We start from the raw sequence: 56,731 nt of genomic DNA, 5'->3' as shown, positions 1-56,731 counted from the left end.
TACAGGCCGATGCCACGCATGCCTCGGAACTGTCGCGTATCTGCCGAGGTGCCGATGCCATTTTCATGTGTGCCATGGCCGCTTATGATCGGTGGCCGATCGACTTTTTCCCCATCATCGATGGCACCGTGCGCGCGGCCGAAGCGGTCGGCGCCAAACTCATCGTGCTCGGAAACCTCTATGGCTATGGGGAAAATGCCGATAGCCCGCTTCGCTCCGACCTGCCCCTGGATCCCACTTCGAGGAAGGGAACCGCCAGGACGATCATGTGGCAGCGGGCGGTTCGTGCCGACGTACCGGCGATCGAAATACGCTCCAGCGACTATCTCGGACATGGCGCGATCAGCTATTTTTCACTGATCGCGCTGCCCTCCATCATCGAGGGCAAGCCTACCGCCTTCATTGGCGACCTCGACGCACCCCATGCCTGGACCTTCACCAAGGACGTCGCGAGGACGCTGGTCGCGGCGGCCCGCTACAACGGCGAATGGGGACGCGCGTTTCACGTTCCCTCGCAATACGCCTCACCACGGGAGCTCATCCAGAAAACCGCGGCGGTGCTCGGACGAGAGGTTTCAGGGACACGTTCCTATTCCGCCCCTGAGATCGAATCCCTGGGCATGCATGAGGCCATCGAGATGAGCTACCTCTTCGAAAGACCCCTGCTGGTGGATGCCTCCGACACAGAAGCACTTCTGGGCGTGAAGGCCAGCAGCCTCGAGGAGATGATCGCCGACACGCTCCGCGATCATCTGTGAACCGCGCGGGCGGGCTTTGCACAAACTGAAAAAGCCCGCTCCTTGCGGAACGGGCTGAGCCGGCGGGCCGGACTGGAGGTCAGACGGCCCGCAAAATCGCTTTTTTGTTCTATTCGAGATAGGTCGAGGGATCGACCGGCGCCGAGTTCTTGCGCACTTCGAAGTGCAGCTTCGGCGAGTCCGTCGTACCGCTCATGCCCGAGAGTGCGATCTCCTGGCCGCGCTTGACCTTCTGGCCGCGCTGCACCTCGATCGAACTGGCATGGCCATAGACGGTGACCAGGCCGTTCTCGTGGCGCACCAGCACCGTGTTGCCGAATTCCTTGAGCCCGTCGCCGGCGTAGATGACGACGCCGTTCTCGGCCGCCTTGATCGGCGTGCCCGAGGGCACGGCGATGTCGACGCCGTCCTTGCCGGATCCGAAACCGGCGATAACCCGGCCGCGCACCGGCCAGCGCATCTTGCCGATACCCGTGGCATCGGGCGCCACCGCGTCGTCGTCCTCGGCCTGCTGGATGACCTTCGCGTCCTTCTTCGGCGGCGTATAGGATGCCAGCGTTTCCGACGGCGTGGCCTTTGCCGGAGGCTGCGTGGTTGCCGTGGTCACCGGATCGACTTTTGCCGGCTTGGCGCTGGCGACCGTCGCGGTTCCACCGGCCGGCACCTTCAGGGTCTGGCCGATCTTGAGCAGGCCATCCTTCATGCCGTTGGCCTGCTTCAGCGCAACGACGCCGACGCCGGTCTTTCTGGCGATCGAAGACATCGTGTCACCCGACTGGACCGTGTAGGTGCCGGCGGCGCCTGTTGCCTTGGCGACCTGCGCCGGCTTGGGCTCCTTGGGCTGGCTTGCGGCGGCCGAAGCATCGACCTGCGCGGCGGACTTGCCTTCCTTGAGCTTAGGCTGCTGCGGCAGGACGGCGACCTTGTCCGGCGCGGTGGCCGGCAGGTCGTGCTTGCCATCCTTCGCCGGCCCGTCCTTCAACGGCCTGGCGTCGGCGACCTTCGGCTCGGCCTTGCTCGAATAGGCATAGGCCGGAATGACGATCTTCTGGCCGGTCTTCAGCCCCTTGGTCGGGCTCAGGCCATTCACCTTCATGATGACATCGGCCGGCACTTTGTAATGCGCCGCCAGGCCGGAAATGGTCTCGCCGTCCCTGACGACGATCTCGGTCGCGTGCGGCCTGCCCGCCTCGGCCACCTTCGGCGCGTCGGGCTGGGCATTCTTGAACGGCTTGGCGGCCGGCTCCACGGTGCCGGTTGTCGTCCTGTCGACATGGGGAGCAGGCCGAACCATGGCCGGCGCCGAAGCGACACGCACTGGATTGGCGGCAGGCGCGAGCGCCGGCGCGGGTTGCGCCTGGGCTGAAACGGGCGGCGGCAACGGCCGGCTCGAAACCGGGTCGAGGCTCGAGCGGCTGATCGACTGCGTGTGGCTGCCGTCAAGCGGCGCGGCCGAGACATCGCCCGGATAGGGCTGTACGGCATCCTGCTTGTTGATGATGGCGCGCTGATTGTTGGTCGAGGAAGTGAAGACGTCGTCGACACTGTTGAACCGCGAAGCCTGGGAACTGCACCCGGCGGCCGCCCCCGCAATCATGAGAACAGCGCAGCCCCGCGCCAGATTGCGACTGTTTGTCTTCAAAACACTGAGTTGCATCGCACTAACCCGCACAAACGCTGCACCAACTGGATCGGATTAAAGCGCGTTAATGTTACTGGTCGGTTAACCCATTAGAATCCGACGAAAATTTTCTTAAAACATTCGAGTGCGCAGGAGGCGCGTCGAGATTCAGGTCAGACCAAGTCGAAAATGGTTGATACCGAGAACCGGAGCGGAGCGTACTTCAGTACGTGAGCTCCGTTCTACTGCGACGCAGTAGAACGGGGAAGCGCAGGTGTCAGCCATTTGCAGGCCGGTCTCACCTGAATATCAATGCTCCTAGATGACCGCAGCTATGCTGCGCAGGATCGGCTGCAGCCGCACGAGGCCGATGTCCTCGCGCTCGAAACGGCTGCCGACCTTGGTGAGCTTGGCCAGCACCTGCTCGCCCTCCTCCGGCCCGATCGGCGCGATGACGATGCCGCCGCTCGACAGCTGGTCGAGCAGGAAGCGCGGCAGGCTGTCGAAGGCGGCCCAGGCCACAATGCGGTCGAACGGGCCTTCTGCAGGCAGGCCGCCGGAGCCGTCAGCCTGGCGCACGATGATGTTGCCGATGCCAAGCGCCTCGAAACGCTGCCTGGCCTGCTCGACCAGGGTCTTGTAGCGGTCGATGGTGACCATCCGCGCCGCCAGCCGTGACATCACCGCCGCCGTATAGCCGGAGCCGGTGCCGATCTCGAGAACGCGGTTTCCCGCTTCGATGGCAAGGGCAGCGATCACCGCCGCCTGCATGTCGGCGCCTTCGATCGCCTCGCCGCATTCGATCGGCAGCATGCGGTCGGACCAGGCGAGTTGGTGGAAGTGGGCCGCCAGGAAGCCGCGCCGTGGCGTCGCCTCGAAGGCCGCGATCAACGCCTTCGGCACGGTTCCCCTGCCGCGCAGGCGCAACAGGAAAGCGGCAAATCCTTCGCGGTCATCGATTGGCAAATTCATGCAAGCGCCTTGCTCAGCTGGTCGCGGATCTCATGCGCGGTGAGGTCGAGCTGCAACGGCGTCACCGACACCAGACGGTTGCGCAGCGCGTGGAGGTCGGTGCCTTGCTTGCCCTCGACCGGCTCGCGGCCGAAGCGCAGCCAGTAGTAAGGCAGGCCGCGCCCGTCACGGCGCTCGTCGACCCACAGGCTGTGCACGAGTTTTCCTTGTGTGGTGACCACCGTGCCGGCGACCTCTTCGGGAAGGCAGTTGGGAAAATTGACGTTGAGAAGCACGCCGTCCGGCAGCGGCGTCGCGACGAGCTTCTTCAGCAGTGCCGGCGCAAGCGCCTCGGTCGTTTCATAGGGAACGATGCGATCCTCGCCGACATAGGAATAGCCCTGGCTAAGCGCGATCGAGCGGATACCGAGCAGCGCGCCTTCCATGGCGCCGGCGACGGTCCCCGAATAGGTTACGTCGTCGGCGATGTTGGCGCCCGAATTGATGCCGGACAGGATCAGGTCGGGCGCGCCGGGCAGGATCTTCTTGACGCCCATGATGACGCAGTCGGTCGGCGTGCCGCGCACGGCAAAATGCTTCTCGCCGATCCTGCGCAGCCGCAGCGGCTCCGAGATGGACAGCGAATGCGCATAGCCGGACTGGTCCTGCTCCGGCGCCACCACCCAGACATCGTCGGAGAGTGTGCGCGCGACGCGTTCGAGCGACGCCAGGCCCTCGGCATGAATGCCATCGTCATTGGTCAGAAGAATGCGCATTACTTCGCTTCGATCTTTGCCAGACCGCCCATGTAAGGCCGCAGCACTTCAGGAATGGTTACGCTGCCATCCTCGTTCTGGTAGTTTTCGATGACGGCAATCAGGGCGCGGCCGACGGCGGTGCCCGAACCGTTGAGCGTATGGACGAAGCGATTGCCCTTGCCGTCCTTGTCCTTGTAGCGCGCGTCCATGCGGCGCGCCTGGAAATCGCCGCAGACCGAACAGGACGAGATTTCGCGATAGGCGTTCTGGCCGGGCAACCAGACCTCGATGTCATAGGTCTTGCGCGCGCCAAATCCCATGTCGCCGGTGCACAAAACCATGGTGCGGAACGGCAGTTCCAGCCGCTTCAGCACTTCCTCGGCGCATTGCGTCATGCGCTCGTGCTCGGCGAGCGAGGATTCCTGGTCGGTGATCGACACCAGCTCGACCTTGTAGAACTGGTGCTGGCGCAGCATGCCCCGTGTGTCGCGGCCGGCCGAGCCGGCTTCCGAACGGAAGCATGGCGTCAGCGCGGTGAAGCGCAGCGGCAGCTTTTCATGCGCGGTGATTTCTTCGCGCACGAGATTGGTGAGCGGCACCTCGGCGGTCGGGATCAGGCCAAGCCTACCCTCCCCATGCGGCGTGAAGAACAGGTCTTCCTCGAATTTCGGCAGCTGGTTGGTGCCGAAAAGCACTTCGTCGCGCACCATCAGCGGCGGGATCACTTCCTCGTAGCCGTGCTCGGTCGTATGCAGGTCGAGCATGAACTGGCCGATCGCGCGTTCCATCCGCGCCAATCCGCTCTTCAGCACGGTGAAGCGCGAGCCCGACAGCTTTGCCGCCCGCTCGAAATCCATCATGCCGAGCGCTTCGCCGACCTCGAAATGCTCCTTCACCCAGTTCGGCCGCGTCGGCACCTTGCCGACAATGTGTTTGACGACATTGTCGTGTTCGTCCTTGCCGACCGGCACATCGTCGAGAGGCACGTTGGGCAGCACCGCCAGCGCGTCGGTCAGCGCCTTGTCGAGCTCGCGCTCACGCGCCTCGCCATTCTGGATGAAGGTTTTTATATCGCCGACTTCGGCCTTGAGTTTTTCGGCAAGAGCGGCGTCACCCGAACGCATGGCGTTGCCGATCTCCTTCGAGGCGGCGTTGCGGCGCTCCTGCTTGGTCTGCAGCTCGGTGACGTGTTCGCGCCGCGCCTCGTCCCTGGCGATCAGATCATCGACCGTGGACTGCGCCTCGCCGGCCGACCACGAGCGCTTCACCAGCGCCTCGACAAGGGCCTTCGGGTTGTCGCGAATCCATTTGATGTCAAGCATGGTTTGAACGCTCCTGAGCTAAGCTCCGAGGGCGTAAACCGCATCCTTGACCGATGCAAGATGAGGCTGGGCGGCGCTTGTCGTTTTCCGCCGCCGCTGAGGTCTTACGAGGCAGCCGACGCCGGAGGCTCGTCCGGTGTCTTGTCGGCCACGGTCTCCCCGGCTTCCTGCTTCTCACGCGCCAGGCGCTCGCGCTCCTGGCTGCGCTCGATCAGCCGGGACGACCAGATGGCGACCTCGTAGAGCAGGATGGTCGGGATGGCCAAGCCGATCTGGCTCATCGGATCGGGAGGCGTCAGCACGGCGGCGACGACGAAGGCGATGACGATCGCCCATTTGCGCTTCTCGGCCAGCGCCTTGGACGACAGCATGCCTACGCGCGTCATCAGGCTGGTCACCACCGGCAGCTGAAACACCAGGCCGAAGGAGAAGATCAGCGTCATGATCAGGCTGAGATATTCCGACACTTTCGGCAGCAGCGAAATCTGCACCTGCTCGTCCGTGCCGGCCTGCTGCATGGCGAGGAAGAACCACATCACCATCGGGGTGAAGAAGAAATAGACCAGCGAGGCGCCCATCAGGAACAGGATCGGCGACGCGATCAGGAACGGCAGGAAGGCGTTGCGCTCGTTCTTGTAGAGGCCGGGCGCGATGAATTTGTAGATCTGCGTGGCGATCAGCGGAAAGGCGATGACCATGCCGCCGAACATGGCGAGCTTGACCTGCGTGAAGAAGAATTCCTGCGGCGCGGTGTAGATCAGCTCGACCTTGTGCGGGTCGAGACCCGCCCATTTCGTCGCCCATCTGAAGGGGACGACCAGAAGGTTGAACAGCCTCTTGGCGAAGAAGAAGCAGACCAGGAAGGCGACGAAAAAGCCGCCGAGCGACCAGATCAGCCGGCGGCGCAACTCGATGAGATGCTCGATCAGCGGCGCCGACGACTTCTCGATCTCGTCCTTTTCCTTGTCCGAAACGCTCACTTGGCGGCTCCAGCCGTCTTCTTGGCCACCGGCTTCTTCGCCGGCGCAGGCTTCGGTTCGGCTTTCGCCACGGTCTTTGCCGCAGTCGCCTTGGCGGGGGCAGGTTTTGTCACGGCCTTTGTCGACGCCTTAGGCGCGGGTGCGGCTTTTACCGTCACCGTCTTCGCGGATGTCGAGGTCTTGGCTGGCACCTTTGCCGCCGGCGCGGCCTTGGCGGCTTTCCTGCCCGCCTTCGGCGTCACGGCAGGTCCCGTGGACGCCACCACCACCGATTCATCGGTCATGGCCGGGAAAATCGGCGTTGGCGGCGTTGCTCCCGCGGCGCTGACGCCAGGCATTTCCGTCGCGCCGTTCTTCAACGGCTCGGACGCCTGCGGCGCCGTAGCCACCGGCGTTGCCGGATCGGCGGCCGGCTTCGGCTTCATCGCCGAGTCGACGCCGGCACGCACATCGGCCGCAGCCTGCTCGAACGGATTGAGCTGTTTTCTGATCTCGGCAACGGGGCTGAGCCCCCTGAGCTCGTCGACCGACTTCTTGACGTCGTCGAGTTCGGCTTCCTTCAGCGCTTCGTTGAACTGTTTCTGGAAGTCGGCGGCCATGGCGCGCAGCTTCGCCGTCGTGCGGCCAAAGGTGCGCAGCATATTGGGCAAATCCTTCGGCCCGACGACCACGATCATGACGACCGCGATCACCAGCATTTCGGTCCAGCCGACTTCAAACATGGCACTCTGTTCCGACTAGAACTTTTTTGGCTCAGCTCTTGCTGGCTTTTTCCTTCACGGCCGAAACGGTCTCGTCGGCACGGTGTTCGACGGTGCGCTTGTCGTCGGCGACGTCGTCGTCTGCCATGCCCTTCTTGAAGCTCTTGATGCCTTTGGCCATGTCGCCCATCAGCTCGGGAATCTTGCCGCGGCCGAAGACCAGCAGCACGATCACCAGCACGATCATCCAGTGCCAAATCGAAAATGAACCCATAGCAAATCTCTCTCGAATGTTTTCCCTGGCGATGATCTATGCGTTTTCGCGTTGGGATTCAAACACAACAGCGACAGAGTTTATGAAAGGGTGACGGATGTCACGCTTTTTCGACTCGCTGGCCCGCTACCAATCGGCGCATCTACGACCTATCGGCGCGCTTGGACAGAGCGCCAGTGGTCAATCTTCCGTGACGCGTGGCGTCAGCAGGCCGAGTTCCTCGAGATCGATGTCGGTCAGCGGATCCTCGTCTTCCGTTAGCACGTCGGGATCGGCCGGCGGCTGCGGGATGGAGAAATTCGACGGCATGCGGCCCGAGAGCAGGCCCGCCCCCTTCAGTTCTTCCATACCGGGAAGATCGCGGATTTCCTCGAGCGCGAAATGATCGAGGAAGGTTTCGGTGGTGCCATAGGTGACGGGGCGGCCAGGTGTCTTGCGGCGGCCGCGCATGCGCACCCATTCCGTCTCGAGCAGCGTGTCGAGCGTGCCCTTCGACGTCTCGACACCGCGGATATCCTCGATCTCGGCACGCGTCACCGGCTGGTGATAGGCGATGATCGCCAGCACTTCGAGCGCCGCGCGCGACAGCTTGCGCTGCTGCACCGTATCGCGGCTCATCAGGAAGGCGAGATCGCCGGCGGTACGGAAAGCCCAGGCGTCGCCGACCCGCACCAGATTAACGCCGCGCCGGGCGTAAACCTGCTGCAGCTCGGCCATGGCCAAAGCAACGTTGATGCCGTCGGGGAGGCGCGCGGCAAGCTGCTTTTCGCTGACGGGTTCGGCGCTGGCGAACACGATCGCCTCCGCCATGCGCACGGCCTCCGCAATATGCAGGCGCTCGGCCGGGTTCTGCATCGGATCCTCGGCCGAAGTCCGGTCGAGCTCGCCTTCCAGCTCATCGTCCACCTTGAAGGGGATAACCGAAGCGTTGGCGCGTTCGCTCATGATGCCACCTCGACTGCCTTGATTGCCGGTGCGCGGTGATCGCGCAGATAGATTGGCGCGAACACCTCGTCCTGTCGCAGATCCATCTTGCGCTCGCGCACCAGTTCCAGTGTCGCCGCGAACGAGCTGGCGATCGCCGTACGCCGCTCTTCCGGGCTGGTCATGTATTGGATGAGGAAGCTGTCCAGCGCCGTCCAGTCGCGCAGCGAGCCGATCAGCCGGGTCAGGATGTCGCGCGCGTCCTTGAGCGACCAGACGCCACGCCTGGCGATCGTTACATTGGTGATCGCCTGCTTCTGCCGCTGCTGGGCATAGGCGGTCAGGAGATCATAGAGCGACGCCGAATAGGCGTTGCGCTTCTCGATGATCACCATTTCGGGCATGCCGCGCGCGAACACGTCGCGGCCGAGGCGATTGCGGTTGACTAGGCGGGCCGCCGCATCACGCATCGCTTCCAGCCGCTTCAGCCGGAACTGCAGCACGGCCGCCAGTTCCTCGCCGCTCTCGCCCTCTTCGCCCGGCTGCTTGGGGATCAACAGCTTCGACTTGAGGAAGGCGAGCCATGCCGCCATCACCAGATAGTCGGCCGCAAGTTCGAGCCGCAGCGCCCTCGCCTTCTCGACAAAGGCCAGATACTGCTCGACCAGCGCCAGGATCGAGATGCGCGCCAGGTCGACCTTCTGGGTGCGGGCAAGATGCAGCAGAAGATCGAGCGGGCCTTCGAAGCCGGCCACATCGACGACCAGCGACGGGTCGCCGGTGACGCGTGAATCGTCATTCTCGGCCCACAGGCGGTCCATCGGTGCGGCCTTCGCGGCCTTGCCTTCCAATGTTTCCGCCACTGCCTCTGTCACTTCCCTTGGTTAGGCCACCGCATCGAAATAGGTGGCGAATTCAGCGCGTATCTCGGTTTCCTCTGCCGCGTCGCGTTTCCTTATATAGGTCAGCGCCCGCTTTGCACGCTCCAGCGACTTGCCTTCAAGCCCCGTGGTGCGCGACGCAATGCCCGCCATCTCCTCGAAAACGCCGTTGCAGTGAAGGACCAGATCGCAGCCCGCCGCAAGGATCGACGCCGCCTTTGTCGGGAAATCCCCAGAAAGTGCCTTCATCGAGGTGTCGTCGCTCATCAGGAGCCCGTCGAAGCCGATGTCGCGGCGGATGATCTCGTCGATGACCTTGCCGGACGTCGTCGCCGGGTTCTTGGGGTCGATGGCGCTGTAGACGACATGCGCCGTCATCGCCATCGGCAGGTCGTTGAGCTCTCGGAACGGGGCAAAGTCATGCCGCTGCAGGTCGCTGAGCGACGCGTCGACCGTCGGCAGCTCGAAATGCGTGTCGGCAAAGGCCCTTCCATGCCCCGGAATGTGTTTCATCACGGGCAGCACGCCGCCCGACATCAGGCCTTCGGCGGCGGCACGGCCGAGCTCGATGACCGCGCGCGGCTCCTTGCCGTAGGCACGTGCGCCGATGACGTCGCTGGCGCCTTCTATCGGCACGTCGAGCACCGGGAGGCAATCCGCGGTGATGCCGTAGCGCAGTAGATCGAAGGCGTGCAGGCGCGCCATCAGCCAGGCAGCACGGGCACCGGCCTCATGATCGTCGCGCCACAGCGCTCCAAGCGCCCCGCCCGCAGGGTAGTTCGGCGCCAGCGGCGGCCGCAGGCGTTGCACCCTGCCGCCTTCCTGGTCGATGAACACCAGCGCGTCCGGCCGCCCGATACAGTCGCGCATCTCGGCGACGAGATCGCGGATCTGCTCGGTCTCGCCGATGTTGCGGGCAAACAGGATGAAGGCCCACGGGCATTCATTGCGATAGAAATTGATTTCTTCGCGGGTGAGCGATTTCCCGGCACAGCCGAGGATCATGGATTTTGATTCGGTCATGCCAGGAGTCTAGGGCTTCGCGCGGCCAAAGGGAATCGTCTGGAAATACATGCGGTCCGACGCCCGAAATGCTTCCACATGAAAAAGCGCTGGGCGTATGAAAAAACCGGCGCGACCTTGGGCGGCGCCGGCTTTGATTGGTTGAACGCGTCTAGCGCGACACGAAGCAGTTGCCGCCGGCGGCCTTGTAGCTGGTGCACAAATTGATGGCATCGTTGCGTGACTGGGCCACAACGCGGACGCGGTAGAACGTGCCCTTGCCGGCTATCTCGGCCTTGACGATGTTGGCGGTGCGGCCGGCAAGCACGCTGCCATAGCGGCGCTGCAGATCTTGGTAGGTCGACTGGGCGCTTTCCACCGTCGGCTGCGAAGCAACCTGCATCGACCAAGAACCGCTGCCGGTAGCCGTCGTTGCCTGGTCGATGGAGGCGACCTGATCGGGCTTGACCTCGCCGACGACGTCGACGGGCTGGTCGGATGGACGCTGCGGCGCGATCGCAACCTTGGCCGGAGTATTGGCCGACTGCGCCTTGGCCGGTTTGGCCGCCGGCTTGAGGGCCGGCTCATCGCCCGATTGGGCCGCGGCGGGCGCCACGGTGCCGGTCTGGTCGGCATCGGCGGACGGCGCGACGTGCTGCGGCGCCGGATCGTTCGGTTCAGCGGCCGCCACCTGCGGCGCGGCCGGCGCCGGATCGTCGCGCGGCACCAGCGAGCCGTCCGATTTGACCACCATCGTCCTCACCTTGCGCGGTGCGACGGCGACGACATCGGTGTTGTTGCCCTTGTCGGTATCCTGCAGCACCTGCGCGATGCGATCCTCGGACTTGGGCGCTGGCGCCGCATTGTCGGTCGGCGCAAGATTGCCAGCCGGCGCCGCACTGGCGGTCGGCGCGGCATTGCCGTCATCGGCTCCGCCGATGACAGCACCCTGGCCGGCAGAAGGATCGACGGCACGGGCCGGATCCTTCGCCTGCACATCCACGGGAACCTCGGTGTTGGTGACAAGCTTCTGCTGCACCGGTTCGGCGGGCTTCGCGCCCTTAACCACCGCGTCGTAAACCTTGTTGTCCTGGTTCGGCACCACGGTGCCGCCCGGATTTTCCGGCTTGACCTTGATCGGCGAATTGTCGGCCTTGACGATCACCGGCGCTTCGCTGCCGCCCTTGCCGCCGAAAGACAGCGCAAAGGCGCCAAGACCGCCAGCGACCGCCACGGCACCGACGATCGCCGCGATGAACAGGCCACGGCGGCCCGACGGCCTGGCCGCTTGCCGCTCGCCGAGACCCGGAACGGACATTGCTTCGTCCAGTTCAGGATCATAGTCGAGCTCATCGACGGTGAAATCGTCCGCCTGCGAGACCGGCTGGCTGCCAGGCAGACTGTCGAGATCGAAGCCGTCGGCGGCGTCGGCATAGCCGGTGTTCGCTGCAGCACGGGCGGGCATTTCCGCCGGCCGCGCCGCATAGGTCCGCGCTTCCGGCTGAAGGGCCGGTTTGACCCCGCCATAAGCCGGTTTGGGTTCTTCGTACGCCGGCGCATGATAGGCCGATTTGAATCCGCCATCAAAGGATTCATCGGCATAGGCAGCGCTGCTTGCGGGTGCGGCTGCAGCAGGCGCGACCTCCACCGAATTCATTTCCGTCAGAAGGCTGGCGAACTCTGCGTCGAGATCGTCATAGCCTGATGCGGCCGGTTCATCTTCCTCGAAATGCAGTTCCGGGATGTCGAGATCGTCCGCCAGCGCCACGACGCGCTCCGGCACATCGACCGTTTCGACATCGGGCATCTCTTCGTAGCGCGACGACTGTCGCGGCTGCGGCGCGGATGCGGGCGCCGCATAGGGCGCGGCCGCAACCGGCTCGGGCGCGCGGTAGGGCGGCACCACAGCCGCCGCTGGGGCCATTTCAGGCGCGGCGGTCCTTGCCGTCATCGAAGCGGCCGGCTGCGCCGCGAATGCCGGCTGTTGGGGAACCGGTGTCACGCGGCTCCACGAACGGGTCGGCTCGGTCGGTGCGGAGCGTTCGGCCAGCCAATCGGGGGAATCGGTCTGATCCTGCCGCCAAGCTGCCTCGTCGCGCGGATCGAGATCCCCGGCCAAGGCCGCGTCGAACGCATCATCGTCGAAATCGATGTCGCTATGATTGGCGGCGTCCGCGCCCAGATCCTGGCCGTGAAGCTCATCGAGCGGCAGATTGTCGAGATCGGCATCGGCGGCGTGAGCCGCGCTGGAGGCATGCGGATCCTCGGTCGCATGTTCGTCGAGATCCCAGTCGAGATCGGCAGGCTCCTCGGCGGCCTTTGCCGGCGCGGGAACATACGACTGAACGGGAGCAGCGGCCGGCTGAGCCGCAACGGGTTGAGCGGCGGCGGGCTCGGGCTCGGGCTCGGGCTCCTTGGCCGACGGCGGCGTGCGCGCCGTCATGGCGCCCAGAAGTGCGTTCAACTCGTCTTCGAGGCTACGCTCGTCCGCCACGGGGGCCGGCGCCGGCTCGGCCATGACGGCTGCCGGCGTTGCCGGAGCTATCGGCTGGACCGCGGCAGCGGCAACCTCGGCGACCGGCTCTTCGGCAGCCTCGGCGAACGAGTCGTCCAGGTTCAGATCGAAATCATCTTCCGAAACGGCTTCGGAGCTCGAGAACTCGTCCATCGCATCCACGGCATGAGCGGGCACTTCGTGCGCTTCCGCCGCATCAAAGGCCACCGGCTGGTCCGCCTGAACCTCAAAATCCATATCGACATCCGCCATGGCGTCGTCGAAATGCCCCTCGAAATCCTCGTCGGCGATCGCCTGGGTTTCATTCGCGGCGGCCAGCACCGGCTCCGGATAGTCGACCGCGGCCGCATGGGGCTGATCCGCCGAATGGTCGTCGAGCATCAGCTCGTCTTCGAGCGAAATCGCGACCGCATCGTCGAATTCGTGCGCGGCGGCCGGCTCGACAGCCATCGGCACTTCGGCAACGGCATGCTGGGGCTCGACGGCTTCGTCCTCGATCTCGGCGGCATGGTCCTCGACGTGGAAATCCTGGTCGAGCGAAGCGGCAAGCTCGTCTTCCATCGGCAGGTCGTCCTCGAAGGGCGAAACGTCTTCGAGCGAACTGGCGACGGCATTGTCGAAATCGGCGTCGAAGGCAGGCTCGACGGACGGCGCGGCTTCGGCAGCGCCAGGGTTGGCATGGCTGGCGACGAGCCCCTGCTCGTCGGCACCCGCGAGGTCCAGATGGAAATCGTCGTCGAGCGACAGCGCAAGATCGTCGTCGGCCGCGTCTGTGGCAGCCGTTTCGAATGCCGGCTCATGAGCCTCGACAACCGGAGCGGCGACACTGTCGCCAGCGTCGAACTCGCCCATCAATTCCTTTTCGAGGTCGATGTCGAAATCGTCCTCTTGCACGGGCTGACTGGCAACAGCGGCCTGCGGCTCGACCCGCGCCTGCGGCTTGACTGGCTGGCGTGGGTCGAATCCCATGATCCTGGTCAGTTCCGCGAACGGATCATCGTCAGTGATGTCGTTGTTGTCGGCTACTCTCAGCTGGGTTCTGTCTGCCATTATTGTTCCCGAACTCGCACTCATTCGGACGCCATGGACGTCGCGCAGGGTTGGCCCTTACCAGCGCAATGTGGGCAAAAGGTGACAGGTTTTTTAGTCAAACCTAACGCATTTCGGTGGGCGCAGCGGCTCCGATCAACGTCAGGCCGGACGTCAGAACGTCCGAAACAGCCTGCACCAGCCCTAGTCTGGCATGCGTCAATTGTCGGTCGTTAACCTTAACAAAACGTAAGTCCGGATTATCCGTACCCCGGTTCCAGTGTCCGTGGAAACTGGAAGCCAGGTCATAAAGGTAAAATGCCAGCCTATGCGGCTCCAGCGCAAGAGCCGCGGATTCGATCAGGCGTGGATATTCGGCGAGCTTGCGGATCAGGCCGATCTCGCCCTCGTCGGTCAGCGAAGCCGCGGCAGCGGCCAGGCTCTTGCGATCGAAATTCGCTTCGCCCAGCTGCTCGCTTGCCTGCCGGAACACCGAATGGCAGCGCGCCGAGGCGTACTGCACGTAAAACACCGGATTGTCCTTGGACTGTTCGGTCACCTTGGCGAAATCGAAATCGAGCGGCGCATCGCTCTTGCGATACAGCATCATGAAACGGATTGCGTCGCGGCCAACCTCCTCCACGACTTCCCGAAGCGTCACGAAATCACCGGACCGCTTCGACATGCGAACCGGCTCGCCCTCACGAAACAGCTTGACCAGATTGCACAGCAGGACGGTTAGTTTGACCTCGTCACCGGCAATGGCCCGTGCCAGCGCCTCCAGCCGCTTGACGTAACCGCCATGGTCGGCGCCCAGCACATAGATCAGATCGACGAAACCGCGATCGACCTTGTCCTTCAGATACGCCACGTCGGCGGCGAAATAGGTGAACGCGCCGTCGGACTTGACCAGCGCCCGGTCCATGTCGTCGCCGACCGCCGTCGAGCGGAAAAGCGTCTGCTCGCGGTCTTCCCAGTCGTCCGGCTTCTCGCCCTTGGGCGGCGGCAGCTTGCCCTTGTAGATGTGGCCCTTCAGCGTCAGGTCGTTGATCGCCGAACGGATTTTCCTGGCATTGTCGGTATGCAGCGTGCGTTCGGAGAAGAACACGTCGTGATGCACGTTGAGCAGCGCCAGATCCTCGCGGATCATCGCCATCATCGCATCGATGGTGCGGTCCTTGACAATGGCCAGCGCCTCGTCATCGGGCATCTGCATCAGCGAACGGCCGAACTCCTTGACCAGCGCCTGACCAACCGGCACCAAGTAGTCGCCGGGATAGAGCCCGGCCGGTATTTCGCCGATGTCGTCGCCCAGCGCTTCGCGGTAGCGAAGGAAGGCCGAGCGCCCGAGCACATCGATCTGCGAGCCGGCATCGTTTATGACATATTCCTTGGTCACGTCGTAACCGGCAAACGCCATCAGATTGGCGAGCGCGTCGCCGACAACGGCGCCCCGGCAATGGCCGACATGCATCGGCCCCGTCGGGTTGGCCGAGACATATTCGACATTGGTTTTCCGGCCGGCGCCGATCGTCGAGCGGCCGTAATTGCGCCCCTCGCCCAGAAGCGCCGACAGGTGCGCCTGCCAGAAGCCGTCCTTGAGCCGGAGATTGACGAAGCCGGGGCCGGCAACCTCGGCGGCGGCGACATCCTTGTCATCGCGCAACGCCAGCGCCAGCCTTTCCGCTAGCGCGCGCGGGTTCTGGCCGGTGGGCTTGGCCAGCACCATCGCCGCATTGGTCGCGAGATCGCCATGGCTGGCGTCGCGCGGCGGTTCGACGGCAATGCGTGACAGGTCGGGCGAAACGCCGTCCTTGTCTTTCAGATCAAGCGCTTCGACAGCCTTTGTGACTCGCGCGGTGAAATCGGCGAAGATGTTCATGGGTATTGCTCTGGCGGTTTAGGCGAATCCGGCTCATCGGCCGGCAAAATCGCGCTCGCCCTAGCTCAAATCCGGGGTGCGGTCAAACAAACGCCTGTGTTCCTTGAGCGCATAGGTGTCGGTCATCCCTGCCAGGAAATCGGCGACGCTGCGCGCCTTGATGCGATCCTCGGCCCGGTCCAACCCCTCGCGCCAGCCATCGGGCATGGCGCGCGGGTCGGCGAAATAGACGTCGAACAGGTCCCTGACGATCTGCTCGGCACCGGCGCGCACCCGCATCACCTCCTCGTGCCGGTAGAGGTGCTTGTAGAGAAAGGCCTTCAACTCCTTCTCGGCCGCGGCCATCTCGGCGGAAAAGCTCACCATCGTCTCGCCCGCCGCCCTCACCGCGTCGGCGCTTTGCGGCCCGACGCGTTCCAGATTTGCGGTCGTCGCGACGATGACATCCTCGACCATGGCGGTGATCTGCCGCCGCATCAGTTCGTGACCGGTGCGCACGTCATCGAGCCTGGGATAGCGTTGGCGCACGTCCTCCAGGATCTTCCCCGGCAGCGAGACGGTTTTCAGCATGTCGAGCGTCAGCAGCCCTGCCCGCAACCCGTCATCGATGTCATGCGTGTTGTAGGCGATGTCGTCGGCGATCGCCGCGCACTGCGCCTCGATGCCGGCGAACCGGTCGAGTTCGAGATCCTGCAGCTGCGAATAATCGCGGATCGCTTGCGGCACCGGCCCTTTCAGCCCCTTGCCGCTGCTGTCCGTCAGCGGGCCATTGTGCTTGACCAGGCCCTCCAGAGTCTCCCAGGTCAGGTTCAGCCCGTCGAATTCGGCGTAGCGCGCCTCCAGCCGCGTCACGATGCGCAGCGACTGGGCGTTGTGGTCGAAGCCGCCCCAGGCCGCCATCTTGTCGTTCAGCGCGTCCTCGCCGGTATGGCCGAAGGGCGTGTGGCCGAAATCATGCACCAGCGCCACCGCCTCGGCGAGATCCTCGTCGCCACGCAGCGCCCGCGCCAGCGCACGTGCGATCTGCGCCACCTCGATCGAATGGGTCAGCCTTGTGCGATAATGGTCGCCTTCATGGGCGATGAAGACCTGTGTCTTGTGCTTGAGCCGCCGGAACGCCGTGGAGTGGATGATGCGGTCGCGGTCGCGCTGGAACGGCGTGCGGGTCGGGCTCTCGACCTCGTCGAACAGCCGCCCGCGCGAGCGCGCCGGATCGGTGGCATAGGCCGCGCGCGGCCGATAACCGAACCCGATGTCGCCCAACTCATTGGTCATGGCTGATGCTGCCGCAGTTGACTTGGCCCCTTGCGCTTCATACCTATCATGTGAAACCGAAAGCAAGGTGACGCCGATGGGCGCTGATGCCAAGACCGCCATGAAAGTGGACATGACCGAGGCCGCCGCCAGGCGGATCGCCAAGATTGTCTCTGGCGAGGCCGGCAAGACGGCGTTGCGCGTGTCCGTCGAAGGCGGCGGCTGCTCTGGATTCTCCTACAAATTCGACCTGGTCGACACGCGCAACGATGACGACGTCGCCATCGAGAAGGACGGTGCGACCGTGCTGATCGACGATTTGTCGCTGGTCTATATGGGTGGCTCGGTGATCGACTTCGTCGACGATCTGATGGGTCAGTCCTTCCAGATCCGCAATCCGAACGCGGTCGCCTCCTGCGGCTGCGGCACGAGCTTCTCCGTCTAGCGGCATGCCGGCCATCGGCGCGGTCCGTCAGGTCGCGCTGTCGGCCGGACGCAATCTTGATTCGACGCTGGCCTTCTGGCGCGATGTGCTCGGCATGGCCGTTCATGCCCGCTACGATCCGCCGGGCATCGCCTTCATCATGGCCGGCGATGTGAGGCTGCTGTTCACCGACGGCGTTCCGGCCGGCATAGTCTATCTCGACATAGCGGGCATCGAAGCCTTCCACGCCGAGGCGAAAGCCGCGGGCGTCCCCTTCACCGCACCACCGGCGCTCGTGCATCGCGATACCGAAGGCACCTTCGGACCACCGGGGGAAAGCGAGTGGATGGCCTTCCTAAAGGATCCCGCAGGCAATACGATCGGCCTGGTGGAACGCCACCCGCCGCAGGAAGAATAAGACCGTCATGAAAATCGTCACCTGGAACATCAACGGCATTCGCGCCCGCATCGGCAACCTGACCCACTGGCTGACCGAGAGCGCGCCCGACATCGTCTGCCTGCAGGAGATCAAGACGGTCGACGACCAATTCCCGCGCGCCGAGATCGAGGCGCTGGGCTACAATGTCGAAACCCATGGCCAGAAGGGTTTTAACGGCGTGGCGCTGCTGTCGAAGCTGCGCTTTGACGAAGTTATCAGAGGCCTGCCCGGCGACGACACCGATGAGCAGGCGCGCTTCATCGAAGGCGTGTTCTCGACCGACAAGGGCGCGTTGCGCGTCGCCTCGCTCTATCTGCCGAACGGCAATCCGATCGATGACGAAAAAAAATTCCCCTTCAAGCTCTCATGGATGGCGCGGCTGGAGCGTTGGGCCGAAGAGCGGCTGAGGCTGGAAGAGGCGCTCGTGCTGGCCGGCGACTACAACGTCATTCCCGAGCCGATCGACGCGCGCTTTCCGGAAAACTGGCTGGGCGACGCGCTGTTCCAGCCGCAGACGCGGCAAGCCTTCCGCCGGCTGCTCAACCTCGGTTTCACCGAAGCGGTGCGCGCGGTCACCGATGCACCCGACACCTACACCTTCTGGGACTATCAGGCCGGCGCCTGGCAGAAGAACAACGGCATCCGCATCGACCATCTGCTGCTGTCGCCGGAGGCCGCCAATCGCTTCTCGTCGGCCTCGATCGAAAAACATGTGCGCGCCTGGGAAAAACCATCGGATCACGTCCCGGTGGCGATCGACCTCGCTCTGCAGCCGGCCTGACCGGGAACCCTTCGGCCGGCGAATTGCCCCGGCCTGTGTCGCCACAACGACGTTGTATCGCCACAAATCGGGCGCATGATGGAAAATCATCATGGCGGCCGGGGTTCCCATGACCATTCGATTTTTTGCTTGTCCGATCGGCTTGGCATTTGCCACGGCCACCATGGTGCCGGCCTTCGCCGCCCCCGAATGTCTTGCCAATGGAAAATCCTATCCGGTCGGTCAGGTGGCCTGCCTGACGGTGGCCGACCAGAGCCACCTGGCGCGCTGCGAGATGGTGCTCAACAACACATCCTGGACGAAGATCGGCGACAGCTGCCCCGGAAACACGATGGCGCCGCACCTGCACGTCACGCCGATCTCGACGCCCGCGCCAAGCATGGTGCCGTCTGAGCCAACCGAGAATTGATTTTTTCGCCTAATTGATCTCCCCGTGGAGGAGAGCGGCAGACGACCTTACTGGTCTGCGTTGGTGGTGCCCTTGGTCAGGATGTCATCGGCCAGCGAAATCGCCGTGCGCCGGTCGGCTTCGCCTGCGGCAGCGAAAGCCTCTTCCTGCATGCCGCGGATCCAGGGCTGGTCGGCCGGCGACGCGCGCTCGAGTGCGGCGGTCATCATCGCCAGGCCGCGAACGATCTTGCCGCTCTGGAACAAGAGATGGCCAAGCGTCGCCTGCGCGCCGGCATGGCCCTTCTCGGCGGCGAGCTGGAACCAGCGTCCGGCCTGCTTGACGCTGGCCTTCACGCCACCCTCGCCCTTGAGGAACATCTGCCCCATCTCGAACTGGGCGTTCGGGTTGCGGTAGTTGGCGGCGGCACGCATGTAATATTCCTGGGCCGCCACCTCGTTCTCGGTGACCGGGCTGCCGGGAATGCCTTTGCGCAGGTAATCGCCGAGCGCCACCAGCGCGTCGGAGACGTAGCTCTCTTCTGGCGAACCGGGCTCGACGTCCTGGTCGACGATCTCGGAGAAGAACTTGAACGCCTCATAGTCGTCGCGCGCCACGCCGTCGCCCTCGGCATACATGCGGGCAAGTTTCCAGGTGGCGCCGATCTGGCCGTTTTCGGCGGCGTATTTATAGGCTTCGGCGGCCTGTTCCTTGTGGCCGTTCTTGTAGGCGGAGAAGCCGAACTGGAACACCGCCCAGGGACTGGACTGTGGCTTCACGCCGGTTTTGTCGTCGAACACCTTGTCGTCGAAGGCCAAAGCCTGGCCCACGGCGCCAAAGATCGCCGCAGCGACCAGTGCCGGAAGGACAGATGACCTCAACAACTCAGATATCCGCATAGCAGTGTGTTTCTTTCGCACCGCCCGGATGGGTGACCGCGCCATCCCTGGCCGACCCGACGGTCTGTGCGTATTTCCATATCGCGCCCGACTGATAGTCGGTCGTGCGCGCCTTCCATGTCTTGGCCCGCGCCGCCAGTTCGGCCTCCGACAGTGCCACCTCGATCGTGCCGTTCACGGCGTCGATCGAAATCACGTCGCCGTCCCGGATGAGGCCGATCGGGCCGCCCACCGCTGCTTCCGGCCCGACATGGCCGATGCAGAAGCCGCGCGTCGCGCCCGAGAAGCGGCCGTCGGTGATCAGCGCCACCTTGCCGCCCATGCCCTGGCCGTAGAGCGCTGCCGTCGTCGACAGCATCTCGCGCATGCCGGGACCGCCGCGCGGCCCTTCGTAGCGAATGACCAGAACCTCGCCTTCCCTGTAGTTGCGATGCGTCACCGCCTCGAAACATTCCTCTTCCGAATCGAAGCAGTGCGCAGGGCCGGAGAATTTCAACTCCGCCATGCCCGCGACCTTCACGATCGCGCCTTCGGGGGCAAGGTTTCCCTTCAAGCCCACGACACCGCCGGTTTGGGTAATTGGTCTGTTGGCCGGGCGGACCACATCCTGATGTTCATTCCAGGAAACGTGCTCCATGTTTTCGGCCAAAGTGCGGCCAGTGACCGTCAGGCAATCGCCATGCAGATAGCCGTGATCGAGCAGCGTCTTCATCAGGAGCGGAATGCCGCCGGCCTCGAACATGTCCTTGGCGACATATTTGCCGCCAGGCTTGAGGTCGGCGATGTAAGGCGTCTTCTCGAAAATCCTTGCGACGTCGAAGAGATCGAATTTGATGCCCGCCTCGTGCGCGATCGCCGGCAGATGCAGCGCTGCATTGGTCGAGCCGCCGGTGGCCGAAACCACGGTCGCCGCGTTCTCCAACGCCTTCAGCGTGACGATGTCGCGCGGCCGGATGTTTTTGGCGATCAGCTCCATGATCTTTTCGCCGGAGGCGAAATTGAAGCGGTCGCGCATTTCGTAAGGGGCCGGCGCGCCGCAGGAATAGGGCAGCGCGAGACCGATCGCCTCGGCGACGGTCGCCATGGTGTTGGCGGTGAACTGGGCGCCGCAGGAACCGGCCGACGGACAGGCCGCCTGCTCGATTTCGAGCAGCTCGGCATCGCCGATCGTGCCGACCGAGTGCTGTCCGACCGCCTCGAACACGTCCTGCACGGTGATCTGCCGGCCGCGATAGCTGCCGGGCAGGATCGAACCGCCATAGATGAAGATCGACGGCACGTTGAGCCGCACCATGGCCATCATCATGCCGGGCAGCGACTTGTCGCAGCCAGCGAGGCCGACCAGCGCATCGTAGCAATGGCCGCGCATGGTGAGCTCGACCGAATCGGCGATGACCTCGCGCGACACCAGCGACGACTTCATGCCCTGGTGGCCCATGGCAATGCCGTCGGTAACGGTGATGGTGCAGAATTCGCGCGGCGTGCCGTTGGCAGCGGCGACGCCCTTCTTGACCACTTGCGCCTGGCGCATCAGCGAGATGTTGCAGGGCGCGGCTTCGTTCCAGCAGGAGGCGACGCCGACCAGCGGCTGCGCGATCTCGGCGGCCGACAGGCCCATGGCATAGAGATAGGACCGGTGCGGCGCACGCGCCGGACCGACAGTCACATAGCGGCTAGGGAGCTTAGCCTTTGAAATGACCTTGGCGTCCATTCTCATCCTTGCCGCGGGCGGTGCGGCCTGCCCCATCGCCGAGCCTTTTGGCGCGTGTCCCGAGACAGGTTCGAGGTGCGCCGGGTTTATGGCGGGAAATGGGCAATTTCCCCGACCTGACTTCTAGCGCGGGGGTTGTTCAGAAAGTGTTGCCAAAACGTCACAATCGCAGCGGGCGATCCCAGTGCGGCTTATATACAACGCAGCTTGGATACCGGAGGCACCGACGATGTCGGTTCCAAACAAAAAGGCCGAGCATTGCCCGGCCTTTTTGTCGAATTCTCAAAAGGTTAGAACTTGATCTTGATGCCGCCGGAAATTGCCGTGACCAGATCGTTGCCGAAGTCGTAGCTGACGTCATTGCCGGCCACATAGCCGTTTTCGCCATTCACTGTCCCAGAATGGCCGCTGGTCAGCACGCCGATCGCACCGGCCAGACGAACCTCGATATTGGGCTGGGGCGTATAGGCGACGCCGCCACCCACTGTCCAGGTATCGGTCTGTGAGCCATAGCCGTGTGACGTGCCGCGATCCCATGAAAGCTGGCCGGCCGCACTCCACTGATCGTTGAACTTGTGGCCGATGCCGCCCGTGACAGTCCAGCCGTCGCGATACATCAGATCCAGCGAGGTGATCTGGCCTGAATGCAGAGCATCACCCGTAACGCAGGCCGCCGAAGGAGTGCCGACCACGCAAATCGGAACACTCTGCAGCAGGCTCCAATTGACCCACTTCAGCGAGCCGAAGGCAAGCCAGCCGGGAGCAATGCCCGATTGCAACTTAAACTCGACCGTGTCCGGCATGTATTGTGTCGAGCCATAGATCGGCAGCACGACACTGCCGACATGCGTCAGGTCCAGCGTGCCCGAGATATTGTCGAGCTTGACCCGCGAATTGTAGACGAGGCTGGCGCGCAGCGCGATGTCAGGGATTTCATAGGCAAGGCCGGCGCGCCAGCCCCAGCCGGTCCCTTTGAGATCAACCTGACCGGTGCCCTGGAAACCCGGTACCAACGGCGACACCAGGTCTTTCTTGAAACCGTAGACTTCCTGGTAATACACGCCGCCGATGAAGCGAATCTGGCCTTTGCCGGCATCCATCTTGTAGGAGCAAGTCGTCGCGTAGTTGTTGCTCTTGATATCGGTTTCCATGTTGGATTCGGCGCCGGCCCACAGACCCGGGTTGGTGTGCGCGCCCCAAGGCTGGGAATAGTCGAACATACAGTCGACACCCTGAACGATCTGCGCCTTGACGCCGATGCGCGGCACCCAGTAGCTCTCGCTGTCCTTCGCCGTGCTGCCCAGGAATGTCAAATTGCCGTCGAGCGGGTTGGTATCCACCGCATTCTTGAGCTTGCGCTGCGGCATAACATAAGTCGATTCCGCTTCCGTTGCGAACGGCGCCGGATCGAACAGAAGATCGATATCGTAGCCGCCACGCTCAATGCCGCCGGCATGCGCCGAACTCATCGCCGTCCCGATCAAAGCCAGCGAAAAGCACCCTGCCCCCAGCAGTGCTTTCAGTCGCACAATAGTCATGAATGTCCTCCCCGAATTCGAGTGCATCAAGCTAGAACCAATTCGGGTTAACGGTGCAATAACGAATTCTTGGAGCGTACATGTACATGCTTGCCAAACGCATTTCCGACAAAATGCGGATAGGCACCGCAAGGCCGAAAAACGGCCAGACGCGTGCTTATCCGACCGAAAAATGGGGAAGATTCGTTCCAAAAGGCTTAAAAATAGCTCTTTTCACGGGCTTTCGGCCCCATTGTTACATTATGGCAACAATGGGGCTAAAACTTCCGTTTACGTCAAAATTAACGCAACGGAATGCCTACTTTCGAGGCAAAAAGGGCCGTCATTTTAGAGACGGCTAAAGTCCAGCGAATCTATCCTCAACCGGCATCGCGAACCCTGGTCAACGCCACCGAGAGCTTGTCCTGCGCGTCGCGATATTCGGCGAGCTTTTCGCGCTCGGCGTCGACGATCTCGGCCGGCGCGCTGGCGACGAATCTTTCATTCGACAGCTTCTTGTGCAGGCGCGCTATCTCCTCGGTCACCTTGGCCAGTTCCTTCTGCAGCCGGGCAGCCTCGGCGGCGAGATCGATCAGGCTGCCGAGGGGCAAGAAGATCGTCGCCTCGTTGAGGACGATCTGCGCCGCGCCCTTGGGCGCCGCCTCGGCCAACGAGATGTCGCCGACGCGGGCCAGCCGCTTGATCGCCGAGTCCTCGCGAACCAGCCGCTCGCGCGTCACATCATTGGCGCCGACCACGACCAGCGGCGCGATCGCCGCCGGCGGCACGTTCATCTCGGAGCGCACCGAGCGGATGCCGGACACCAGGTCGACCAGCCAGTTGATGTCGGCGGCGGCATCCGCGTCCTCGAAGTCCGGCGACGGCCAGGCGGCGTGACACAACAGCGAATCGCGCTCCTTGCCCTCGCCCGCCGTCTGCGCCCACAGCTCTTCCGTCATGAACGGCATCATCGGATGCAGGAGCTTGTAGATTTCGTCGAGCACGAAGGCGACGCAGGCGCGGCTCTCGGCCTTGGCCGCCTCGTCCGTGCCCATGAACACCGGCTTCAAGAGTTCCAGATACCAGTCGCAGAACAGGTTCCAGACGAAACGGTAGGCAGCTCCTGCCGCTTCGTTGAAGCGGTATGAGGTGATGCCGTCGGTGATCTCGCGCGCTGCCCGCGTCAACTCGGTCAGGATCCAGCGGTTGACCGCAAGCTTGGCGTCATTCAGCCAGAAATCGTCGTTGCGCGCGACTTCGTTCATCTCGGCAAAGCGCGTCGCGTTCCACAGCTTGGTGCCGAAATTGCGGTAGCCGGCGATGCGCGCCGGGTCGAGCTTCACGTCGCGCCCTTGCGCCGCCATCACGGTCAAGGTGAAGCGCAACGCATCGGCGCCATATTCATCGATGAGGTCGAGCGGATCGATGACGTTGCCTTTCGACTTCGACATCTTTGCACCGTTCTTGTCGCGCACCAACGCGTGCACATAGACGGTGTGGAACGGCTCCTCGTCCATGAAATGCAGGCCCATCATCATCATGCGGGCAACCCAGAAGAAGATGATGTCGAAGCCTGTCACCAGCACGTCGGTCTGATAATAGGTCTTCAGTTCCGGCGTCTGGTCCGGCCAGCCCAAAGTCGAGAACGGCCACAGCGCCGAGGAGAACCAGGTGTCGAGCACGTCCTCGTCGCGGGTCAGTATCTCGCCCGGCTGGAAGTTTTCCAGCTTGTCCTCGACCCAGGCCTTCCACGGGCCTTCGAGCGCCAAGTAATATTCGATCGCCGCGCTCAGCGCCTCTTCCTCGGTCTTCTCGACAAAGACGCGCCCGTCAGGCCCGTACCAGGCCGGGATCTGGTGGCCCCACCACAGCTGGCGCGAGATGCACCAGGGCTGAATGTTCTCCATCCAGTCGAAATAGGTCTTTTCCCAATTCTTCGGCACGAAGTTGGTGCGGCCTTCGCGCACCGAGGCGATTGCCGGCCTGGCCAGTTCCGCCGCGTTGGCGTACCACTGCTCGGTCAGGAACGGCTCGATCGGCACGCCGCCGCGGTCGCCATGCGGCACGGCATGGCGATGCGGCTCGACCTTGTCGAGGAAGCCGCCTTCTTCCATCAGTTCGACGATCTTCTTGCGCGCGACGAAGCGGTCGAGCCCGTCAAGCTCGTCCCAGACGGCCTGGCGCTCCGGCGTCGCATCGAGACCGGCGAGGAAATCCTCATTGTCCTTCAACTTGATGGCGGCTTCGATGGTCAGGATGTTGATCGCCGGCAGCTTGTGGCGCTTACCGACCTCGAAGTCGTTGAAATCATGCGCCGGCGTGATCTTGACCGCGCCCGAACCCTTTTCGGGGTCGGAATACTCGTCCGCCACCACTGGGATTTTTCTGCCGACGATCGGCAGCACGACGTTCTTGCCGACCAGATGCCGGTACCGCTCGTCATCCGGATGCACGGCCACCGCCGTATCGCCCAGCATCGTTTCCGGACGCGTGGTCGCGACCGTGATGAAGGTTTTCGGATTTTCCGGGTCGAAGGTCGCGCCCTCCAAGGGATAGCGGAAGTGCCAGAGATTGCCGTTGACCTCCTGCTGCTCGACCTCGAGGTCCGAGATCGCGGTCAAAAGTTTCGGGTCCCAGTTCACCAGGCGCTTGTCCTTGTAGATCAGCCCTTCCTTGTAGAGCGTGACAAAGACTTCGAGCACGGCCTTGGACAGGCCTTCATCCATGGTGAAGCGTTCGCGCGACCAGTCGGCTGAGGCGCCGAGCCGCTTCAGCTGGTTGAAGATGGTGCCGCCGGATTCGGCCTTCCACTCCCACACTTTCTCGATGAACTGTTCACGCGTGAGGTCGCGGCGATGGATCTGCTTCTCCATCAGTTGCCGCTCGACCACCATCTGCGTGGCGATGCCGGCATGGTCCATGCCGGGCTGCCACAGCACGTTCTTGCCGCGCATGCGCTCGAAGCGCACCAGAATGTCCTGCAGCGTGTTGTTGAGCGCATGGCCCATATGCAGCGAGCCGGTGACGTTGGGCGGGGGAATGACGATGGTGAAGGCTTCGGCGCCCTCCTCCGCCCCGGCGCCGGCGCGGAAGGCGTCCGCCTCTTCCCACACTTTGGCGATCTTCGGCTCGACGGTCTTTGCGTCGTAGGTCTTTTCAAGCATGGGGAAACGGTCCGCGCTGTCGGGATTTTTGCTGGTTCGGTGTAAATCGGAAGGTCTTGGCCAAGTCAACCGCAAGGGCCGCCTCGGTTCATGAGAAGCAAATAGGTGTGTCCGCGTTCATTTCAACGGAAGGTCGTGGCGCTCGGCACTCGCACCTTGACCGCCAGCCGTCTCAGCCATACGGTACGGGCGCTGCAGTAGGGCGCATCGGCTTCCAGCCGGAGGGGCATTGCCCGCCTACGCCACCTCAACTCCACAATGCGCCCATGCCGACCCTCGAACACCACAAGAAACAGGCCAAACTCTATCTGAAGTGGCATCGCGAACGGTATTATCCCGTCGCCGCTGTGATTGGATGGCTCCTGCCGCGTTTTCACCATCTCAGCGACGGCCAGATCCTCGATCACGGCTTCAAGCTTGCCGATGCCCAGGAACTCGTCGCCAGGAAGTCAGGTTTCGAGAGCTGGCAGGCGCTGAAGGAAGGCCTTCAAACCGTGACCGATCATTTAGCAACCGACGCCGCAAAACCGCATCTCGCCTTTGCCGAGCCACAGCTCTTTGTCTGCGACATCGTAGCGGCCTGTAGTTTCTACCGGCAAAAGCTCGGCTTCGAGACGCGCTTCACCTATGGCGAGCCGCCCTTCTACGCCCAAATCATCCGCGATGGCGCACGGCTCAACCTGCGCCATGTCGACAAGCCTCCACTCGCCGCCAGTTCGACCGATGACCTACTGGCGGCGACGATCGTTGTCGACAACATCAAGGCTCTATTTCTGGAGTATCAGGCGGCCACGGCCCCGTTCCACCAGACATTGCGGACCGAACCCTGGGGCGCCCGCACCTTCATCGTCAAAGACCCCGACGGCAACCTCATCTGCTTCGCGACCAGCGCGGGCTGACCTCATCGACAAAAACGCCGCCTCATGGGCGGCGTTTCGAGAGTGATCGTTGGAGGAGATTACTGCGCGCCGCGCGCGACGCGCTCGATCTCCTCGCGCACCAGGCGCTCGACCAGCGTCGGCAGATTGTTGTCCAGCCAGTCCTGCAGCATCGGCCGCAGCATCTCCTCGGCCATCTCGTCGAATGTCTTCTTGCTGCGGCTGGCAAAGGCGTCGGACAGCTCGCCGAAGGCCGCCGCGACCTGCCGGCCCGCATGTTCGGAAAGGATTGCCGGGCGCGCCGCGGGCCCATCGCTCGCCGCCGCCCACGCCTGAGCGGCGTCTGCAGGAGCCTCGCTCGAAGACGGCCGTTCGAACGCAGCCTCCACCACCGGTTCGCTCGTCGGCGTCTCGGGTTGGGCGACCGGCTTGCGGATCGCTTTCGCCTGCTCCCCGACCGCCGCGATCTCGCGCCGCCAATCGGCAACGATGGCATCGCTTGTCGCGCTGGCCTGCGGGGCGGCCGGCGCTTCGGTCGTGGCGGCGGGCGCCGGCTCGGCGGCGATCCTGGCGCTGACCTCGGCAAGCGTCATCGACGGCTTGAGCGGCACGGGATCGGCGCGCGTCTGCGATTCCACGCGCGCGATCACCGGCTCGGGCGAAGGCGGCTGGATTTCCGCGAGCGCGCCCGGCTTTCTGTTTTCGGGGGCTGCATGCAGCTCGGCGCGAAATGCATCGACATCGGCGGCGGGAGCCTCGCCCGGCGACGGCTCCAGATCCTGCCGCAGCTCTTCGGCCTCGCCCGACTGCTTGCGACCGTTGTCGCTGTCCTCGATGATCCTCCTGATGGAAGCCAGTATCTCTTCCATGGAAGGTTCGCGCTGCGCGCTGCTTGCCGTTGCCATCGTCACATCCGCCGCCCTTGTGACCTGTTAGTTCTTTCGCTCCGGCAGAAGCCGGATTCGAATCATGGCGACAGCGTAACCGACGGATCGCGGCACGAGAATCCCCAATCTGGGGACATGTGGGATTTCAACAGATTAGAAGCAATTCCGGGAAAAGTGTGAAAACGGGTTTCCTGGGGAAAGCGCGCCGCGCGCTCCCTTCGGAATCGCGCAAGTGCAAAGAGACAGGCGCAATTCCGAAGCAGAACCGGTTTTCAAGCAAGGTTGCGCTCGGACTGGCCCGACATAAGTCGGGCCGCCGGCGCTTAGCGGCCGTCCGGCGTGCGCAGGCCGATCCATTTGTCCTTGACGGCGTTGTAGTGCTCTTCGGGCTTGTACTTGGTGACCTGCAAGGCAAGCCGGTCGACCGACAGGCGACCCATCGCCGACAGGATGGCATAGCTCGCCACCACCACATCGTGTTCGGAATTGGCCTGGTTGATCTTCGCGGTGATGACGGCGGCCTGCGCGTTGAGGACGTCGAGCGTGGTCCTCTGGCCGACATTGCGCTCTTCGATGACGCCGTTCAGCGCCAGTTGAGCGGCGTCGATCACCTGCCTGTTGGCCGAGACGCTCTGCTGCGCGGCGGTGTATTGCGACCATGCGGTGGCCACTGCCTGGCGAACCTGGTCGCGGCTGACGTCGACCTGGATGCGGGCCTGGCCAAGCGATTCCTTGTTCTGCCGCACGACCGCCGAGGTCCGCCCGCCCGAATAGATCGGAATGGTCAGCGTCGCGCCGATATTCGCCGAGGTCGAATTGCCGTTGGTGCCCGAGATGTCTGGAATGGCCTTGCGGTAGTTTTCCGAGATGCCGGCCGACGCCGACAGTTGCGGCAACAGCGCGCCCTCCGCCGACTTCACCGAGAACGCTGCCGCGTCGACCAGATGTTGCGTAGCGAGAATGGCCGGGTGTTCGTTTGCCCCGATCGCAATCGCCGCATCGAGGCTCGACGGCAGCAGCCTGCCCAACGGCGAAGCGGGCTTGAGCTTGCCCGGCTCGTCGCCGACCACCTGGTGGTAGGTTGCGGCGCTGGCCAGCGCCTGCGCGCGGGCGGCACTGAGCGAGGCCACCGCCGAGGCGCGCGACGCATCGGCCTGCGCGACGTCGGTGCGCGTGCCCTCACCAACCTCGAAACGCGAGCGCGCGGCACGCGCCTGCTCGGTCAGGAACTGCAGGTTCTGTTCGGTCAGCACCGCGATCTGCCGATCGCGGATCACGTCCATATAGGCCGTGGCCGCGCTGAACAGCGTGTTCTCTTCGCTGTTGCGCAGGCTCTCGACCGACGCCTTGACCTGGGCTTCAGCCGCCGCGACGTTGTTTTTCGTCTGAAAACCGTCAAACAGCGACTGGTTGATCTGAATGCCGTAGCCGCCGCTCGTCAGCTTCGAGTTGCCGCCGCCATTTGCCTGGCGCGTGTTTGTATAGTCGATGGAAGCCGATCCCGTAATCGTTGGGCGCCAGCCTGATTTGGCGATGGCCACGCCTTCGTCGGTGACGCGCACGCCGGCGCGGGATGAATTCAGCGTGGAATTGTATTGATAGGCCTTGGCGAGCGCGCCGGTGATGGTTTCCGCCGACGCGGTTAGTGGGGACAGCGCGGTCGCGGAGACGAGGACGGCGGCAAAAAGGGTCTTGGATACAGACGGCACGAGTACATCCCTCATTCGTTTTCCATGGGAACTTCGCCGCGCCAGCTTCTCGTCAGAGCAGCCGGAGTGGCGTGTTTTGTTCCCTGTCACTCGGTCCCAAAGTGCCCCCAGTCTGGGATTAGCAACGATTGTTCAAATGTAAGCGACCATGACAAAGCCTCTGCTGCAAGGCTAAATCATTCAGAATTCAAAAGCATGCTCACGTTCGAATCCCGGTAGTGGCTTAATTGCCGCATTAAATGCCCTTCTCCCGGTTACAACCCCCCCAGCCTTGAAAAAAAGTCGCGCCACGCCGGAATTGCCACGCCCTTCGACCGCGACGAGTCGGCCGCCTTCGGCCAGCTGATCGAGCAATGGCGCCGGCACTTTCTCGACACTGCCGCCGATGAAGATGACGTCATAGGGTGCCTTGGCCGCATGGCCCTGCGCCAGCGCACCCTGGACCACGGTCACATTGCCGCAGCCAAGGCCGGAAAGGGTCGATGCCGCGGTTTGCGCCAGCGCCGAATCGCTTTCGAGCGCCACGACCGACCTCGCCAGCCGCGACAGGATGGCCGAGGCATAGCCGGTGCCACAGCCGACATCGAGCGCCGAATCGGTCGCATTGATCTCGGCCAGCTGCATCAGCTTGGCCAGCGGCGATGCTTCCATCAGATAGCGCGCGCCATCGGCGCCATCGGCAATGCGGATGTCCTCGTCGATATAGGCGAGATCGCGCTGGCGGTCGCCGACGAAAACCTCGCGCGGCACGGTAAGCATGGCCTCCAGCAGCGGGGCGCTGGTCACGTCGGTGGTGCGAACCTGACCGTCGACCATCTTGACGCGAAGCTCGGAGAAATCAGCGCTCATGTTCCAACCAATCCGCTTGCCGCGCCAGAACCGCGGTTCATTTCGATGAGAACGTCAGGCTCCGGCGCTGAGCGCGCGGGAGCCCGGGTATTGGAGGCCTCGCCCGGAATCGAACCGGGGTGCAAGGATTTGCAGTCCTCTGCGTAACCACTCCGCCACGAGGCCTCGTTGCTCCCGGCGTTCCACCCGGTTCCAATAGGTTGCGGCGAAAATGGCGTCAAGCGGCCACCACGCATTCCGCGCGGTTTCCTCTGCAAGAATCCGACCCTCCACATCGAGCGCCGTGGCCACGGTGGGTCACGGCGAATATTAGACGATCATTAAGTATAGCAGCAGATCACGAGAAACTCCACGCCCTCGCCACCGTTGAGAAACGAGGAGGACTTCGCCATGCGACCGGCAGCGCCGAACACCGGAAGGAACGCCTGGGACGGCTTGTCGCGATCAGCATGCGAGGCATTGCTGCGCCATGCCATCGACTGCCTTGCGATAGATGGCACCGCCAGGCTTTCGCCGCGCGACCGCGCGCGTCTCGCCTCGGCTGCCGCCGTTCTCAGGGAAATCCGCGAGGATTTGGAGAGAGGTGCGAACCGAAAAGCGGATTCGCCAAAATCCGAAATACGAACAAGGGCATGACGACACGGAAGGATGGCACGGTCAAAGGCCCGGCTTGGTGCCCGTCGTTCCATCCGGCCGACGCCGCCGCTCCCACCAGACGACGAAGCGACGCCGGTGGCGTCGCACCATGGCGAATTCATAGGAGAGCACCAGCAATCCGATCGGAACCATCCAGAAGCCGAGGAACGGCAGAAAGCCGAGAATGCCGCCGATGGTCAAAAGAATGCCGATCGTGATTCTGAGGCCGCGCGATTGCGGCATGGTGAATTCGCGCCCGAAAATCGAGATCTTTCGTGCCGGTACCCGGTTTTCGTCTGCTGCCGTCATCGCAATGGCTGCCCGTCTGGTCGCTCGAAAAAGCCTGTTTACGAAAGCCGCGACCGCCGTTTCGGTTCCGCGCCTACCGCCAAGACGGCTAATATGAGGGCGGACGCCGCCGATTGCGAGAAACCGCCGCGCGAAAAAGTCTCGGAAAAAAGCGAAATGCTTCTTTGCAAAGCCGAAAGGTGTTTGCTATAGGCTGCGCCACTTGCTGAAGAGCATCCGTTCCCCGGTAGCTCAGTGGTAGAGCAACCGGCTGTTAACCGGTTGGTCGCTGGTTCGAATCCGGCCCGGGGAGCCAAACATTTCCAAGCACTTGGCTATGATGTCTGCGTGAGCGCGAAATTGCGCTTTTGCCTTTGGGGCTATGTCTGGGGCAATAATTGCGAGTCTCCCGTCGCTTCCGGTCGTGATGTTGCTTTCGCACGCGTTCCTGCGCGACTATCCAACTTTCAATGAAAGGGGCTAGACTAGAAGCCCGCTACCATATTCCTCCTCGCCGGGGTATGTTTCGGCAGGAGCGCAAAATGGGCCGGTACAACCGGCCCATCCCCAATCATTCCTCCTCAACGGATTCCGGGATTGCATCCGGAATGTTTTGCCGCCCAACACGGTCGGCAACGAGCATCGAAAGCATCATCTCGACAAGGCCATTGGCGGCCCCCTTCTCGCCACCGGTAGCGCCGATCTGGATCTGCGGCACGAGCGGCAGCCTGCCATTCTCGATCGCCTCAGCGAAGCGCATGAGAACCTGCGAGTTGAGCTGATAGTCCGGGCCGCCGAAGGGCCGCGACCTTCTTCTCGGTTGCCTCGGCCTCCGCCAGACCGATGGCGCGCACCTTCTCGGCCTCCGCGAAACCGGTCGCCTTGATGCGTTCGGCATCGGCAAGCGCCACAGCCTTGATCATGTCGGCCTCGCCCAGGCCGGCCAGGCGTACCTTCTCGGCCTCTGCCTTGGCGGTGACCTGAATGGTTTCCGCCTCCTGGCGAGTGCGGGCGAGTTGCGCCTTGCCCTCGTTCTCACTGATTTCGATGGTAAGCGCCGACGTCGTGATCTTGGCCTGCTGTTCGGCGAGCGCCTCCTTCTCACGCAACGTGCGTTCCTGAGTGGCCGCCCTCTCTTGCAATTTATAAGTCTCGACCTTTTCGACCGCGATCTGGCGCTCGCGCAGCTGGATCAGGATCTGCTCGATGCTGTTCTGGCCATTGGCGGCACGGGGGGTGCCAATCAACACTTCCTGCAGCTCGAGACTGTAGGAGTTGAATTTTTCGCGCATCTCCTCGCCGGATTTGCGCTGGATATCGCTACGCTCCTGCAGAAGCTGGATCAGCGTCTTCGTCTGGGCGATATTCTTGAAGTAAGCCGAAACCATCGGATCGAGCGTTTGTTCGACCAACCGCTTGATGTCACCGAAACGCTGCACGACGAGCGGCGCCTTCATATAGTCGATATGCACCACGACGGAGAGCGGCAGCACAGGCTCGAACGCATCCTTGGTGATCAACGACACCTCGGACAGGTTCTCGTCCAGCCTGTGTTCGCCAAACTGCTCCTTCGTCCATTTGAGCACGAAGTTGGTGGTCGGTACGGTGATGATTTTGCCGGCATAGGTATTGAACGCATACTTGCCTGGCAGCAGCGGCGTCGACCAGACACCGCGCGCGCCGATTTCGACCAGCTCGCCGTGGCGGTATGCCTGCCCGGATATGTCCGTGCCGTGGCGGCCATTGTAGGAGACGACGACACCCACCGTGCCAACGTCGATGATCGTCTTCTCGACCAGTTCGACAGTCGCGAAAATGCGATTGAGGAAGTAGCTGCCGTCGGCCAGCACCTGCAACTGCCGGCCACGGTAGCCGCCGGCATTGAGAAACTTCTCCGGGTCCTGAAAATTGTTATGGAAGTTCGGGTCGTTCGGATCATTGGCGACGGTCGGCGCGATGATCTCGCCGTCCGGCAGCGCCGGACCGTCATGGATGGTGACGATGCCGATCATGTCCTCTGCATTATGGATGACGACTGGCTCAAAGCCGCCCCGCTCCGAAATCATGCTCGACATATTGGCAAAAAGGCTTTGTTCCGACGAACTCAGATTAACGGCATAGATCGACTGGGCGGTGAGCACGATGAATTGTGCGAGATTGATGGCATAGGTGCCTTCACGCAAGATCTTGCGTTGAGGTCCTTTCTGTCCGCCTTTTTCGAGAAAGCCGCGCACATCCTGGAAATCATCGGCGTCGGTGTTGGAAGCAAGTGTCTGCGTCGGAGGCAGCGGCTTGCCATCGCGGGCAAAGACATAGCCGATCTGACCCTGCGGGATGGTGACAAGGTTGGCGCGATGCATCGAATACTGGAACGGCATGAAGAAATGCAGGCCGCCGCGCACGACTTCCGGCTGGTAGCCTGCCTCACGGTTGAGCGCAATGAAGCCGCTGCTGACGGAGCCGCGAAAACTCCATAGTTTTTCCAAGATGCCGAGCCTGTCGTTTGGGATGTAGCGGACCACGCCGCTCCACCACAACAGGATTGCCAGCGCGATGACTAGTACCGCTACTTCGATCGCCATCCATTCCATCGGGCCGAGATATTGTAGGGTTTCCATCTCTTCTCTCCTGTGGGGCGCGCGGGTTTGTTCACCCAACGGCCACCCGGTTGGTGTTGATTGATGAAGCGGGGAGATCGCGCACCGACACGCTCGACGCACTAAGGGCGTGTCGAACGCTTGGGCTGCTCAGTATCGGAAAGTGACCGCGCGTCCCGAGTCCCCAGTAAGGGCAAGCGCAGCCGTGAGCGATGTTACATCGGTGTTGCCTTGATAGACAATGGATGAAGTAGGGATAGCGCCTACAGGTTTAAAGATATTTCGCGAGGAAATCGTAAAAGTATTTCCAACGCTGTCGCTATTTCGAAAACATTGGCTTTAGAAATTGGCAAGAGCGCGAAATCGCGCTCTTGACGGGTCAGAACCGTCGGAAGGTTCTGGCGTAGTTTCGAGGGGGATCAGCAGCTCGTAGTTCGCGGTTTCATTCGGCCCGGGGAGCCAAACATTCTCAAGCACTTGGCTATGATGTCTGCGTGAGCGCGAAATTGCGCTTTTGCCTTTGGGGCTACGTCTGGGGCTATAATTGCGAGTCTCCCCGTCCCTTCCGGTCGTGATGGCGCTTTCGCACGCGTTCCTGCGCGACTATCCAACTTTCAATGAAAGGGGCTAGCGCGATGCCATCCAAGGTTTGGAATGCCGTTGCGTCTGGGGCAGTTGGGGCCGTCGGCGGGACCCTCACCACCGGTGCTTTCGGATGCCTCAACAAAAACCGAGAGCTCGACATCGAGATGGTCAGAGTCTGGCTTTCGATTTTTGGCATGAGAAGACAAGACACTTCCCTGTCAGGCCGAAAATTCGCCTAGCCATTCGACTGCTCCGCATCGCGAAGGTTCTAGGCGCCGCAGGGGACCGCGTCATGGACCAAGTAGAGCGGGAGATCGCCCAATGACCGCTCACGTCGGCACGTGGACCTTTCGGTATGCCGGTGGGGATGAACCCGCGCGAATGCGCCGGTCAGTCGAGAAGCGTCTGAACGGCCTCCTGGACCGCGCCATGGGCCTGATTGCGTCCTTCGTTCGCATGTTTCTACAATATTAGCATAGACGCATATACTTGCCATGCGGCGCCTGGAGCGGAGACCCAAATGGGCGGCTATAAGGCCTGGCATGATGCTATTCACGACCATCAGGTCGAAAGTTTCGCTTCGGAGAACGGTTTGACTGCGGACCTGGTCTGGGAGTTGATCCTAAAACACGGTAACAGCCGCAAGGCCGTGATCAAAGCTGCGCAGGGTCTAAAAGGTGATGTCAGGCGACACGGCCGATCAGCACCCTGCCCGCCGACCCGCCCCGGACGATGAGCGTGGCCCGACGAAAGCAATAGCCGGCTTGCTCCAATAAGCCGCGATGGGCCACTGTCAGGTCGCTCGCTTGGCGCTTTCGAAAGTCGGTTTCGGCTTGCGCACGATTTGGAGAATCACAGCCATCCATGGCATTATATTCAGGACCGCTAATATGAAGGACGTCGACTTCGTGAGACATTCCGAAACCGTCAGTTTTTGAAGCAGGAGCATGGCCCCAACTGTAGAAATCAGCCAATCCCTAGGCGAGTGGGTTGTTACGATCGTAACAACGGACGGCAACACCTATTCTAGAGCCTTCGAACGTGAGTCCGATGCGATCGCTTTCGCTGTCAATCAGCGTTTGCATCAGGAATTGCAACTTCCGCCGCCCGACTAGTCGCCCTGAACTGGCACCTTGCTTAGGCCTTTGTCCTCCTGGACTGGCCCGGGGTCAGGAAGCCATCCCTTATCAGGTCCAACGCGTCGAGCGCGTCTTCACCCAACAAGTTTGTCAAGGGCACTCCACCCACGCGCACAACCTTGTTGTTGTCTATGTCGTAGACTTCCCAGAGGCCATCATTGACCCTTCGGATTGCGTGCCGTCGCTCCATAAGGAGTCTCTAATAAACGAGTCACCGAAGCGCCAGCAAGAAAACTCGATCGAAAGAGTTAACGGTGGAAAACCATGCTCGCTTTGGCAAACCCCTGCGAATGACCCGCAAAGAGGCCGCGTCAAATCAGATCAAACTGGCAATCAGCTCTTCCACGAAGGCGAGTTCGCCGGCGCCATCACCCCAAATCGTCCAGCACTTCCGAAAGGGAGCTGGTTTGCGTTTGTAGTCGACCGGCGCGGTGCTCGACCTTAAGGGCAAACAGGATGGCGAAACATGCCGCCGCCTTGGCTACCAGGCCAAACGAACTATCTGGGAAAGCTCGGCAATGTCACCATAGATCATCGATCCCTTGACGAGCAAACATTTGTTACCGAGAACCTTGGAGAGTGGGCTCGACGCGGTGCAAACCGGCCGGTCCCTGTCCTTGGCCTCGGCATAGCCGATGCTGATGGCAAGGACAGCGATAGCAATGAGTGTCGTCTTGGTCATATTGGGCCACCCACCAGCGAGTCTCTGCAAAACATAGGACGTGAGTATTTATTAGCACCTACTCATATTAGGCTTCATCCATCAATTAAATGAAGCGAACCCATCTTCGATCGCGCGCTAAAGGTAGATCAAAGCCGGCGGAGACCAGAGAGCAGCCCGGGGCGAGCGCAATAAAAATCGCCGCTTCACCATTGCTTTCCAGGGAGCTTGCGATGGATTACGTGGAACGGCGAGGAAGCCTGCGGAGCCATCCCACGGCGCCCCCTCACGCCATACCGACAATGCTCTGCGCATGGGCATGGAGCTGTTGGGCCGCTCGCTGGTATTCGATCGCGTCGCCGCTGCAAACCACCAGGAACTGCGCCGCGAACTCGTGCGTATTTGTAGCCGGGATGGCAAGGATGGCCTTCACGATCTCCGACATGTCTTGATAAACGCGTTTCAGATCGCGGTCGGAAATGTCCAGGGAGATCGAATTCGTCAGTGCCTCCCAGCGCCGAAAACCCGCCAGGATGGGACTTTCGTTCGAGTTTGCGGCAAAAATCTTTTCCGCCGCAGCGGCCCCCATGGGCGGAAAGGAGACCATCGTGCCTACCACCGTGCGTCTGGTCATTGCATCAAACATCATGTCCGAGCTCCTACGACTGAACGCAATTCTGTAGGGCCGGCGATCGGGCGGCACATTGTTCTGCGTCAAATTCCGGCAAGCTGCCCGACGCGGAGCAGGCGGAATATGAAGGAAGTCTTCGGCTGGCTGGTCGATTGAGCCATTCATCGCAATGTCGAACGCCACTCCCGCTTGCGCGCGGTTGTCCGCCGCGCGATAGATGCCTCAGTTCGGGGAGGTATCATGCGCAAAATCCTGATTTCGGTTCTGCTGGCCGCGGTTGCGCTTTACGCGAATTGCGCTCTGGCACTGGACAGCAGCACCACGCCTGTCGTCGTCACCCCGCTCGCATCACGCACGACCACCGCTTCCGGCCAGCCGATCACGCTGCCGCAGAAGAACGTGCAGGTGCTGGTGTCGAGCTATGACATCGCACCGGGCGCGACCTTGCCGGTGCACCGGCACCCCTTCCCGCGCTATGCCTATGTCGAGGCCGGAACGCTGAAGGTCACCAATGTCGAGACCGGCAACAGCAACACCTACAACACAGGCGATTTCATCATCGAGATGATCGGCCAGTGGCATCAGGCCACGAACATCGGCGATGGCCCGGTCAAGCTCCTGGTGATCGACCAGGTCGAGCAAGGCGCCAAGAACACGGAACTGCGGCAGTAGCCAGGCGTCACGCTCATGTGGCGAAAGGCGGGAGGCAACGCGCCGCCCGCCTTCCCGCTCCGTATCGGATGACCATCCTGCAGCGCAGGACCGGTGCTCAGCCCCAGCTGCCGACCATCTGTCGTGTCGTCGCATTCAGCCGGTTGAAGGCGTTGATCAGGGCGATCTGGACAACCAGCGCGGCGAGGGCCTTCTCATCATAGTGGCGGGCGGCTTCGTCCCAGACATCGTCCGGCACCGCGTCGGGCCGGTCGGCAAGCCTCGTGCCGGCCTCGGCCAGCGCCAGGGCGGCCCGTTCGGCGTCGGTGAAGTAGGGCGTCTCGCGCCACGCCGCCAGCGCAAAAATGCGCTCGTCCTTCTCGCCGGCCTTCTTCAGTTCGCGCGCGTGCATGTCGACGCAGAGGCTGCAGGCATTGATCTGGCTGGCGCGCAGATGAATGAGCTTGCGCGTCACATAGGGTATTTCGGCCGCCTCGGTCGACTTGTCCAACGCCAGCAGCGCCTGCAGGGCGCCTGGGATGAGCATCACGGGATTCTTGAGTCTAGCTTGCATGGTCTTCTCCTTTTGAAGCGTTTTCGTCAGGACGTGTTTTGCCGAGCCCGGAAGCAACGCATCCGGGATTTTCAGCAGATGGAATTTCGGCTGCCGCCGCACGGCCACCGGTCAATCCATAACCGTGTAGCTATGGGTTATTCATAACTACACAGTTATAGGACTGTCAAGCCGGGAAATGTCGGCTGGTCCAAATGGCGGTGCGCCGTTCACGCTTTCGCGCCAGCCGCCCGGGTGCTAGGGCTTTGCGCAACATCATGAACTGGATCGCCCCTTGACCACGCAAACCCGCCTGCCGCTGATCGAAATCTGTGTCGAAGGCATCGATGGCCTGCTCGCCGCGCAGGCTGCCGGCGCCGACCGGGTCGAACTGTGCGCCAGCTTGGTCGAAGGCGGCATCACGCCGAGCCTCGGCACGGTGCGCGCGGCTCTCGATCAGGCGACAGTGCCGTTTCACGTCATGGTGCGGCCGCGCGGCGGCGATTTTCTCTACAGCGAGACCGAATACCGCTCGATGCTCGCCGATGTCGCGGCGCTGCGCGATCTCGGCGTGCCGGGCGTGGTGTTCGGCTGCCTGAACGCCGACGGCACCATCGACGAGAAGCGCATGAGCGAATTGACGGAGGCCGCCGGCTCCCTGAACGTCACCTGCCATCGCGCCTTCGACATGACACGCGACCCGGCCGAGGCGCTGGAGGCGCTGATTGGCTGCAAGGTCGGCCGCGTGCTGACCAGCGGCCAACGCGACACCGCGATCGAAGGATTGTCCATACTGGCGGATCTCGTGCGGCAGGCCGGCGACCGCATCATCATCCTCGGTTGCGGCGGGCTCGATCTCGGCAACATCGCCGAGGTGCGCCAAAGAACCGGACTGGCCGAAATGCACTTTGCAGCGCTGAAGGACGTGCCAAGCGCCATGCACTACCGCAATCCCAAGGTTGGCATGGGCGGCTCCGATCTCGATCGCGAATACCGCAACACAGTGACCGACACACCACAGGTGGCGGCGACGATCGCGGCGGCCAAGGCATGACCACCCCGATAGACCGCATAGCGCAAGGCGACGAAGCGGACATACTGGCGCTCAACAACGAGCATGCCGCCGAACTGTCCTGGCTCGAAGCCGAGCGGCTGTCGTTCCTGCTCGGCGAGGCGTTCTACGCACGGCGCATCGGCGATCTCGAGGCCTTCATCATGACCTTCGACCAGGAAGCCAACTACGACAGCCCGAACTTCATCTGGTTCCGCGAACGCTACGGACGCTTCATCTATGTCGACCGCGTCGTCGTGGCGGCGCATGCAAGGGGCCGCGGCCATGCGCGCCTGCTCTATCAGGACTTGTTCGAACATGCCGAACGCGCCGGCCACACGCTGGTCACCTGCGAGGTCAACGCCGATCCGCCCAACCCTGCCTCGGACGCCTTCCACGCCGCGCTGGGCTTTACCGAGGTCGGCGAAGCGGTGATCCACGGTGGCAAGAAAACGGTGCGCTATTACGTCAAGCAGATCGTCACCTGATTGCTGGCCACATAAAGAAGACGCGCCTAATATAAGCGTTCCACCAAATGGAGGAACCGCGATGCCAAGCAACGTCTTCCGCTTCGACGAAAGCTGGGACATTCCCGAAGGCACGCCGCAGCAAGTGTGGGACGTGCTCTCCGACGCTGAATTGCTGCCGCTCTGGTGGGGCGAGGTCTACAAGGAAGTGGTTCCGCTCGACCGCAAGGGCAAGGCGTCAGTCGGCTCGCGGGCAAGGGCGCGGGCGCGCGGCGCCCTGCCCTATGAGTTGAACTTCATCATCGAGGCCGCAGAACTCGAGCCGGGCCGGCTGGTCGTCGTGAAAACCTTTGGCGACTTCGACGGGCTCTGGCGGGCCGAACTGTCGCCGTCGGGCAGCGGCACCCATGTCCAACTGACCTGGCAGGTCACTGTCGAGAGGCCGATCCTCAAATTCCTGGCACCCCTGCTGCGGCCAGCCTTCGCCTGGAACCATCGCTGGACAATGCCGCGCGGCGAAGCCGGCCTGCGGCGCTATCTCAGGCTCGCAACAACAGTGCCTCGGCGCGATGGAGCCTGAATCACCAATTGCGGTTCAGCCATTCACGCGCCGGCCGCTCGATGAGGTAATAGCTGCAGAGCGCGCAGGCAAAGACACCGGCCAGCATCGGCCACGGACTACTGCCTTGCTCGTAGACGAATTTGTAGAAGGGCTGCTGCCACAGATAGAGTGAGTATGACCACAGGCCCAACGTCGCCATGGGCCAGGACGAGAGCAATTTGGAAAAGATTGGCGTGCTGAAATCGAGCGCATTGACGGCCAGCGCCAGCAGCGGCACCGCCAGGAGATAGTGGATCGGCGTCGGCACCGGGTCCATGAACAGCAAAACCGCGACCGCCGCCGCTGCCAGGGCGATATAAGGCCCCTTCAGCACCTCCGGCAGCCGGCCTTCGGCCTTGAGCAGGCAGATCGAAGCCGACAGTAGGATCGAGGCGATGTGCACATCGGTGCGCCAGTAGGTAGCTTCGTAATCCAGCCTGAACACCCAGTACGACACCGCGCCATTGGCCATTGCGAACAAGGCGAGCGTCACCAGCAAAGGGATGACGCGATTGCGGCTGGAGACGAGCGCGCTGATCAACGCCAGGATGATGTAGGCATGCTCCTCGACACAAAGCGACCAGATATGGTCGAGCGCTCCGGCGCGGGTGACGAGAATTCCGGCGTAATTGTAGGTGAATGTCAGTGCCGTCAGCGCCGCCTTCCACTTGAAGGCGACGAAGGTGCCGGAAAGCGCGATCATGGCGATGACGACGAAGACCAGCAGCGCCGGGTAGATGCGCGAAAAGCGGCGTTTGAAGAACTTCTTCAGTGGATAGCGTTCGATGAACAGGATCTCGCCCATCAGCCGGCCGCTGAGCACGAAGAAGAATTCGACGCCAAGCACGCCCAGATTGATTCCCGGAACCGGAAAAAAATGCCCGATCAGCACCAGGGCGATGGACAGGCCGCGCCAGCCATCGAGATAGGCCAATCTTGTTCTGGCCGATCTGTCGACGGCGGATCGGGACGGAACCATCTGGGTCGCGGTAATTTCGGACATGCCGATCCTTCGCATTGGCATGCGAAAGGGCACGGCGGTACATATCCGAACCCGGCTCGCATTCCCGCCCCAACCCATACTGCAGTGCAATATAGGTTTGTGCAAGTGCGAGATTGGCAGCGACGCAGTTCCTTGGGCAGCAGGCTGGCGGAAATGCCTCGAGCAAGGGAGCGGCCGCGTGGCGGAATTCCTTCACGAGCCGCACGGCTACACTACCGCATACAAAAGGGGCCAAGATGGCCCCTTTCATGTCGGCAACCAATGCTGTCAGGCGTTAGCCGCTGCCACCGCGCGCTTGGCCATGACTGCGATCAGGTTGGCGCGGTAGTCGGCGGAAGCGTGGATGTCGCTCATCAGGTTCTTCGCCGGCACTTTCACGCCGGCGAGCGATGCGGCGTCGAAATTCTTCGCAAGGGCTGCCTCGATCTCCTTCGAGCGGAACACGCCGTCGTCACCGGCGCCGGTCACCGCGACGCTGACGCCGTCCTTGCCCTTGGCCACGAACACGCCGACGATCGCGTAGCGTGAGGCCGGGTTGCGGAATTTTTCGTAGGCCGCCTTTGCCGGGGCGGTGAAGGAGACCGCCGTGATGATCTCGCCATCCTTCAAGGCCGTTTCGAACAGCCCTTTGAAGAACTTGTCGGCCGATATCTCGCGCTTGTTGGTGACGATGGTGGCGCCCAATGCCAGAAGGGCCGCCGGATAGTCGGCCGCCGGATCGTTGTTGGCGATCGAACCGCCGATCGTGCCCTTGTAGCGCACCGCCGGATCGCCGATCAGCGATGCCAGATGGGCAAGCGCCGGGCAGGCCTTCTTGAGCTTCTCGTCGTTGGAGACGTCGAAATGCGTGGTGGCCGCGCCGATAGTGACCGTCTTTCCCGACACCTTGACGCCCTGCATCTCCTTGATGCGCGACAGATCGACGAGATCGGAAGGGGCCGCCAGCCGCGTCTTCATGGCAGGTATCAGCGTCATGCCGCCGGACAGCAGCTTGGCGTCGCCGCTCTTCACCAGCTTGGCGGCATCCGCAACCGAGGCGGCGCGATGGTAGTTGACCGAATACATGGTTGTTCCTCCTCAGTGCTTCGCGGCGCGGATCGCGGCCCACACGGTGGGCGGCGAGGCGGGCATGGCGATGTCGGCGATGCCGATGGCATCGGTGATGGCGTTGATCACCGCCGGCGGCGAGCCGATGGCGCCGGCCTCGCCGCACCCCTTGATGCCGAGCGGGTTGCCCGGGCAGGGCGTGTTCGAGGTCGAGACCTTGAACGATGGCAGGTCGCCCGCGCGGGGCATCGTATAGTCCATGTAACTCGCGGTCAGAAGCTGTCCGCTGGCGTCATAATGGGCGCCCTCCAGCAGCGCCTGGCCGATCCCTTGCGCGATGCCGCCATGCACCTGGCCCTCGACGATCATCGGATTGATGATATTGCCGAAATCGTCGGCGGCCACGAATTGGACGATCTCTGTCGTTCCGGTCTCCGGTTCGATCTCGACCTCGCAGATGTAGCAGCCCGCCGGGAAGGTGAAGTTCGACGGATCGTAGAAGGCCGTTTCCTTCAATCCGGGCTCCATCCCTGCCGGCAGATTGTGGGCGGTATAGGCGGCCAGCGCCACCTGGAACCACGGCACGTTCTTGTCGGTCCCGGCAACCTTCAGCTCACCGTTCTCGATGACGATGTCGCCCTCGTCGGCTTCGAGCAGGTGGGCGGCGATCTTCTTGGCCTTGGCCTCGACCTTGTCGAGGGCCTTTGATATCGCCGACATGCCGACCGCGCCCGAGCGCGAACCGTAAGTGCCCATGCCCATCTGCACCTTGTCGGTGTCGCCATGGACGATCGAAACCGAATCGATCGGTACGCCAAAACGCTGGTTGACCAGTTGCGCGAAGGTCGTCTCGTGGCCCTGGCCATGGCTGTGCGAGCCGGTCAGCACCTCGATCGTGCCGACGGCATTGACCCGCACTTCGGCCGATTCCCAAAGGCCGACGCCGGCGCCAAGCGAGCCGACCGCCGCCGACGGCGCGATGCCGCAAGCCTCGATGTAGCAGCTCATGCCGATGCCGCGCAGCAAGCCCTTCTTAGCGGCCGCCGCCTTGCGCTTGGCAAAGCCGGCATAATCCGAAGCTTTCATGGCCGCGTCGAGCGAGGCGCCATAGTCGCCGGCGTCATAGTTCATGATCACCGGTGTCTGGTGCGGGAAGGAGGTGATGAAGTTCTTGCGCCGCAATTCGGCAGGCGACACGCCAAGCTCGCGCGCCGCCGCTTCCATCGTGCGTTCCAGGAGATAGGTGGCTTCCGGCCGCCCTGCCCCGCGATAGGCATCGACAGGAGCCGTGTTGGTGTAGACCGTGCGCACATTGGCGTGGATGGCCGGAATGTCGTACTGGCCCGACAAGAGCGTCGCGTAGAGATAGGTCGGCACGCAGGACGAGAACAGCGACATGTAGGCGCCGAGATTGGCGATCGTGTCGACCTTCAGCCCGGTGACCCGGTTGTTCTTGTCGAAAGCCATTTCCACCGTCGAGACATGGTCGCGGCCATGCGCGTCGGAGAGAAAACTTTCGGTGCGGTCGGCGACCCATTTGACCGGCACGCCGGTTTTTTTTGAAGCCCACAGGCAGACGATCTCTTCGGGATAGATGTAGATCTTTGAGCCGAAGCCGCCGCCGACATCCGGCGCGATGACGCGCAGCTTGTTCTCCGGCGCGACATTATAGAAGGCGCTCATCACCAGCCGCGCGACATGCGGGTTCTGCGATGTCGTCCAACAGGTGTAATGGTCCTCGGCCTTGTCGTAGTGGCCGAGAGCCGCGCGCGGCTCCATGGCATTCGGCACCAGCCGGTTGTTGACGATCTTCATGCGGGTGACATGCGCCGCGGCCTTGATCGCCGCGTCGGTCGCCTTGGCATCGCCGATCTCCCAGTCGAAGATCAGGTTGTTCTCAGACTCGGCATGGATCTGCGGCGCGCCCTTTTCGAGCGCCTTGGTGGCTTCGACGACGGCCTTCAATTCCTTGTAGGTGATCTCGACCGCCTCGGCCGCGTCGCGGGCCTGCCCCTTGGTCTCGGCCACGACGATGACGACGGCGTCACCGACATAGCGCACCTTGTCGACGGCCAGCGGCGACCAGGCGCCCATCTTCATCGGCGAACCGTCCTTGGAATGGATCATCCAGCCGCAGATGAGGTTGCCGATGCCGTCGGCCTTGAGGTCCTTGCCGGTCAGCACGCCGATGACGCCGGGCATGGCTTGCGCTCGTTTGACGTCGATCTTCTTGATCTGCGCATGCGCGTGCGGGCTGCGCACGAAAGCCGCATGCTTCATGCCGGGAACCACCATGTCGTCGACATAGCGGCCGGCGCCGGTGATGAACCTTTTGTCTTCCTTGCGCGCGACCCGAGCGCCAACACCTTCAATACCCATCAGAAATTCCTCCCGAATTTAAGGGGAGTAGGTGAGCAGGGCACTAAGGCAGCAGGGAAGTTTTTCTGCTGGTTCCCTACTGCCTTAGTGCCCTACTGCCCTACTGTCTTGTTCATCACGCCGCTTGCTTGGCCCTGCCCTTGGTCCCCTTCGCCATCGTCTTCGATGCGGCGAGGATCGCCTTGACGATGTTGTGGTAGCCGGTGCAGCGGCAGATATTGCCTTCCAGTTCGGCTCGCACCGTCGCCTCGTCGAGGCCTTCGGGATGGCGGTTGATCATGTCGGTTGCCGCCATGATCATGCCAGGCGTGCAGAAACCGCATTGCAGGCCGTGATGTTCCTTGAAGGCGGCCTGCACGGGATGCAGGTCGGCGCCGTTGGCGAGACCTTCGATCGTTACAACGCTCGAGCCGGACGCCTGTACCGCGAGCATGGTGCAGGACTTCACCGCCTTGCCGTCGACATGGACGACGCAGGCCCCGCATTGCGAGGTGTCGCAGCCGACATGCGTGCCGGTCAAGCCCAGATTCTCGCGCAGGAAGTGAACCAGCAGCGTTCGATCCTCGGCGGTCCCGCTGACCCGCCTGCCGTTCACTATCAACGAAACGTCCGACATGAATCCTCCCTGGGTATCAACCTTGGTCATCACGCTGCCGACGCGCCGCTGGCACTTCGGCCATGCGTTATTCGTACACCGCACAACGCACAAAAAACAGCGCGACGGAAAAGGCGGATCATTGTACTTTCGGTCATGGCCACGGCCGGAGGCACATTCCCCTCGCCCCATTGCCAAAACACCGATTGGAAGCAACAATATCCTTCGACGCCTGCGCGCCAGAAGCCTGTAAAAACAGCCGCGTATAAAAGAGCGTCGGAGGAAATGCGGGAGAACGCCGCTGACCAGTTCACGGACGCGCTACGCTTGCGGCCTGTCGGCGCTGACCACGGACGAGCCCGACCCGGTTGCTTTCGCTCGCGCGGTCGCCAGCGAGGCCGCGGCAATCGACGCCGGCTTTGCCCTCGTGTTCTTCTCCCAAAGCCTTGTCGAGGCCGGCGCCCTGTCGCGGGCGCTCTCGGCGTATGCGCCGGGGCTTCACCATGCTGGCTGCTCCACCGCCGGCGAGATCACGCCGCAGGGGCTCGAGGAAGGCCACATGCTGGCGATGCTGCTTCCCTCGGCGTCGTTCACCGCGGTCAGCGCCATGGTGGACAATCTATCCTCGTCGGGCATGGACAAGATCACCGGCGAGGTCGAGGCCTTGCGGCGCACGCTGCGCGTCCGGGTGGGCGGCGAGCGGACCAGGAACACCTTCGCGCTCTGCTTCATCGACGGGCTGTCCTACGCCGAGGAAGCGGTCAGCTCTGCCATCCATTGGGGTCTTGACGACATACCCCTGCTCGGCGGCTCGGCTGGCGATGACCTGAAATTCGAGACGACGCGCCTGATCTCGAACGGCAGGGTCACCTCGGACAGCGCCATCATCGTGCTGATCGCCACGGAAATTCCGTTCCACGTCTTCAAGACCGACAATTTCGTTCCGACCGACGAAAAACTGGTGGTCACGGCGTCCGATGCCGATCACCGCATCGTACGCGAGTTCAACGCCACCAACGCGGCAGAAGAATATGCCGCTTCCGTCGGTATCGTGCCGCAGACCCTGACGCCGCTGAGCTTCGCCTCGCACCCGGTCGTGGTGAAGGTGGGCGGTGAATATTATTGCCGCTCGATCCAGAGGATGCACGCGGACGGCTCGCTGTCGTTCTTCTGCGCCATCGACGACGGCGTCGTGCTGTCGATCGCCCAACCCAAGGACATGGTGGAATCGACACGCGCGGCCCTGCGCGAGGTCGAGGCGAGGCTTGGCGGCATCGACCTGATCCTCGGCTTCGACTGCGTGCTGCGCCGGCTCGATGCGCGCAACCGGCAGGTCTTTCGTGATATTTCGGAACTCTACCGGGTCAACAATGTCGTCGGCTTCGGCACCTATGGCGAACAGTACCGGTCGATGCATTTGAACCAGACCTTCACCGGCATTGCCTTTGGCGAACGCCAGGCTGCAGAATAACAAGATGCCGCTCAAGGATATAAACGACCTCGAAAAACTGAAGAAGATCAACGCCGCCCTGGTCAGCCGCGTCGAGCGCTCGATGGACCAGCAAGGCAATGCCTTCTCGCTGTTCCAGACCGCCATCTCTCTCGAAAACCGGGTGCGCATGCGCACCGAGGAGTTGCACTCGACCTTGCGGCGGCTGGAACAGTCCAACATCGACCTCAGCGCCGCCAAGGAAAACGCCGAGTTCGCGAACCTGTCCAAGACGAGGTTCCTCGCCGCCGCCAGCCATGACGTGCTGCAGCCGCTGAACGCGGCTCATCTGTCCGTCTCGGCGCTCGCCGAGGTGCAGACCAGCGACGAAGGCAGGAAGCTGGTGCGGCAGGTCGAGCGCTCGCTGGAGACGATGGAGGACCTGCTGCGCACCCTGCTCGACATTTCCAAGCTCGATGCCGGCGTGGTGCACCCCGACATCGGCGACGTCAACCTGGAGGCGCTGTTCTCGTCGCTGCGCTCGGATTTCCAGCCGGTCGCGGAAATGAAGCGGCTGTCGCTGAAATTCCGGCCGGTCAATGCCGTGGTCCGCTCCGACCGCACGCTGCTGCGTCGCATCCTGCAGAACATCCTCTCCAACGCGCTGGGCTATACCCGCTCGGGTGGCGTGCTCGTCGGCACCAGGCATCGCGGCGATACGATCCGCATCGACGTCGCCGATACCGGCTGCGGCATCCCCGAGGACCAGCGCGAGGCGGTGTTCGAGGAATTCCATCGCGGCACCTTGCCCGCCAATGCGGGGCTCGACGGCGGCGGCCTCGGGCTCGGGCTTGCCATCGTGCGCCGCATGGCCGGCGCCCTCGGCCACCCCGTGACCTTCTCGTCAAAGGTCGGGCGCGGCACGATCTTCCATATCGATGTCCCGGTCGGCATCGGCGCCCCCGCCGACGCCATCGCCAGCGCCACCAGCCTGGAGCGGTCGCGCGGCTACGGCCTGTTCGGCACGAAGGTGCTGCTGGTCGAGAACGACGCCGAGGTGCTGGAGGCCATGACCTTCCTGCTCGAGCGCTGGCAATGCCTGGTGCGGGCAGCGACCTCGACCGACGATGCGCTTGACTTGCTCGGCGATACCGACTGGGTGCCTGACATCGTCATTGCCGACCAGCATCTCGACGGCGGCGACCTCGGCACCGCCACCATATCGGAAGTCCGCGACTATCTCGGCCGCGCCGTTCCGGCGCTGATCGTCACCGCCGACAGTTCCGAAGCCGTCGCCAAGGCCGCGCGCGCCGACGGCATCGAACTGATGCGCAAACCGCTGAAGCCGGCGCAGTTGCGGGCACTGCTGGCGCATTTGCTGGCTTAGCTCCATACCCTCCCCTGACATGGAGGTAAAAGATCAGAACCCAGCCTGATCCCTGAAAAGCTCCGCATTGTCCAGCTTCGAAACCTCGATCACAGCTTGCGTGCGGCTGTAGACGTTGAGCTTGCGCAGGATCTCCGAGACATGCGCCTTCACCGTGGTCTCGCCGACCTGCAACTCGTAGGCGATCTGCTTGTTGAGCAGGCCCTGGCGCAACATCTGCAGCACGCGCAACTGCTGCGGCGTCAGCTTGGACAGGCGCTGGACCATGTCGGCGCGATCGACGCTGTCGGGGTCCGCCGGCTGGCCTTCATAGGTTTCCGGCACATAGATCGCGCCGTCCATCACCGAACGGATGGCGGCGGCCAGATCGCTCTTGCGCGCCGATTTCGGGATGAAGCCGGCCGCGCCATAAGACAACGCCTCGGAGATGATCCTCGGCTCCTCGTAGCCGGAGACGATGACCACCGGCAGGCGCGGATAGCGGGTTCTGAGCTGCAGCAACCCGTCGAAGCCGTGCACGTCGGGCATGCTGAGGTCCAGCAGCGCAAGGTCGAAAGGCTTGGCATCGGCCAGGAGGTCGAGCGCCTCGGCGATCGAGCGTGCCTCGACCGTGTCGACCTCCGGATAGGCCATCTGAACGGCGCTGTGCAGCGCCTCGCGAAACAGCGGATGGTCGTCGATGATCAGGAACCGGGCGCGATCGTTGGGTACTGTCATGTGGCTCGTTCCGGTTTACCTGCCACACCATAGTCCCGCGACCATGGCCGGATTATTAGCAAATAGTCTATCGCCGGTTGATAGGCCGCTGCAAAGGTGATGGGGACCCTGAATTCCTTATACGGCCGGGCAAAGCCCGTGCTTTATGAAAAGCGACGCCTTGCCCGGGTTCCGAAATCGGCCGAAGGTGCCGCCATCATCCTGATATCCAACGCAGAGACCGCCATGACCGCCTTCGTCCTTCCCGTGCCGCCAACGCCTTCCGTCGCCATCAGCGGGTCGGCCGAGCGCTTTGCCGTGCGGCGCATCTTCTGCGTGGGCCGCAACTATGCGGCGCATGCGCGCGAATTCGGCAATGACGAGCGCGATCCGCCCTTCTTCTTCACCAAGCCGGCCGACGCGGTGGTCGATTCCGGCACCGTCATCCCCTACCCGCCGCTGACGGCCAATCTGCACCATGAAATCGAATTGGTGGCGGCGATCGGCAGGCCGGGCTTCCGCATTGCGCGCGAGCGGGCGCTCGACCACGTCTGGGGTTATGCCGTCGGCATCGACCTCACCCGCCGCGATCTCCAGGACGAGGCCAAGAAGGCGGCGCGGCCCTGGGACTGGTCGAAAGCCTTCGACCGCTCCGCCCCTTGCGGCCCGCTGGTTCCTGCACAAAAGACCGGCCATCCGACGAAAGGGCGCATCTGGCTCGCCGTCGACGGCAAGGTCCGGCAGGACGCCGATCTCACCGAGTTGATCTGGCCAATCGCCGACATTGTCTCGATCTGCAGCGAGGGCGTAGAATTGCAGGCCGGCGACCTGATCTTCACCGGCACGCCGGCCGGCGTCGGCGCGGTCAAGCCGGGTGAGACGATGACCGGCGGCGTCGACGGCATCGGCACGATAGAAGCGACGATCGGCCAGCCGCAATCATGAATGACAGGCCATGAGCGACTTCGTCCTGCACAATTACTTCCGCTCCTCCACCTCCTACCGGGTGCGGATCGCGCTGGAGATGAAGGGGCTGAGCTATGACTATGTCCCGCATCATCTGCGCCATGGCGAGCATCTGGAGCCGGCCTATCTCGCGGTCAACCCGCAGGGGCTGGTGCCGGCATTGGTGCTCGACGACGGCACGCTTTTGACGCAGTCGCTGGCGATCATCGAATATCTCGACGAGATCCAGCCCGCGCCGCCGCTGCTGCCGAAGGATCCGCTTGGCCGGGGGCGCGTGCGAATGCTGGCGCAGATGATCGCCTGCGACATCCACCCGGTGAACAATCTGCGCGTGCTGACCTCGCTGCGCACCTTGTTCGGTGCCGGCGACCAGGACATCACCAACTGGTTCCGCCACTGGGTGAACGAAGGCTTTCAGCCGCTTGACAAGATTCTGGCTTCCTCGCCTCAGACCGGAACATTCTGCCACGGCGAGGCGGCGGGGCTGGCCGATATCTGCCTGGCGGCACAGATCACCAGCAACGCCCGTTTCGGCGTCGACCTGACCCCTTACCCGACGATCACCCGCATCAACGCCGCCTGCATGGCACTGCCAGCTTTCCAGACAGCCGCTCCGCAAAACCAGATCGATGCGGAGTAAAGGCTGCTACTGCCGACGGGCCGAGCGAGTAGAAGATCATGTAGCCGCCCGCCCCAATGCTCGCGGATTTCCGCAACCGGGAAAACGGCTGACCCTGGCCGGTTCAGCAGACTGGTCAGGCTGGCGGAATCGATTTCCGCTTTACCGGCCAGGGAATCGGCTATCGTTTCCCCGGAGCAATTCCAGGAAAAGTGTGATGCGGTTTTCCGTCTGGGATTGCGTCAAAACAATGAGATAGAGTGGTTCTTCGTTTCCATGAAGCGATGAACCGATCTATCGCGCAGGGGTGGAGTGACCGATGAAAGCCGTCGTCTTCGAGAAGTTCGGCGAAGCGCCGACGATCCAGACCGTCCCCGATCCGAAACCGGCCGCCGATGGCGTCGTCATCAAGGTCGAGGCGACGGGGCTGTGCCGCAGCGACTGGCATGGCTGGATGGGCCATGACGACGGCATCACCTTGCCGCACGTTCCCGGACATGAGCTGGCGGGCGTCGTCGTCGCCGCCGGCAAGCAGGTCAGCCGCTGGAAGGCCGGCGACCGCGTGACGGTGCCGTTTGCCGTCGGCTGCGGCCGCTGTTTCGAATGCAGCTCAGGCAACCATCAGGTCTGCGAGCACCAGACGCAGCCCGGCTTCACCGGCTGGGGCTCGTTCGCCGAATATGTCGGCATAGAGCATGCCGACACCAATCTGGTTCGCCTGCCCGACGAGATGGAATACGCCACCGCCGCCAGCCTCGGCTGTCGTTTCGTCACCTCGTTTCGCGCCATCGTCGACCAAGGGCGGGTCAAGCCCGGCGAATGGGTGGCGGTGCATGGTTGCGGCGGGGTCGGCCTGTCGGCGATCATGATCGCCAGTTCGATGGGCGCCAATGTGATCGCCATCGACCTCACCGACGAGAAGCTGGAGTTCGCCAAAAAGATCGGGGCCGTGGCGACCATCAATGCGTCGACGACGCCGAATGTGGTCAAGGCGGTCAAGCAGATCACCAATGGCGGCGCGCATATCTCGATGGACGCGCTCGGCCATCCGACCACGTCGTTCAACTCGATCGCCAATCTGCGCCGGCGCGGCCGCCATGTGCAGGTCGGCCTGATGCTGGGCGAGCACGCCCGCCCGCAAGTGCCGATGGACAAGATCATCGCCTTCGAGCTCGAGATCCTCGGCAGCCACGGCATGCAGGCCTATCGCTACCAGGCGATGATGGACATGATCCGCAACGGCAAGCTCAAGCCCGAACTGCTGGTCGGCAAGAAGATCAGCCTCGACGAAGCGCCCGCCGCGCTGATGGCGATGGGCGGTTTCGAGGGGATCGGCATTGGGGTGGTGACGAAGTTCTAGGCGGGGGGGGCGCTTCCCGAACTACCGCGCGAACTTCTTCGCCCCGAACACGCACGCCACCACGCCCAGCGTGACGACCACCATCAGCGGGCTGACCTGCTCGTGCAGCAGGCTTGCCGCGAGCGCCAGGCCAAAGAAGGGCTGCAGCAGCTGCAACTGGCCCACCGCCGCAATGCCGCCTTGCGCCAGGCCGCGATACCAGAAGACGAAGCCGATCAGCATGCTGAACAGGGAGACATAGGCGAGCCCGATCCAGGCGTTGGAGCCGATGCCGGCAAAGGATGGCGGCAGGGTCGCGAAAGTCAGCACCAGCATGATCGGCAGCGACAGCGTCAGCGCCCAGCAGATCACTTGCCAGCCGCCAAGCCTGCGCGACAGCGCGGCGCCCTCGGCATAGCCCAGGCCGCAGACGACGACGGCGGCGAGCATCAAGCCATCCCCGACCGGCGAGGCGGTCACGCCCTGCGTCAGCGCGAAGCCGGCGACCAGCGCGCTGCCCACGCACGAAAACAGCCAGAACGCCGGACGAGGGCGATCGCCGCCGCGCAGCACGCCGAAGATCGCGGTCGCCAGCGGCAACAGGCCGATGAAGATGATCGAATGGGCCGAGGTGATGTGCTTGAGCGCCAATGCCGTCAGCAAGGGAAAGCCGACGACCACGCCCAGCGCCACGATCACCAGCGACACCAGATCGCCGCGCACCGGACGTTTCTCACGAAACAGCAGCAGCATCGCCAGGCCAAGCAGTCCGGCAATCGCGGCCCGGGCTGATGTCACGAAGGTCGGGTCGAAATCCATGACCGCCACACGCGTCGCCGGCAGCGAGCCGCTGAAGATCAGCACGCCGATAAATCCATTCACCCAGCCGCTCGCGGTCTTGTCCATTCCAAGCTCCATTGCTTTCGCCTTCTATCGGGCAGACTCCCATGGCGGGGCCAGAGACAATGCGGTACAATTCTACGAAACTGTAATGGCATTTTGAGCAGTACAGATGACCGAGCTCGCCTTGGAAACTGATGGCCCGCGAACCCTGGGCGCCCCCACTCTGGTCGAAAGCGTCATGGCGGCCATTCGCCAGCGGATCGCCGCGCGCAGCCTGACGCCGGGAGCCCGGCTGCCGTCGATCCGCGCCTTCGCCCAATCCATGCAGGTGTCCAAATCCACCGTGGTCGAGGCCTATGAGCGACTCGCCGCCGAAGGCACGATCCGCTCCCGGCCGGGCTCGGGCTTCTACGCCGCCGGCTCGCTGGCGCCGTTGTCCCTGGCCGAGATCGGTCCCCGGCTCGACCGTGCCGTCGATCCGCTCTGGGTCTCGCGCCAGTCGCTGGACGCCGGCGACGAGGTGTTGAAACCCGGCTGCGGCTGGCTGCCGGCCTCCTGGATGCCGCAGGCCGGGCTGCGGCGCGCACTCCGCACGGCAGCGCGCGCCGATGATGTCGCGCTTGCCGACTACGGCACGCCGCTTGGGCTGCCGCCACTGCGGCAACTCTTGGCGCGGCGCATGGCCGGGCATGGCATCGAAGTCTCGCCTGAACAGATCATGCTGACCGAATCGGGCACGCAGGCCATCGACCTCCTATGCCGGTTCCTGATCGAGCCTGGCGACACCGTGCTGGTCGACGATCCCTGCTATTTCAATTTCCACGCTTTGCTGCGCGCCCACCGCGCCAAGGTCGTCAGCGTACCCTATACGCCGTCGGGGCCCGATATCGAGCTGTTCGCGCAGGCGCTCGCCGAGCACCGGCCGCGCCTCTACATCACCAACTCCGCCATCCACAACCCGACCGGCGCGATCCTGTCGCCGGTTACGGCACACCGTTTGCTGAAGCTCGCCGACCAGTCGGACCTCACCATTGTCGAGGACGACATCTTCGCCGATTTCGAACATGCCCCTGCCCCGAGGCTGGCGGCATTCGATGGCCTGAACCGCGTCGTCCACATCGGCAGCTTCTCCAAGACGCTGTCGGCGTCGGTGCGCTGCGGTTTCATCGCCGCGCCCCGCGACTGGATCGAGGGCCTGACCGACCTCAAGATCGCTACCACTTTCGGCGGCGGACGCCTGGCCGCCGAATTGGTGCTGACCCTGCTGAAGGACGGCAGTTACCGCAAGCATGTGGATCTGCTGCGCGCCAGGCTGGCGCGCGCCATGGCCGAGACCGGCGCCCGGCTGAAGGCGATCGGCATCACGCCCTGGATCGACCAGCCGGCCGGCCTGTTCCTGTGGTGCAGGCTCCCCGATGGCGTTGACGCGGCCGAAGTCGCCCGCCGGGCACTTGCCGACAATGTCGTGCTGGCGCCCGGCAATGCGTTCAGCCTGTCGCAGACGGCCAGCCATTTCCTGCGCTTCAACGTCGCGCAGTGCGAAGACCAGAGGATTTTCAAGGTGCTCGAGGCGGCGATGGCGCGCTGATCTCAGCGCCCCGCACAGACCTCCCGCACGCAGTCGCGCAACCAGCGTTGCGCCGGATCGGCATCGAGGCGCGGATGCCAGAGCATCGAAATGGTGACTTCCAGCGTCGTGACCGGCAGCCGAAAACTGTGCATGCCGGCGCGCGCGCCGGCCGTGTGCCGCTCGGGCACGCTGGCGATAAGCTCCGAGGCGCGCGCCATGGCGAGCGCGGCCGAGAAACCCGAGACCATGCAGACGACCGTCCGCTGCAGCCCAAGCGCGCCCAGCGCCTCGTCGATCGGTCCTTTCTCGCGGCCGCGCCGCGAAACACTGATGTGCCGGCCCGCCGCATAGCGCTCGGACGTCACCGTGCCTTCGCTCAAGGGATGGCCTGACCGGACAGCGCCGATGAAGCGGTCGCGAAACAGCGCCTGGATGCGCACTTCGGGTCCGGTTTCGCCGGCAACCCCGATTTCCAGGTCGATCGCCGCGTCGCGCAGCGACATCACATCCTTGTCGGACTTCGGCGCGAAACGCAGCCGCACCCCCGGCGCTTCGGCCTCGATGCGGGCGACCAGGCGAGGCCCGAACTCCTCGACGAAGCCTTCATTGGTGCGCAGCGTGAAGACCCTGTCCAGGGTTGAGAGATCAAGCAATTCGGCAGGGCGCAGCAGCGCCTCCGCCTCCTGGACGACAGGACCGATTTGGCGGCGCAATTCCTCCGCGCGCGGCGTCGCCACCAGGCCGCGGCCGGCACGGACCAGCAAAGGATCGCCCGTTGCGTCGCGCAGCCGCGCCAATGTCCGGCTCATCGCCGAGGGGCTGAGACGCAGACGGCGTGCCGCGCGGGCCACGCTGCCTTCCGCCAGCAGCACATCGAGAGCAAAGAGCAGGTTGAGATCGGGCGTCGTCATTGGCGGATCTTAGCATGATGTGGCGTTGCATGCACTGATATGATGCAAATGCTGCGCCTTCCGCCATATCATCCGCAAGATTAGATCTCCATCGGCTCCGCTTTCGGAGCGAACGGAAAGGAGATCGCATGGCAGTCGCCGCACAAGATCGGGAAGGGCTGATATCAGCCTCGCAACAGAAGCAGTCGGTCGGCTGGGCGCTGGCAAGCCTGTCGCTCGCCACGCTGTTGTCGTCGCTCGGAACCAGCATTGCCAGCGTCGGGCTGCCCTCGCTGATGCAGACGTTCGGGGCATCGTTCCAGGCCGTGCAATGGGTGGTTCTGGCCTATCTCCTCGCTATCACCACGTTGATCGTCAGCGCCGGGCGGCTGGCCGACATGTTCGGGCGCCGGCCGCTGCTGCTTGGCGGCATCGCTGTGTTCACGTCGGCATCGGTGCTCTGCGGCCTGGCGCCGACGCTTTGGCTGCTGATCGCCGCACGGACCGTGCAGGGGCTTGGCGCGGCGCTGATGATGGCGCTGACGCTGGCCTTTGTCGCCGAGACGGTGAGCAAGGAACGGACCGGCAGCGCCATGGGCCTGCTGGGCGCCATGTCGGCGATCGGCACGACGCTCGGTCCGTCGCTCGGCGGCCTGCTGATCGCCGGCCTCGGGTGGCGCGCGATTTTCCTGGTCAATGTCCCGCTGGGCCTCCTGACTTTCGCCCTCGCTTGGCGCGCCTTGCCAACCGGCAACAAGAACGCGCAGGCCGCTCAAGGCAAGTTTGACGCGATGGGCACTGTCCTGTTGGCGCTGACGCTGGCCGCCTATGCATTGGCCATGACGCTTGGCCGGGGCCATTTCGGTGCACTCAACATCGGCCTGCTGGCCGCCACCGCTCTCGGCATCGGTCTATTCGCCATCGCCCAGAAGCGGGTGAAGAACCCCCTAGTCCAACTCGCCAGCTTCAGGGATCCGCGGCTCAGCGCCAGCCTGGTTATGAGCCTCATCGTCGCCACGGTGATGATGGCGACCCTGGTGGTCGCTCCGTTCTATCTGTCGCGTGGATTGGGACTCGATGCGGCAATGGTCGGCGTGGTGCTTTCGACCGGGCCGCTTGTCTCGACCCTGTCGGCACTGCTGGCCGGACGGCTCTCCGATCGCTTCGGAGCCCACCGGATGATGATCGCCGGGCTCACCAGCCTCGCCACGGGCACCTTCCTGCTGTCGCTCGCCATGACGAAACTCGGCATTGCCAGCTATGTCGTTCCCATCACTGTCACCTGCTTCGGCTACACCCTGTTCCAGACGTCCACCAATGCGGCCGTCATGAGCGGTGTCGGCGCCGGCGAGCGCGGCGTCATTTCGGGCCTGCTCAATTTGTCGCGCAATCTCGGCCTCGTCACCGGCGCTTCCCTGATGGGCGCCATCTTCGCGGTTGCATCCAACGGCGCTCGCCAAGGAACAGGACAGGATGTTCTGAGCGCCGGCGCGGCCGCCCGAGGCATGCAGATCACCTTTGAGACGGCAACGGTCCTGGCGCTGGCGGCACTGCTGCTCGCGCTGTTCTTGCTGCGCTTTGCTGGCCGTATCCAGCCCGGGATTGCCTGA

50 protein-coding genes, 2 tRNA genes and 1 pseudogene (1 of these 53 cut by a window edge) are annotated in these 56,731 nt (G+C 63.2%); 20 read left to right on the top strand and 33 right to left on the bottom strand.

Going from position 1 to position 56,731, the window contains the following annotated elements; translation table 11 throughout:
• A protein-coding gene (locus tag CK228_RS08410; protein WP_095787508.1) for an NAD-dependent epimerase/dehydratase family protein crosses the window boundary here: on the top strand, positions 1–758 show its 3' portion. The gene continues 133 nt to the left of window position 1, outside the view; the window shows 758 of its 891 coding nt (coding positions 134–891); its start codon lies off the left edge, out of view; its stop codon occupies positions 756–758.
• A gap of 109 nt (positions 759–867) precedes the next feature.
• Here the strand turns inward: CK228_RS08410 and CK228_RS08405 are convergent, their stop codons facing one another.
• The 13 genes from CK228_RS08405 to CK228_RS08345 form a co-directional block, all read right to left on the bottom strand.
• Complete coding sequence (locus tag CK228_RS08405) at positions 868–2,415, bottom strand: peptidoglycan DD-metalloendopeptidase family protein (protein ID WP_095787507.1); 1,548 nt, start codon at positions 2,413–2,415, stop codon at positions 868–870.
• 282 nt (positions 2,416–2,697) lie between these two features.
• Complete coding sequence (locus tag CK228_RS08400; protein ID WP_095787506.1) at positions 2,698–3,351, bottom strand: protein-L-isoaspartate(D-aspartate) O-methyltransferase; 654 nt, start codon at positions 3,349–3,351, stop codon at positions 2,698–2,700.
• Positions 3,348–4,106 (bottom strand): 5'/3'-nucleotidase SurE, encoded by a 759-nt coding sequence (surE, locus tag CK228_RS08395; protein WP_095772855.1) that lies wholly within the window; start codon positions 4,104–4,106, stop codon positions 3,348–3,350. The genes CK228_RS08400 and surE overlap by 4 nt, the downstream gene beginning before the upstream one ends.
• Positions 4,106–5,410, bottom strand: a complete 1,305-nt coding sequence (gene serS, locus CK228_RS08390; RefSeq protein WP_095772856.1) for a serine--tRNA ligase — start codon at positions 5,408–5,410, stop codon at positions 4,106–4,108. Before serS ends, surE begins: the two co-directional genes overlap by 1 nt.
• A 104-nt stretch (positions 5,411–5,514) precedes the next feature.
• Positions 5,515–6,390 (bottom strand): twin-arginine translocase subunit TatC, encoded by an 876-nt coding sequence (gene tatC, locus CK228_RS08385; RefSeq protein ID WP_095772857.1) that lies wholly within the window; start codon positions 6,388–6,390, stop codon positions 5,515–5,517.
• Complete coding sequence (tatB, locus tag CK228_RS08380) at positions 6,387–7,112, bottom strand: Sec-independent protein translocase protein TatB (protein WP_095787505.1); 726 nt, start codon at positions 7,110–7,112, stop codon at positions 6,387–6,389. The genes tatC and tatB overlap by 4 nt, the downstream gene beginning before the upstream one ends.
• Before the next feature lie 31 nt (positions 7,113–7,143).
• Positions 7,144–7,365, bottom strand: coding sequence for a twin-arginine translocase TatA/TatE family subunit (locus CK228_RS08375; RefSeq protein ID WP_010909892.1), 222 nt, complete (start codon positions 7,363–7,365; stop codon positions 7,144–7,146).
• Positions 7,366–7,545: 180 nt separating this feature from the next.
• Positions 7,546–8,310, bottom strand: a complete 765-nt coding sequence (gene scpB, locus CK228_RS08370; protein WP_095787504.1) for an SMC-Scp complex subunit ScpB — start codon at positions 8,308–8,310, stop codon at positions 7,546–7,548.
• On the bottom strand, positions 8,307–9,110 hold the full coding sequence (locus tag CK228_RS08365) for a ScpA family protein (RefSeq protein WP_095773095.1): 804 nt from the start codon (positions 9,108–9,110) through the stop codon (positions 8,307–8,309). Before CK228_RS08365 ends, scpB begins: the two co-directional genes overlap by 4 nt.
• Before the next feature lie 63 nt (positions 9,111–9,173).
• On the bottom strand, positions 9,174–10,193 hold the full coding sequence (nagZ, locus tag CK228_RS08360; RefSeq protein ID WP_095787503.1) for a beta-N-acetylhexosaminidase: 1,020 nt from the start codon (positions 10,191–10,193) through the stop codon (positions 9,174–9,176).
• 151 nt (positions 10,194–10,344) lie between these two features.
• Entirely contained in the window at positions 10,345–13,737 is a 3,393-nt protein-coding gene (locus CK228_RS08355) for an SPOR domain-containing protein (RefSeq protein ID WP_095787502.1), read from the bottom strand.
• Positions 13,738–13,840: 103 nt separating this feature from the next.
• Positions 13,841–15,598 (bottom strand): arginine--tRNA ligase, encoded by a 1,758-nt coding sequence (argS, locus tag CK228_RS08350; protein ID WP_095787501.1) that lies wholly within the window; start codon positions 15,596–15,598, stop codon positions 13,841–13,843.
• Positions 15,599–15,658: 60 nt separating this feature from the next.
• On the bottom strand, positions 15,659–16,873 hold the full coding sequence (locus CK228_RS08345; RefSeq protein ID WP_095787500.1) for a deoxyguanosinetriphosphate triphosphohydrolase: 1,215 nt from the start codon (positions 16,871–16,873) through the stop codon (positions 15,659–15,661).
• 76 nt (positions 16,874–16,949) lie between these two features.
• Between CK228_RS08345 and erpA the strand changes: the two genes are divergently transcribed.
• From erpA to CK228_RS08325, 4 genes are all read left to right on the top strand, one after another.
• On the top strand, positions 16,950–17,297 hold the full coding sequence (gene erpA, locus CK228_RS08340) for an iron-sulfur cluster insertion protein ErpA (RefSeq protein ID WP_019858570.1): 348 nt from the start codon (positions 16,950–16,952) through the stop codon (positions 17,295–17,297).
• A 4-nt stretch (positions 17,298–17,301) separates the two neighbouring features.
• Entirely contained in the window at positions 17,302–17,694 is a 393-nt protein-coding gene (locus CK228_RS08335) for a VOC family protein (RefSeq protein WP_095787499.1), read from the top strand.
• 7 nt (positions 17,695–17,701) lie between these two features.
• Positions 17,702–18,496 carry an exodeoxyribonuclease III gene (gene xth / locus CK228_RS08330; RefSeq protein WP_095787498.1) on the top strand — a complete coding sequence of 265 codons (795 nt, stop codon included), beginning with the start codon at positions 17,702–17,704 and terminating at the stop codon, positions 18,494–18,496.
• Between the two features lie 91 nt (positions 18,497–18,587).
• Positions 18,588–18,905: a hypothetical protein gene (locus CK228_RS08325; protein ID WP_179295842.1), complete on the top strand. Its 318-nt coding sequence runs from the start codon at positions 18,588–18,590 to the stop codon at positions 18,903–18,905.
• Positions 18,906–18,952: 47 nt separating this feature from the next.
• Here the strand turns inward: CK228_RS08325 and CK228_RS08320 are convergent, their stop codons facing one another.
• The 3 genes from CK228_RS08320 to CK228_RS08310 all read right to left on the bottom strand — a co-directional run bounded on the left by CK228_RS08320 (position 18,953) and on the right by CK228_RS08310 (position 23,032).
• Positions 18,953–19,783: a tetratricopeptide repeat protein gene (locus tag CK228_RS08320; protein WP_095787497.1), complete on the bottom strand. Its 831-nt coding sequence runs from the start codon at positions 19,781–19,783 to the stop codon at positions 18,953–18,955.
• Entirely contained in the window at positions 19,770–21,494 is a 1,725-nt protein-coding gene (ilvD, locus tag CK228_RS08315; RefSeq protein ID WP_095787496.1) for a dihydroxy-acid dehydratase, read from the bottom strand. Before ilvD ends, CK228_RS08320 begins: the two co-directional genes overlap by 14 nt.
• A 290-nt stretch (positions 21,495–21,784) precedes the next feature.
• The gene (locus CK228_RS08310; protein WP_095772868.1) at positions 21,785–23,032 is read right to left on the bottom strand and encodes an OmpP1/FadL family transporter; all 1,248 of its coding nucleotides are present in this window, start codon (positions 23,030–23,032) and stop codon (positions 21,785–21,787) included.
• A gap of 80 nt (positions 23,033–23,112) precedes the next feature.
• Here CK228_RS08310 and CK228_RS34655 point away from each other — a divergent pair, with 80 nt between their 5' ends.
• The gene (locus CK228_RS34655) at positions 23,113–23,373 is read left to right on the top strand and encodes a hypothetical protein (protein ID WP_142876330.1); all 261 of its coding nucleotides are present in this window, start codon (positions 23,113–23,115) and stop codon (positions 23,371–23,373) included.
• An 18-nt stretch (positions 23,374–23,391) separates the two neighbouring features.
• Here CK228_RS34655 and CK228_RS08305 read toward each other — a convergent pair whose 3' ends face one another.
• Complete coding sequence (locus CK228_RS08305) at positions 23,392–26,175, bottom strand: valine--tRNA ligase (protein ID WP_095787495.1); 2,784 nt, start codon at positions 26,173–26,175, stop codon at positions 23,392–23,394.
• A 266-nt stretch (positions 26,176–26,441) separates the two neighbouring features.
• Between CK228_RS08305 and CK228_RS08300 the strand changes: the two genes are divergently transcribed.
• Positions 26,442–27,074, top strand: a complete 633-nt coding sequence (locus CK228_RS08300) for a VOC family protein (protein WP_095787494.1) — start codon at positions 26,442–26,444, stop codon at positions 27,072–27,074.
• 59 nt (positions 27,075–27,133) lie between these two features.
• Here CK228_RS08300 and CK228_RS08295 read toward each other — a convergent pair whose 3' ends face one another.
• From CK228_RS08295 to CK228_RS08275, 5 genes are all read right to left on the bottom strand, one after another.
• Positions 27,134–27,958, bottom strand: a complete 825-nt coding sequence (locus CK228_RS08295; protein WP_095787493.1) for a PopZ family protein — start codon at positions 27,956–27,958, stop codon at positions 27,134–27,136.
• A 305-nt stretch (positions 27,959–28,263) separates the two neighbouring features.
• Positions 28,264–29,664 carry a TolC family outer membrane protein gene (locus CK228_RS08290; protein ID WP_179295841.1) on the bottom strand — a complete coding sequence of 467 codons (1,401 nt, stop codon included), beginning with the start codon at positions 29,662–29,664 and terminating at the stop codon, positions 28,264–28,266.
• A gap of 165 nt (positions 29,665–29,829) precedes the next feature.
• A complete protein-coding gene (locus CK228_RS08285) occupies positions 29,830–30,498 on the bottom strand; it encodes a protein-L-isoaspartate O-methyltransferase (RefSeq protein WP_095787492.1) in 669 nt (222 codons plus the stop codon).
• 91 nt (positions 30,499–30,589) lie between these two features.
• Positions 30,590–30,663 (bottom strand) — tRNA-Cys (locus CK228_RS08280).
• Positions 30,664–31,155: 492 nt separating this feature from the next.
• Positions 31,156–31,443: a PGPGW domain-containing protein gene (locus tag CK228_RS08275; protein ID WP_095787491.1), complete on the bottom strand. Its 288-nt coding sequence runs from the start codon at positions 31,441–31,443 to the stop codon at positions 31,156–31,158.
• Positions 31,444–31,663: 220 nt separating this feature from the next.
• On the opposite strand from CK228_RS08275, the gene CK228_RS08270 reads away from it, so the two are divergent.
• Positions 31,664–31,738 (top strand) — tRNA-Asn (locus tag CK228_RS08270).
• A 255-nt stretch (positions 31,739–31,993) separates the two neighbouring features.
• Here the strand turns inward: CK228_RS08270 and CK228_RS08265 are convergent.
• Positions 31,994–34,040 (bottom strand): annotated as a pseudogene (locus CK228_RS08265) (flotillin family protein).
• A gap of 1,084 nt (positions 34,041–35,124) precedes the next feature.
• Here CK228_RS08265 and CK228_RS34650 point away from each other — a divergent pair.
• Positions 35,125–35,340 carry a hypothetical protein gene (locus CK228_RS34650; protein ID WP_142876333.1) on the top strand — a complete coding sequence of 72 codons (216 nt, stop codon included), beginning with the start codon at positions 35,125–35,127 and terminating at the stop codon, positions 35,338–35,340.
• Between the two features lie 884 nt (positions 35,341–36,224).
• Here the strand turns inward: CK228_RS34650 and CK228_RS08250 are convergent.
• Positions 36,225–36,425, bottom strand: a complete 201-nt coding sequence (locus CK228_RS08250; protein ID WP_095772875.1) for a hypothetical protein — start codon at positions 36,423–36,425, stop codon at positions 36,225–36,227.
• 265 nt (positions 36,426–36,690) lie between these two features.
• On the bottom strand, positions 36,691–37,053 hold the full coding sequence (locus CK228_RS08245) for a hypothetical protein (RefSeq protein WP_095787489.1): 363 nt from the start codon (positions 37,051–37,053) through the stop codon (positions 36,691–36,693).
• 222 nt (positions 37,054–37,275) lie between these two features.
• Here CK228_RS08245 and CK228_RS08240 point away from each other — a divergent pair, with 222 nt between their 5' ends.
• Complete coding sequence (locus CK228_RS08240) at positions 37,276–37,707, top strand: cupin domain-containing protein (protein WP_095787488.1); 432 nt, start codon at positions 37,276–37,278, stop codon at positions 37,705–37,707.
• Positions 37,708–37,804: 97 nt separating this feature from the next.
• Here CK228_RS08240 and CK228_RS08235 read toward each other — a convergent pair whose 3' ends face one another.
• Positions 37,805–38,260: a carboxymuconolactone decarboxylase family protein gene (locus CK228_RS08235; protein ID WP_095787583.1), complete on the bottom strand. Its 456-nt coding sequence runs from the start codon at positions 38,258–38,260 to the stop codon at positions 37,805–37,807.
• A gap of 274 nt (positions 38,261–38,534) precedes the next feature.
• Between CK228_RS08235 and CK228_RS08230 the strand changes: the two genes are divergently transcribed.
• The 3 genes from CK228_RS08230 to CK228_RS08220 all read left to right on the top strand — a co-directional run bounded on the left by CK228_RS08230 (position 38,535) and on the right by CK228_RS08220 (position 40,337).
• Entirely contained in the window at positions 38,535–39,293 is a 759-nt protein-coding gene (locus CK228_RS08230) for a copper homeostasis protein CutC (RefSeq protein ID WP_245318120.1), read from the top strand.
• On the top strand, positions 39,290–39,778 hold the full coding sequence (locus tag CK228_RS08225) for a GNAT family N-acetyltransferase (protein WP_095787487.1): 489 nt from the start codon (positions 39,290–39,292) through the stop codon (positions 39,776–39,778). The genes CK228_RS08230 and CK228_RS08225 overlap by 4 nt, the downstream gene beginning before the upstream one ends.
• Before the next feature lie 61 nt (positions 39,779–39,839).
• Entirely contained in the window at positions 39,840–40,337 is a 498-nt protein-coding gene (locus tag CK228_RS08220) for an SRPBCC family protein (RefSeq protein WP_095787486.1), read from the top strand.
• 1 nt (position 40,338) lies between these two features.
• Here the strand turns inward: CK228_RS08220 and CK228_RS08215 are convergent, their stop codons facing one another.
• The 4 genes from CK228_RS08215 to CK228_RS08200 all read right to left on the bottom strand — a co-directional run bounded on the left by CK228_RS08215 (position 40,339) and on the right by CK228_RS08200 (position 45,403).
• Entirely contained in the window at positions 40,339–41,361 is a 1,023-nt protein-coding gene (locus tag CK228_RS08215) for an acyltransferase (RefSeq protein ID WP_095787582.1), read from the bottom strand.
• A gap of 267 nt (positions 41,362–41,628) precedes the next feature.
• Positions 41,629–42,426: a xanthine dehydrogenase family protein subunit M gene (locus CK228_RS08210; protein ID WP_095787485.1), complete on the bottom strand. Its 798-nt coding sequence runs from the start codon at positions 42,424–42,426 to the stop codon at positions 41,629–41,631.
• Positions 42,427–42,438: 12 nt separating this feature from the next.
• Positions 42,439–44,787 (bottom strand): xanthine dehydrogenase family protein molybdopterin-binding subunit, encoded by a 2,349-nt coding sequence (locus CK228_RS08205; protein WP_095787484.1) that lies wholly within the window; start codon positions 44,785–44,787, stop codon positions 42,439–42,441.
• 115 nt (positions 44,788–44,902) lie between these two features.
• On the bottom strand, positions 44,903–45,403 hold the full coding sequence (locus CK228_RS08200) for a (2Fe-2S)-binding protein (protein WP_095787483.1): 501 nt from the start codon (positions 45,401–45,403) through the stop codon (positions 44,903–44,905).
• Between the two features lie 313 nt (positions 45,404–45,716).
• On the opposite strand from CK228_RS08200, the gene CK228_RS08195 reads away from it, so the two are divergent.
• Positions 45,717–46,853 (top strand): FIST signal transduction protein, encoded by a 1,137-nt coding sequence (locus CK228_RS08195; protein ID WP_095787482.1) that lies wholly within the window; start codon positions 45,717–45,719, stop codon positions 46,851–46,853.
• Positions 46,854–46,857: 4 nt separating this feature from the next.
• Complete coding sequence (locus tag CK228_RS08190) at positions 46,858–48,198, top strand: hybrid sensor histidine kinase/response regulator (RefSeq protein ID WP_095787581.1); 1,341 nt, start codon at positions 46,858–46,860, stop codon at positions 48,196–48,198.
• 33 nt (positions 48,199–48,231) lie between these two features.
• Here CK228_RS08190 and CK228_RS08185 read toward each other — a convergent pair whose 3' ends face one another.
• Positions 48,232–48,915, bottom strand: coding sequence for a response regulator transcription factor (locus CK228_RS08185; RefSeq protein WP_095772885.1), 684 nt, complete (start codon positions 48,913–48,915; stop codon positions 48,232–48,234).
• A gap of 225 nt (positions 48,916–49,140) precedes the next feature.
• Between CK228_RS08185 and CK228_RS08180 the strand changes: the two genes are divergently transcribed.
• The 3 genes from CK228_RS08180 (at position 49,141) to CK228_RS08170 (ending at position 51,839) form a co-directional block, all read left to right on the top strand.
• Positions 49,141–49,839: a fumarylacetoacetate hydrolase family protein gene (locus CK228_RS08180; protein ID WP_095787580.1), complete on the top strand. Its 699-nt coding sequence runs from the start codon at positions 49,141–49,143 to the stop codon at positions 49,837–49,839.
• 10 nt (positions 49,840–49,849) lie between these two features.
• On the top strand, positions 49,850–50,500 hold the full coding sequence (gene maiA, locus CK228_RS08175) for a maleylacetoacetate isomerase (RefSeq protein ID WP_095787481.1): 651 nt from the start codon (positions 49,850–49,852) through the stop codon (positions 50,498–50,500).
• A gap of 298 nt (positions 50,501–50,798) precedes the next feature.
• Positions 50,799–51,839 (top strand): zinc-dependent alcohol dehydrogenase family protein, encoded by a 1,041-nt coding sequence (locus CK228_RS08170; protein WP_095787480.1) that lies wholly within the window; start codon positions 50,799–50,801, stop codon positions 51,837–51,839.
• A gap of 21 nt (positions 51,840–51,860) precedes the next feature.
• On the opposite strand, the gene CK228_RS08165 is transcribed toward CK228_RS08170, so the two are convergent.
• Positions 51,861–52,724, bottom strand: coding sequence for a DMT family transporter (locus CK228_RS08165; protein ID WP_095787479.1), 864 nt, complete (start codon positions 52,722–52,724; stop codon positions 51,861–51,863).
• Positions 52,725–52,830: 106 nt separating this feature from the next.
• Here CK228_RS08165 and CK228_RS08160 point away from each other — a divergent pair, with 106 nt between their 5' ends.
• Entirely contained in the window at positions 52,831–54,249 is a 1,419-nt protein-coding gene (locus CK228_RS08160) for a PLP-dependent aminotransferase family protein (RefSeq protein WP_095787478.1), read from the top strand.
• A 2-nt stretch (positions 54,250–54,251) separates the two neighbouring features.
• Here CK228_RS08160 and CK228_RS08155 read toward each other — a convergent pair whose 3' ends face one another.
• Complete coding sequence (locus CK228_RS08155; protein WP_095787477.1) at positions 54,252–55,142, bottom strand: LysR family transcriptional regulator; 891 nt, start codon at positions 55,140–55,142, stop codon at positions 54,252–54,254.
• Positions 55,143–55,270: 128 nt separating this feature from the next.
• Here CK228_RS08155 and CK228_RS08150 point away from each other — a divergent pair, with 128 nt between their 5' ends.
• Positions 55,271–56,731 (top strand): MFS transporter, encoded by a 1,461-nt coding sequence (locus CK228_RS08150; protein WP_095787476.1) that lies wholly within the window; start codon positions 55,271–55,273, stop codon positions 56,729–56,731.

Source organism: Mesorhizobium sp. WSM4312 (assembly GCF_002294875.1).
Taxonomy (GTDB): domain Bacteria; phylum Pseudomonadota; class Alphaproteobacteria; order Rhizobiales; family Rhizobiaceae; genus Mesorhizobium.
The sequence above is the reverse complement of the archived record's forward strand: the minus strand, read 5'-3'. Positions and strand labels throughout refer to the sequence as shown.

What these genes read in the sequence shown, in the direction of transcription:
- CK228_RS08300 (WP_095787494.1), top strand. Translation starts at nt 26,442, where the DNA reads ATGCCGACCCTCGAACACCACAAGAAACAGGCCAAACTCTATCTGAAG.
- ilvD (WP_095787496.1), bottom strand. Translation starts at nt 21,494, where the DNA reads ATGGACGCCAAGGTCATTTCAAAGGCTAAGCTCCCTAGCCGCTATGTG.
- CK228_RS08210 (WP_095787485.1), bottom strand. Translation starts at nt 42,426, where the DNA reads ATGTATTCGGTCAACTACCATCGCGCCGCCTCGGTTGCGGATGCCGCC.
- CK228_RS08335 (WP_095787499.1), top strand. Translation starts at nt 17,302, where the DNA reads ATGCCGGCCATCGGCGCGGTCCGTCAGGTCGCGCTGTCGGCCGGACGC.
- CK228_RS08155 (WP_095787477.1), bottom strand. Translation starts at nt 55,142, where the DNA reads ATGACGACGCCCGATCTCAACCTGCTCTTTGCTCTCGATGTGCTGCTG.
- CK228_RS08285 (WP_095787492.1), bottom strand. Translation starts at nt 30,498, where the DNA reads ATGAGCGCTGATTTCTCCGAGCTTCGCGTCAAGATGGTCGACGGTCAG.
- CK228_RS08405 (WP_095787507.1), bottom strand. Translation starts at nt 2,415, where the DNA reads ATGCAACTCAGTGTTTTGAAGACAAACAGTCGCAATCTGGCGCGGGGC.
- CK228_RS08375 (WP_010909892.1), bottom strand. Translation starts at nt 7,365, where the DNA reads ATGGGTTCATTTTCGATTTGGCACTGGATGATCGTGCTGGTGATCGTG.
- CK228_RS08215 (WP_095787582.1), bottom strand. Translation starts at nt 41,361, where the DNA reads ATGTCCGAAATTACCGCGACCCAGATGGTTCCGTCCCGATCCGCCGTC.
- CK228_RS08170 (WP_095787480.1), top strand. Translation starts at nt 50,799, where the DNA reads ATGAAAGCCGTCGTCTTCGAGAAGTTCGGCGAAGCGCCGACGATCCAG.
- CK228_RS08295 (WP_095787493.1), bottom strand. Translation starts at nt 27,958, where the DNA reads ATGGCAACGGCAAGCAGCGCGCAGCGCGAACCTTCCATGGAAGAGATA.
- CK228_RS08310 (WP_095772868.1), bottom strand. Translation starts at nt 23,032, where the DNA reads ATGACTATTGTGCGACTGAAAGCACTGCTGGGGGCAGGGTGCTTTTCG.
- tatB (WP_095787505.1), bottom strand. Translation starts at nt 7,112, where the DNA reads ATGTTTGAAGTCGGCTGGACCGAAATGCTGGTGATCGCGGTCGTCATG.
- maiA (WP_095787481.1), top strand. Translation starts at nt 49,850, where the DNA reads ATGAGCGACTTCGTCCTGCACAATTACTTCCGCTCCTCCACCTCCTAC.
- CK228_RS08200 (WP_095787483.1), bottom strand. Translation starts at nt 45,403, where the DNA reads ATGTCGGACGTTTCGTTGATAGTGAACGGCAGGCGGGTCAGCGGGACC.
- CK228_RS08345 (WP_095787500.1), bottom strand. Translation starts at nt 16,873, where the DNA reads ATGACCAATGAGTTGGGCGACATCGGGTTCGGTTATCGGCCGCGCGCG.
- CK228_RS08180 (WP_095787580.1), top strand. Translation starts at nt 49,141, where the DNA reads ATGACCGCCTTCGTCCTTCCCGTGCCGCCAACGCCTTCCGTCGCCATC.
- CK228_RS08290 (WP_179295841.1), bottom strand. Translation starts at nt 29,664, where the DNA reads ATGAGGGATGTACTCGTGCCGTCTGTATCCAAGACCCTTTTTGCCGCC.
- CK228_RS08205 (WP_095787484.1), bottom strand. Translation starts at nt 44,787, where the DNA reads ATGGGTATTGAAGGTGTTGGCGCTCGGGTCGCGCGCAAGGAAGACAAA.
- CK228_RS08320 (WP_095787497.1), bottom strand. Translation starts at nt 19,783, where the DNA reads ATGCGGATATCTGAGTTGTTGAGGTCATCTGTCCTTCCGGCACTGGTC.
- erpA (WP_019858570.1), top strand. Translation starts at nt 16,950, where the DNA reads ATGGGCGCTGATGCCAAGACCGCCATGAAAGTGGACATGACCGAGGCC.
- CK228_RS08325 (WP_179295842.1), top strand. Translation starts at nt 18,588, where the DNA reads ATGGCGGCCGGGGTTCCCATGACCATTCGATTTTTTGCTTGTCCGATC.
- serS (WP_095772856.1), bottom strand. Translation starts at nt 5,410, where the DNA reads ATGCTTGACATCAAATGGATTCGCGACAACCCGAAGGCCCTTGTCGAG.
- argS (WP_095787501.1), bottom strand. Translation starts at nt 15,598, where the DNA reads ATGAACATCTTCGCCGATTTCACCGCGCGAGTCACAAAGGCTGTCGAA.
- CK228_RS08275 (WP_095787491.1), bottom strand. Translation starts at nt 31,443, where the DNA reads ATGACGGCAGCAGACGAAAACCGGGTACCGGCACGAAAGATCTCGATT.
- CK228_RS08165 (WP_095787479.1), bottom strand. Translation starts at nt 52,724, where the DNA reads ATGGACAAGACCGCGAGCGGCTGGGTGAATGGATTTATCGGCGTGCTG.
- scpB (WP_095787504.1), bottom strand. Translation starts at nt 8,310, where the DNA reads ATGAGCGAACGCGCCAACGCTTCGGTTATCCCCTTCAAGGTGGACGAT.
- CK228_RS08225 (WP_095787487.1), top strand. Translation starts at nt 39,290, where the DNA reads ATGACCACCCCGATAGACCGCATAGCGCAAGGCGACGAAGCGGACATA.
- CK228_RS08365 (WP_095773095.1), bottom strand. Translation starts at nt 9,110, where the DNA reads ATGGACCGCCTGTGGGCCGAGAATGACGATTCACGCGTCACCGGCGAC.
- nagZ (WP_095787503.1), bottom strand. Translation starts at nt 10,193, where the DNA reads ATGACCGAATCAAAATCCATGATCCTCGGCTGTGCCGGGAAATCGCTC.
- CK228_RS08185 (WP_095772885.1), bottom strand. Translation starts at nt 48,915, where the DNA reads ATGACAGTACCCAACGATCGCGCCCGGTTCCTGATCATCGACGACCAT.
- CK228_RS08240 (WP_095787488.1), top strand. Translation starts at nt 37,276, where the DNA reads ATGCGCAAAATCCTGATTTCGGTTCTGCTGGCCGCGGTTGCGCTTTAC.
- CK228_RS08355 (WP_095787502.1), bottom strand. Translation starts at nt 13,737, where the DNA reads ATGGCAGACAGAACCCAGCTGAGAGTAGCCGACAACAACGACATCACT.
- CK228_RS08235 (WP_095787583.1), bottom strand. Translation starts at nt 38,260, where the DNA reads ATGCAAGCTAGACTCAAGAATCCCGTGATGCTCATCCCAGGCGCCCTG.
- CK228_RS08160 (WP_095787478.1), top strand. Translation starts at nt 52,831, where the DNA reads ATGACCGAGCTCGCCTTGGAAACTGATGGCCCGCGAACCCTGGGCGCC.
- surE (WP_095772855.1), bottom strand. Translation starts at nt 4,106, where the DNA reads ATGCGCATTCTTCTGACCAATGACGATGGCATTCATGCCGAGGGCCTG.
- CK228_RS08190 (WP_095787581.1), top strand. Translation starts at nt 46,858, where the DNA reads ATGCCGCTCAAGGATATAAACGACCTCGAAAAACTGAAGAAGATCAAC.
- xth (WP_095787498.1), top strand. Translation starts at nt 17,702, where the DNA reads ATGAAAATCGTCACCTGGAACATCAACGGCATTCGCGCCCGCATCGGC.
- CK228_RS34650 (WP_142876333.1), top strand. Translation starts at nt 35,125, where the DNA reads ATGGGCGGCTATAAGGCCTGGCATGATGCTATTCACGACCATCAGGTC.
- CK228_RS08245 (WP_095787489.1), bottom strand. Translation starts at nt 37,053, where the DNA reads ATGATGTTTGATGCAATGACCAGACGCACGGTGGTAGGCACGATGGTC.
- CK228_RS08250 (WP_095772875.1), bottom strand. Translation starts at nt 36,425, where the DNA reads ATGACCAAGACGACACTCATTGCTATCGCTGTCCTTGCCATCAGCATC.
- CK228_RS08220 (WP_095787486.1), top strand. Translation starts at nt 39,840, where the DNA reads ATGCCAAGCAACGTCTTCCGCTTCGACGAAAGCTGGGACATTCCCGAA.
- CK228_RS08150 (WP_095787476.1), top strand. Translation starts at nt 55,271, where the DNA reads ATGGCAGTCGCCGCACAAGATCGGGAAGGGCTGATATCAGCCTCGCAA.
- CK228_RS08400 (WP_095787506.1), bottom strand. Translation starts at nt 3,351, where the DNA reads ATGAATTTGCCAATCGATGACCGCGAAGGATTTGCCGCTTTCCTGTTG.
- CK228_RS34655 (WP_142876330.1), top strand. Translation starts at nt 23,113, where the DNA reads ATGTACATGCTTGCCAAACGCATTTCCGACAAAATGCGGATAGGCACC.
- CK228_RS08305 (WP_095787495.1), bottom strand. Translation starts at nt 26,175, where the DNA reads ATGCTTGAAAAGACCTACGACGCAAAGACCGTCGAGCCGAAGATCGCC.